This window comes from Pseudofrankia sp. EUN1h, from assembly GCF_001854645.1.
Lineage (GTDB): Bacteria > Actinomycetota > Actinomycetes > Frankiales > Frankiaceae > Pseudofrankia > Pseudofrankia saprophytica.
In genome coordinates, this window is record NZ_MBLN01000014.1 from 230687 (window position 1) to 288357 (window position 57671).

At 73.7% G+C, this 57671-nt stretch carries 47 protein-coding genes (2 of these 47 running past the window's edge); 22 read left to right on the plus strand and 25 right to left on the minus strand.

The window, feature by feature from the left end; genetic code table 11:
- Both treY and treZ read left to right on the plus strand, forming a co-directional pair.
- A protein-coding gene (gene treY / locus BCD49_RS05910; protein ID WP_071041260.1) for a malto-oligosyltrehalose synthase crosses the window boundary here: on the plus strand, positions 1-2485 show its 3' portion. 65 nt of this gene lie to the left of the window's left edge; the window shows 2485 of its 2550 coding nt (coding positions 66-2550); its start codon lies beyond the left edge, outside the window; its stop codon occupies positions 2483-2485.
- 47 nt (positions 2486-2532) lie between these two features.
- A complete protein-coding gene (treZ, locus tag BCD49_RS05915) occupies positions 2533-4440 on the plus strand; it encodes a malto-oligosyltrehalose trehalohydrolase (RefSeq protein ID WP_071041247.1) in 1908 nt (635 codons plus the stop codon).
- Positions 4441-4647: 207 nt separating this feature from the next.
- Here the strand turns inward: treZ and BCD49_RS05920 are convergent, their stop codons facing one another.
- The 3 genes from BCD49_RS05920 to BCD49_RS05930 form a co-directional block, all read right to left on the minus strand.
- Complete coding sequence (locus BCD49_RS05920; RefSeq protein WP_007519540.1) at positions 4648-5169, minus strand: DUF2231 domain-containing protein; 522 nt, start codon at positions 5167-5169, stop codon at positions 4648-4650.
- 212 nt (positions 5170-5381) lie between these two features.
- On the minus strand, positions 5382-6386 hold the full coding sequence (locus BCD49_RS05925) for an SPFH domain-containing protein (RefSeq protein WP_007519542.1): 1005 nt from the start codon (positions 6384-6386) through the stop codon (positions 5382-5384).
- Positions 6383-6850 (minus strand): NfeD family protein, encoded by a 468-nt coding sequence (locus tag BCD49_RS05930; RefSeq protein WP_027140989.1) that lies wholly within the window; start codon positions 6848-6850, stop codon positions 6383-6385. Before BCD49_RS05930 ends, BCD49_RS05925 begins: the two co-directional genes overlap by 4 nt.
- A 296-nt stretch (positions 6851-7146) precedes the next feature.
- Between BCD49_RS05930 and BCD49_RS05935 the strand changes: the two genes are divergently transcribed.
- The 4 genes from BCD49_RS05935 to BCD49_RS05950 all read left to right on the plus strand — a co-directional run bounded on the left by BCD49_RS05935 (position 7147) and on the right by BCD49_RS05950 (position 11904).
- Entirely contained in the window at positions 7147-8031 is an 885-nt protein-coding gene (locus BCD49_RS05935; protein WP_007519546.1) for a prephenate dehydratase, read from the plus strand.
- Positions 8032-8147: 116 nt separating this feature from the next.
- Entirely contained in the window at positions 8148-8930 is a 783-nt protein-coding gene (locus BCD49_RS05940) for a pyrimidine reductase family protein (protein ID WP_007519547.1), read from the plus strand.
- A gap of 145 nt (positions 8931-9075) precedes the next feature.
- The gene (locus BCD49_RS05945; protein WP_131803378.1) at positions 9076-9462 is read left to right on the plus strand and encodes a hypothetical protein; all 387 of its coding nucleotides are present in this window, start codon (positions 9076-9078) and stop codon (positions 9460-9462) included.
- 6 nt (positions 9463-9468) lie between these two features.
- Complete coding sequence (locus BCD49_RS05950) at positions 9469-11904, plus strand: hypothetical protein (protein ID WP_071041249.1); 2436 nt, start codon at positions 9469-9471, stop codon at positions 11902-11904.
- 126 nt (positions 11905-12030) lie between these two features.
- On the opposite strand, the gene BCD49_RS05955 is transcribed toward BCD49_RS05950, so the two are convergent.
- Positions 12031-13104 carry an ATP-dependent DNA ligase gene (locus BCD49_RS05955; RefSeq protein ID WP_027140990.1) on the minus strand — a complete coding sequence of 358 codons (1074 nt, stop codon included), beginning with the start codon at positions 13102-13104 and terminating at the stop codon, positions 12031-12033.
- Between the two features lie 126 nt (positions 13105-13230).
- A complete protein-coding gene (locus BCD49_RS05960) occupies positions 13231-14757 on the minus strand; it encodes an MFS transporter (RefSeq protein WP_007519281.1) in 1527 nt (508 codons plus the stop codon).
- 153 nt (positions 14758-14910) lie between these two features.
- On the opposite strand from BCD49_RS05960, the gene BCD49_RS05965 reads away from it, so the two are divergent.
- A complete protein-coding gene (locus BCD49_RS05965) occupies positions 14911-15501 on the plus strand; it encodes a TetR/AcrR family transcriptional regulator (protein WP_241832265.1) in 591 nt (196 codons plus the stop codon).
- A 39-nt stretch (positions 15502-15540) separates the two neighbouring features.
- Here the strand turns inward: BCD49_RS05965 and BCD49_RS05970 are convergent, their stop codons facing one another.
- Both BCD49_RS05970 and BCD49_RS05975 read right to left on the minus strand, forming a co-directional pair.
- A complete protein-coding gene (locus BCD49_RS05970; protein WP_007519278.1) occupies positions 15541-16122 on the minus strand; it encodes a YceI family protein in 582 nt (193 codons plus the stop codon).
- A gap of 319 nt (positions 16123-16441) precedes the next feature.
- Positions 16442-17227 (minus strand): 3'(2'),5'-bisphosphate nucleotidase CysQ, encoded by a 786-nt coding sequence (locus BCD49_RS05975; RefSeq protein WP_007519276.1) that lies wholly within the window; start codon positions 17225-17227, stop codon positions 16442-16444.
- A 236-nt stretch (positions 17228-17463) separates the two neighbouring features.
- Here BCD49_RS05975 and cysC point away from each other — a divergent pair, with 236 nt between their 5' ends.
- Entirely contained in the window at positions 17464-19251 is a 1788-nt protein-coding gene (gene cysC / locus BCD49_RS05980; protein WP_071041250.1) for an adenylyl-sulfate kinase, read from the plus strand.
- Between the two features lie 105 nt (positions 19252-19356).
- Here the strand turns inward: cysC and katG are convergent, their stop codons facing one another.
- The 6 genes from katG to hemE form a co-directional block, all read right to left on the minus strand.
- Entirely contained in the window at positions 19357-21579 is a 2223-nt protein-coding gene (gene katG / locus BCD49_RS05985) for a catalase/peroxidase HPI (RefSeq protein WP_007519274.1), read from the minus strand.
- Positions 21580-21604: 25 nt separating this feature from the next.
- Positions 21605-22045 (minus strand): Fur family transcriptional regulator, encoded by a 441-nt coding sequence (locus BCD49_RS05990; protein ID WP_007519273.1) that lies wholly within the window; start codon positions 22043-22045, stop codon positions 21605-21607.
- Positions 22046-22149: 104 nt separating this feature from the next.
- Positions 22150-23700: a sugar transferase gene (locus BCD49_RS05995; protein WP_007519271.1), complete on the minus strand. Its 1551-nt coding sequence runs from the start codon at positions 23698-23700 to the stop codon at positions 22150-22152.
- Positions 23701-24897: 1197 nt separating this feature from the next.
- A complete protein-coding gene (gene hemQ, locus BCD49_RS06000; RefSeq protein WP_007519269.1) occupies positions 24898-25683 on the minus strand; it encodes a hydrogen peroxide-dependent heme synthase in 786 nt (261 codons plus the stop codon).
- A gap of 4 nt (positions 25684-25687) precedes the next feature.
- A complete protein-coding gene (gene hemG, locus BCD49_RS06005; RefSeq protein ID WP_027140991.1) occupies positions 25688-27154 on the minus strand; it encodes a protoporphyrinogen oxidase in 1467 nt (488 codons plus the stop codon).
- A gap of 132 nt (positions 27155-27286) precedes the next feature.
- Positions 27287-28363, minus strand: coding sequence for a uroporphyrinogen decarboxylase (hemE, locus tag BCD49_RS06010; protein WP_027140992.1), 1077 nt, complete (start codon positions 28361-28363; stop codon positions 27287-27289).
- Positions 28364-28729: 366 nt separating this feature from the next.
- Between hemE and BCD49_RS44850 the strand changes: the two genes are divergently transcribed.
- The 8 genes from BCD49_RS44850 (at position 28730) to BCD49_RS06050 (ending at position 38462) form a co-directional block, all read left to right on the plus strand.
- Positions 28730-29284: a hypothetical protein gene (locus BCD49_RS44850; protein WP_007516074.1), complete on the plus strand. Its 555-nt coding sequence runs from the start codon at positions 28730-28732 to the stop codon at positions 29282-29284.
- 158 nt (positions 29285-29442) lie between these two features.
- Entirely contained in the window at positions 29443-30135 is a 693-nt protein-coding gene (locus tag BCD49_RS44855; RefSeq protein ID WP_007516075.1) for a DUF3000 domain-containing protein, read from the plus strand.
- Positions 30136-30375: 240 nt separating this feature from the next.
- The gene (locus BCD49_RS06025) at positions 30376-31692 is read left to right on the plus strand and encodes a ribonuclease D (protein WP_007516076.1); all 1317 of its coding nucleotides are present in this window, start codon (positions 30376-30378) and stop codon (positions 31690-31692) included.
- Between the two features lie 128 nt (positions 31693-31820).
- Positions 31821-32801, plus strand: coding sequence for a S1C family serine protease (locus BCD49_RS06030; protein WP_007516077.1), 981 nt, complete (start codon positions 31821-31823; stop codon positions 32799-32801).
- 283 nt (positions 32802-33084) lie between these two features.
- On the plus strand, positions 33085-33930 hold the full coding sequence (locus BCD49_RS06035) for a hypothetical protein (protein WP_007516078.1): 846 nt from the start codon (positions 33085-33087) through the stop codon (positions 33928-33930).
- Positions 33931-34064: 134 nt separating this feature from the next.
- Positions 34065-34775 carry a hypothetical protein gene (locus BCD49_RS06040; RefSeq protein WP_007516079.1) on the plus strand — a complete coding sequence of 237 codons (711 nt, stop codon included), beginning with the start codon at positions 34065-34067 and terminating at the stop codon, positions 34773-34775.
- A 228-nt stretch (positions 34776-35003) separates the two neighbouring features.
- Positions 35004-36206 carry a thiolase family protein gene (locus tag BCD49_RS06045; protein WP_071041251.1) on the plus strand — a complete coding sequence of 401 codons (1203 nt, stop codon included), beginning with the start codon at positions 35004-35006 and terminating at the stop codon, positions 36204-36206.
- A gap of 27 nt (positions 36207-36233) precedes the next feature.
- Positions 36234-38462 (plus strand): 3-hydroxyacyl-CoA dehydrogenase NAD-binding domain-containing protein, encoded by a 2229-nt coding sequence (locus BCD49_RS06050; RefSeq protein ID WP_007516081.1) that lies wholly within the window; start codon positions 36234-36236, stop codon positions 38460-38462.
- Positions 38463-38646: 184 nt separating this feature from the next.
- Here the strand turns inward: BCD49_RS06050 and BCD49_RS44860 are convergent, their stop codons facing one another.
- From BCD49_RS44860 to BCD49_RS06075, 5 genes are all read right to left on the minus strand, one after another.
- Complete coding sequence (locus BCD49_RS44860; RefSeq protein ID WP_007516082.1) at positions 38647-38862, minus strand: OmpA family protein; 216 nt, start codon at positions 38860-38862, stop codon at positions 38647-38649.
- Positions 38859-39053, minus strand: a complete 195-nt coding sequence (locus BCD49_RS44865; RefSeq protein WP_232794171.1) for a hypothetical protein — start codon at positions 39051-39053, stop codon at positions 38859-38861. Before BCD49_RS44865 ends, BCD49_RS44860 begins: the two co-directional genes overlap by 4 nt.
- An 88-nt stretch (positions 39054-39141) precedes the next feature.
- The gene (locus BCD49_RS06065) at positions 39142-40425 is read right to left on the minus strand and encodes an ABC transporter substrate-binding protein (protein ID WP_007516084.1); all 1284 of its coding nucleotides are present in this window, start codon (positions 40423-40425) and stop codon (positions 39142-39144) included.
- A gap of 716 nt (positions 40426-41141) precedes the next feature.
- Positions 41142-41714 (minus strand): hemerythrin domain-containing protein, encoded by a 573-nt coding sequence (locus tag BCD49_RS06070; RefSeq protein WP_071041252.1) that lies wholly within the window; start codon positions 41712-41714, stop codon positions 41142-41144.
- A 423-nt stretch (positions 41715-42137) separates the two neighbouring features.
- On the minus strand, positions 42138-42350 hold the full coding sequence (locus BCD49_RS06075) for a hypothetical protein (protein WP_007516086.1): 213 nt from the start codon (positions 42348-42350) through the stop codon (positions 42138-42140).
- Between the two features lie 143 nt (positions 42351-42493).
- Here BCD49_RS06075 and BCD49_RS06080 point away from each other — a divergent pair, with 143 nt between their 5' ends.
- Together BCD49_RS06080 and BCD49_RS06085 are read left to right on the plus strand one after the other, a co-directional pair.
- Positions 42494-42745: a DUF6158 family protein gene (locus BCD49_RS06080; protein WP_007516087.1), complete on the plus strand. Its 252-nt coding sequence runs from the start codon at positions 42494-42496 to the stop codon at positions 42743-42745.
- Positions 42746-42992: 247 nt separating this feature from the next.
- The gene (locus tag BCD49_RS06085; RefSeq protein ID WP_007516088.1) at positions 42993-45176 is read left to right on the plus strand and encodes a phosphatidylglycerol lysyltransferase domain-containing protein; all 2184 of its coding nucleotides are present in this window, start codon (positions 42993-42995) and stop codon (positions 45174-45176) included.
- 90 nt (positions 45177-45266) lie between these two features.
- Here the strand turns inward: BCD49_RS06085 and BCD49_RS06090 are convergent, their stop codons facing one another.
- The 4 genes from BCD49_RS06090 to BCD49_RS06105 form a co-directional block, all read right to left on the minus strand.
- Positions 45267-46451 (minus strand): lysylphosphatidylglycerol synthase transmembrane domain-containing protein, encoded by a 1185-nt coding sequence (locus BCD49_RS06090; protein ID WP_083401289.1) that lies wholly within the window; start codon positions 46449-46451, stop codon positions 45267-45269.
- 228 nt (positions 46452-46679) lie between these two features.
- Positions 46680-48680, minus strand: a complete 2001-nt coding sequence (gene dxs, locus BCD49_RS06095) for a 1-deoxy-D-xylulose-5-phosphate synthase (protein WP_007516090.1) — start codon at positions 48678-48680, stop codon at positions 46680-46682.
- A gap of 442 nt (positions 48681-49122) precedes the next feature.
- Entirely contained in the window at positions 49123-50652 is a 1530-nt protein-coding gene (locus tag BCD49_RS06100) for a class I SAM-dependent RNA methyltransferase (RefSeq protein ID WP_007516091.1), read from the minus strand.
- A gap of 107 nt (positions 50653-50759) precedes the next feature.
- On the minus strand, positions 50760-52847 hold the full coding sequence (locus BCD49_RS06105; RefSeq protein ID WP_027140996.1) for an APC family permease: 2088 nt from the start codon (positions 52845-52847) through the stop codon (positions 50760-50762).
- Positions 52848-53190: 343 nt separating this feature from the next.
- Here BCD49_RS06105 and BCD49_RS06110 point away from each other — a divergent pair, with 343 nt between their 5' ends.
- Both BCD49_RS06110 and BCD49_RS06115 read left to right on the plus strand, forming a co-directional pair.
- The gene (locus BCD49_RS06110; protein ID WP_007516093.1) at positions 53191-53856 is read left to right on the plus strand and encodes a potassium channel family protein; all 666 of its coding nucleotides are present in this window, start codon (positions 53191-53193) and stop codon (positions 53854-53856) included.
- Between the two features lie 5 nt (positions 53857-53861).
- Positions 53862-54548: a potassium channel family protein gene (locus tag BCD49_RS06115; RefSeq protein ID WP_007516094.1), complete on the plus strand. Its 687-nt coding sequence runs from the start codon at positions 53862-53864 to the stop codon at positions 54546-54548.
- A gap of 54 nt (positions 54549-54602) precedes the next feature.
- Here the strand turns inward: BCD49_RS06115 and BCD49_RS06120 are convergent, their stop codons facing one another.
- From BCD49_RS06120 to BCD49_RS06130, 3 genes are all read right to left on the minus strand, one after another.
- Positions 54603-55421 carry a DUF3159 domain-containing protein gene (locus BCD49_RS06120; RefSeq protein WP_071041253.1) on the minus strand — a complete coding sequence of 273 codons (819 nt, stop codon included), beginning with the start codon at positions 55419-55421 and terminating at the stop codon, positions 54603-54605.
- A 128-nt stretch (positions 55422-55549) separates the two neighbouring features.
- Positions 55550-55930: an OB-fold nucleic acid binding domain-containing protein gene (locus BCD49_RS06125; protein WP_007516096.1), complete on the minus strand. Its 381-nt coding sequence runs from the start codon at positions 55928-55930 to the stop codon at positions 55550-55552.
- Positions 55931-56119: 189 nt separating this feature from the next.
- Positions 56120-56458, minus strand: a complete 339-nt coding sequence (locus BCD49_RS06130; protein WP_335341676.1) for a DUF4235 domain-containing protein — start codon at positions 56456-56458, stop codon at positions 56120-56122.
- Positions 56459-56718: 260 nt separating this feature from the next.
- On the opposite strand from BCD49_RS06130, the gene dut reads away from it, so the two are divergent.
- Both dut and BCD49_RS06140 read left to right on the plus strand, forming a co-directional pair.
- Positions 56719-57219, plus strand: coding sequence for a dUTP diphosphatase (gene dut, locus BCD49_RS06135; protein ID WP_007516098.1), 501 nt, complete (start codon positions 56719-56721; stop codon positions 57217-57219).
- Positions 57220-57343: 124 nt separating this feature from the next.
- A protein-coding gene (locus tag BCD49_RS06140) for a DUF3710 domain-containing protein (protein ID WP_007516099.1) crosses the window boundary here: on the plus strand, positions 57344-57671 show its 5' portion. It continues 401 nt past the right edge of the window; only the first 328 of its 729 coding nucleotides appear in the window; its start codon is at positions 57344-57346; its stop codon lies beyond the right edge, outside the window.

A 57671-nucleotide genomic window follows, 5' to 3' on the forward strand; every position in this document is an offset into this window, starting at 1 on the left:
CCAGCTGCACCTGGAGTTCAACTTCACCGACGCCGCGGTGATCGTGCCGTATCTGGCGGCGCTCGGCGTCTCGCACCTGTACCTGTCGCCGGTCCTGGAGGCGGCCCCCGGCTCGATGCACGGCTACGACGTCGTCGAGCACGGCCGGATCAGCCCGGAGCTCGGCGGCGTCGGCGGCCTGCGCCGGCTCACCGCCGCCTGCCGGCGGGCGGGTCTGGGCCTCGTCGTCGACGTGGTGCCCAACCACATGGCGATCCCGACCCCGCAGACCGYGAACCCCGTCTGGTGGTCGGTGCTGCGCGAGGGCCCCGACTCCCCCTACGCCAACTGGTTCGACATCGACTGGGCGTCGACGGACAACCCCGGCAAGGTGCTGATGCCGCTGCTCGGCCAGCCGCTGCACGACTGCCTCGAGGCCGATGAAATCTCCCTGGTCAGGACCGCCGACGCCGCGGAGACCGGCGCCGGGGACCTCGCCGGGTTCGGCGACGTGGGYGCCGGCGATGACACCGTCGACGGCGACGACTGGGTGATCACCTACTACGACCATGTCCTCCCGGTCGCRCCCGGCACCGCCGACCCGGACGACCTGGCCGGCACGCTCGACGCCCAGTACTACCGGCTGTGCTGGTGGCGCACCGCCGGCACCGAGCTCAACTACCGGCGGTTCTTCGACATCACGACCCTTCCGGCGCTGCGCCAGGAGGACCACGACGTCTTCGCCGCCACCCACCGCCTCCTCATCGACCTGGTCCGCGCCGGCACCGTCGAGGGCCTGCGGATCGACCACCCCGACGGCCTCGCCGACCCGGAGGAGTACCTGCGCCGGCTCTCGGACGCGACCGGCGGGGTGTGGACGGTCGTCGAGAAGATCCTCGAGGGCGACGAGTCCCTGCCCGAGGCGTGGGCCTGCGACGGCACCACCGGCTACGAGGCGCTGAACCGGATCACCCGGCTCTTCCTCGACCCACTCGCCGCCCGCCCGCTGGCCGCGCTCTACGCCGAGGTCTCCGGCGAGGCGCCCGACTGGGCGCACACCGCGCACCAGGCCAAGCTGGACGTGCTGGACAACGTGCTGYGCCCCGAGCTGGACCGGCTGACGGCGCTCGCGCTCACCGAGGCCCGCCGGGACCGCGCCGACCTGACCCGCACCGGCCTGCGCGAGGCGCTGCGCGAGGTGCTCGCCGGCTTCGGCGTCTACCGCGCCTACGTCCGCCCGGACGGCACCCCGTCGCTGGAGGCCCGCTCGCACGTCGTCCGGGCCTGTGAGGAGGCGCGCCGCCGGATCCCGCGCCGCGCCACCGAGATCGACCTGATCGAGGACCTGGCGCTCGGCGGCCCGGCGGAGTTCGTCGTCCGCTTCCAGCAGACCTGCGGCCCGGTGATGGCCAAGGGCGTCGAGGACACCGCGTTCTACCGGTTCGGCCAGTTGGTCGCGCTCAACGAGGTCGGCGGTGACCCCGGCGCCTACCCGGCCTTCCCGCCCGGCCATCCACGCAGCGCCGTCCACGAGTTCCACGAGGCCAACGTCACGACGGCGCGGACCTGGCCGCTGACGATGACGACGCTGTCCACCCACGACACCAAGCGCTCGGAGGACGTGCGGGCGCGCCTGGCGGTGCTCTCGGAGGACCCGCGCGGCTGGGCGGACGTGGTCCGCCAGCTCGGCCGGCTCGGCTACCGGCACACCGACGCCGAACGCGGCTGGCCGGACCCGGACACCGTCTACCACCTGATCCAGGTCCTGGTCGGCGCCTGGCCGATCACCGCCGAGCGGGTCCGCGAGTACATGCTCAAGGCGGTCCGCGAGGCCAAGACGCACACCTCGTGGAGCGACCAGGACCCGGCGTACGAGAACGCGCTCACCACCTACGTCGACGCCGCCCTCGAGGACCCGGACTTCGTCGCCGCGCTGGAGAACTACGTCTCCACGATCGTCGAGCTCGGCCGGCAGAACTCGCTGGCCGCCCGGCTGCTGCAGCTCACCGCGCCCGGCGTCCCGGACGTCTACCAGGGCCAGGAGCTGTGGGACCACTCGCTGGTCGACCCGGACAACCGCCGGCCGGTGAACTTCGGGGAGCGCACCAAGCTGCTCGGCGAGCTCGGCACCGACCCGCTGCCGCGGCGCCCGCCATCGCTCGACGACACCGGCGCCGCCAAGCTGCTGGTGGTCTCCCGGGCGCTGCGGGTGCGCCGTGAGCACCCCGAATGGTTCGGGCCCGGGGCGTCCTACCGGCCCCTGTGGGCGGCGGGCTCGGCGGCGGAGCACCTGGTGGCGTTCACCAGGGCCGAGTCGGTGGTGACCGTGGTGCCCCGGCTGGTGCTCGGTCTGCGCCGCGGCGGTGGCTGGCGGGACACCACGCTCGCCCTGCCCGACGGCCGCTGGCTCGATGTCCTCACCGGCCGCCGCCACGACGGCGGCACCGCCTACGTGCTGCGCCTCCTGCGCGACTTCCCCGTCACCATGCTCATCCGCGTCCCGTAGACCACCCGGCGTTAGGGCATGGGGGTGCCGGCGGTAAGACAGAGGCGATGAGCACTTTCCGGGTCTGGGCGCCCCTCGCGAAGTCCGTCGCCGTCGTCACCGCGCGGCCCGGTGACCCGCCCGCGGCCGGTGATGCCGGCGGTCCGGGCACCGGTGGCGCCGCCGAGCCGGCGGACGACCTGGTGACCGACCTGGCGGCGGGTCCCGGCGGCTGGTGGACGGCGGAGGTGCCGGGCGCCGGGCACGGCACCGACTACGCGTTCCGGCTCGACGGCACGGACGAGGAGCTGCCCGACCCGCGGTCGGCGTGGCAGCCGTACGGGGTGCACGGCCGGTCCCGGGTCGCCGACCACGGCCGGTTCGCCTGGACGGACCAGGGCTGGCGGGGCGTGCCGCTCGGCGGAAGCGTGCTCTACGAGCTGCACATCGGCACATTCACCCCGGAAGGGACGTTCGACGCCGCTGCCGGCCGGCTCGATCATCTCGTCGACCTCGGCGTGGACGCCGTCGAGCTGCTGCCGGTGAACGCGTTTCCCGGCCGGCACGGCTGGGGCTACGACGGCGTGGGCCTGTTCGCGGTCCACGAGCCGTACGGAGGGCCGGACGGGCTCAGGCGGTTCGTCGACGCCGCCCACGCCCGCGGCCTCGGCGTCGTCATGGATGTCGTCTACAACCACCTCGGGCCCGACGGGAACTACCTGGGCCGGTTCGGCCCGTACTTCACCGGCCGGTACGCCACCCCGTGGGGCTCGGCCGTCAACCTCGACGACGCCGGCTCCGACGAGGTGCGGGCCCTCATCGTCGACAGCGCGCTCGCCTGGCTGCGCGACTACCACTGCGACGGCCTGCGGGTGGACGCGGTGCATGAGCTGCGCGACAGCCGGGCGATGYACGTCCTCGAGGAGCTGTCGACGGCGGTCCACCGCCTGGGCGGGCACCAGCGTCGGCCGTTGTTCCTCGTCGCCGAGTCCGACCTCAACGACCCGCGGATGATCAGATCGGTCGAGGCCGGCGGCCACGGGATGGACGGCCAGTGGGCCGACGACATCCACCATGCGCTGTGGACGGCCCTCTCCGGTGAGCGGCAGGGCTACTACCGCGACTTCGGCTCGCTCGCGACGCTCGCGAAGGCCTTCGAGGGCGGATTCGTGCACGACGGGACGTACTCGACGTTCCGCGGCCGCGCCCACGGGCGGAAGATCCCGCCGTCGGTGCCGGCGTCCCGGCTCGTCACCTTCCTGCAGGACCACGACCAGGTCGGCAACCGCGCCATCGGTGACCGGGCGGCGGCGACGCTGTCCGACGGCCTGCTGCGGGTCGGCGCCGCGCTGCTGCTGTCCGGGCCGTTCACGCCGATGCTGTTCATGGGCGAGGAGTGGGGCGCGACCACCCCCTGGGCCTACTTCACCGACCACGAGGCGGACTGGCTCGCCCAGGCCGTCCGCGACGGCCGGCGGGCCGAGTTCGCCGCCCATGGCTGGCGCCCGGGCGACGTGCCCGACCCGCAGGCCGAGGCCACGTTCACCCGATCGAAGCTGGACTGGTCGCAGCCGGCCGCCGAGCCGCACCGAGGCCTGCTCGACTGGCACCGGCGCCTGATCGGGCTGCGGCGCACGGTCGCGGACCTGGCCGACCCGTCCTGGGCCGGCGTGCGCTGCGCCTACGACGAGCGGGCCCGGTGGTTCGTGCTGTACCGGGGCGGCCCGCCGGCCGAGATCGCCGTGGTGTGCAACCTGTCGGGGACGCGGCAGTCGATCCCCATCGACCCGACGGGGCCGGCCCATGAGCAGGCGGACCTGCCAGGGCCGGGCGGCGTGGTGATCGACGTACTGGCCGCGTCGACCCCCGGGTTCGTCTACCAGCCGGACAGCGTCGAGACCGACGGCGAGTCCGTGGTGATCGCCCGGCTGCTGCCGCGCCACCTCGGGGAGCACCGCCCGGTACCGGCCCCCTAGCGTCCCCGGGTGGTCAGCGTCTCCGGGTGGTCTCCTGGGGGCTTTCGGCGCGGCGGAGCACGAAGTACAGCAGCCCGAGCAGGCCCAGCGCGAACAGCAGGACCACTACCAGCAGAATCACGTACGTAGCCATGGCCCTATCGTCGCCGCCCGGCCCGCCGTCGGAAAATCCGCCCCGCCCAGGGTCGCCAGATCGCCGATCGGCGGTCAGCCCGTCGACGAGGCGGCGGCGGTGCCCTTCCAGACCGCATCGGCACCGGAATGCCCGATCCGGACCACCTCCACGACGGTCACGACGGCCAGCGCCACCACGATCAGCGACGCGGCGAGTACCAGCGCGCGCGGCCTGGCCTGCCCCGCGGACCCCGCCCCTGACGGCGCCGGTGTCGCCCAGGCGGTCGGGCGCCAGCCGTCCACCCAGAGCATCAGGAGGGCGGCCACGAACAGGCCTGCGACCCAGGGCAGCAGCTGTTCGCCGAGATCCGCGTGCCGTTCGATCAGCGGGTTGTCGGCGCCCAGCCGCTCGCGCAGCTTGTCCCCGGACGACGTCGTGACCGGAACCAGGATGAGCGCGGCTGCGGCGCCTAGCGCGGGCAGGGGCCCGAGGTTACGCCGCAGCCGTGGCCACAGCGCGCTGAGCACCAGCAGTGTCGCCACCAGTGGTATCAGCACAACCGAGGCATGAACGATCAGGGCGTGAGTGGGCAGCCCGAACACGGTAGCGGGCAACGCGGCCTCCTGGTGGAGATGCAGGGCGGGTGAGGTGACAGATCAGCCGCCGCGGCTACTGGCCACAGAGGAGATCGCATCCGACCTTGCCCACGTTGGCTGGGAATCTCCTGAGAATCTCCGGCGCCTTAGCAGGCTGCTTACTACTTACCCTTCGTCAAGCGCCGAAGTGCGCCGGCCGGCTGTGCGCCGCGCGGCAGGCCGATGCCCCGCTACGAGGTCGGATGCTCACCCGGTTCCGGGGTGGCGCGGATCGGTCCCTTGTCGAGGCGGCTGCCGGGGCGCGGCGTGGCGTCCGGGTCCGCGACGCCGGCCGACGGCGCCGGGGCCGGGGCCGAGATCTTGCCGAGCAGGCCGTTCAGCTCGCCGAGGCCGTTGCCGAGCGCGGTGGTCAGCTCGCTCGGGACGATCCACAGCTTGCTGGCCTGCCCCTGGGCGATCTCCGGGAGGGTCTGCAGGTACTTGTAGGCGAGCAGCTTCTGGTCCGCGTCGCCCGCGTGGATGGCGGCGAACACCGTCGCGATCGCCTTCGCCTCGCCGTCCGCGCGCAGGATCTGCGCCTGCTGGTCGCCCTCGGCCCGCAGGATCGCCGCCTGCTTCTCGCCCTCGGCCCGCAGGATCTCGCTCTGCCGGATGCCCTCGGCGCCGAGGATCGCCGCCCGGCGGTCCCGCTCGGCGCGCATCTGCTTCTCCATCGCCTCCTGCACGGAGCGCGGTGGCTCGATGGCCTTGATCTCGACCCGGTTGACCCGGATGCCCCACTTGCCGGTCGCCTCGTCGAGCACGCCGCGCAGCTGGGTGTTGATCTGATCCCGCGAGGTGAGCGCGGCCTCCAGGTGCAGGCCACCGATGACGTTGCGCAGCGTGGTGACGGTGAGCTGCTCGATCGCCTGGATGAAGTTGGCGATCTCGTAGGTGGCCGCGCGCGGGTCGGTGACCTGGAAGTACAGGACCGTGTCGATGCCGACGACCAGGTTGTCCTCGGTGATCACCGGCTGGGGCGGGAAGGCCACGACCTGCTCGCGCAGGTCGATGCGCTCCCGGATCCGGTCGACGAACGGCACCACCAGCGCGAGCCCCGGCACGAGGGTGCGGTTGTAACGGCCGAGCCGCTCGACGACCATCGCACGGGCCTGCGGAACGATCTTGATTGTTCGGACGACGAAGATAAGCGCGACGAACGCCAGAACGACCGCCACGATCAGTCCACCGGTCATGCCAACTCTCCTCGTGGAGCCTGCGGCCCCGGGATCTCTTCCAGGTGGACGATGGCGGTTGCCCCGTCGATGCGCAGCACCCGCACCCGGCTGCCGGCGGCGAGCACGGCGTCCTCCGGGTAGGCCCGTGCCGACCAGACCTCGCCCCTGATCTTCACCCGGCCGTCGTCACGGTCGACTCGCTCCAGGACGACACCTTCGCTGCCGACCAGCGCATCCGTGCCGGTGGCGACGAGCGGGGTGTTCATGAGATGGCGGCGGGCGATCGGGCGCAGCCCGAAGGTCAGGCCGCCCGACGCGACGACGAACGCCACGACCTGCCAGGCCGTGTCGCCGCCGAGGAGCGCCACCAGCGCGGAGACCAGCGCCGCGCAGGCCAGCATGAGCAGGTAGAGACCGCCGGTGAGCAGCTCACCGACCGCGAGCGCCCCCGCGACCACGAACCAGACAACCTCGGCCGGCACGACTCCATCGTAGGCCTGATCATGCGGTTTTCCGCCTGGCAATGTCGGCCGCCGGACAAACAGGAAATCAGTCGGTTCGGCCATCGCGAAAAACGCTCACGCGGACCCGGCGGATCAGCGCCTTTCCCCTCCACGAGCGTGCCGCCGGCCGCTCGGCTCGGCCGGCCCAGCGGGTTGGGTACCGTTGACGACAGCCTCGCGCCGCCACCCTGACGGCGCCGCCAGGGCGCTGGTGCCGCCGGGTCGGCGGTGCCGCCCGACCTCGACAAAGGAACCGTGACGACACCGTGCCCGTCATGACATCCCGGCAGCGCATCGCCTACCAGGGCGAGCCTGGAGCGAACTCCCATCTCGCCTGTCGGAACGTCTACCCGGACTTCGACGCGGTGCCGTTCCAGACGTTCGAGGAGTGCTTCGCCGCGATCGAGGACGGCACGGTGGAGCTGGCGATGATCCCGGTGGAGAACTCCACCGCGGGCCGGGTCGCGGACATCCACCACCTGCTGCCGCAGGCGAAGGCGCACATCATCGGCGAGTACTTCCTGCCGGTGCACCACCAGCTCATGGCGCTGCCCGGCGCGACGCTCGACGGGCTGAAGGCCGTGCACAGCCACCCGCAGGCGCTCGCCCAGTGCAGGGAGGCACTGCGGGGGCTCGGCCTGCGGGCGGTGCCGGACGCGGACACCGCCGGGGCCGCGCGCGAGCTCGCCCAGTCCGGCGACCTGACCAGGGCGGCGATCGCCTCCGGGATGGCCGCCGAGGTCTACGGGCTGGCGATCCTGCGCGCCGACCTGGAGGACGAGGACCACAACACCACCCGGTTCCTCATCTTCTCCGGCGAGAACCTGCGGGCCGCCGCCGGCGTGCACGAGCTGGTGACGACGTTCTTCTTCAAGGTGAAGAACCGGCCGGCCGCGCTCTACAAGGCGCTCGGTGGCTTCGCCACGAACGGCGTCAACATGACGAAGCTGGAGAGCTTCATGGTGAGCGGCCACTTCGTCGCCACCCAGTTCCTCGCCGACGTCGAGGGCAGCCCGGAGGAGCCGGCCGTCGCGCGGGCGTTCGAGGAGCTCGCCTTCTTCGCCGACTACCGCATCCTCGGCGTCTACCGCGCCAGCCGCTACCGCGAGCGCTTCACCAGCCAGGCCGCCGCCGCCCGGCCCGGGAACGGCGCCAGCTAGCGCGGCCGCGGAGCGCGCCGTCATGGCCGGCTGGCGCGTCCCGTGGAGCGCGGCGTCGTCATGAACCGCCGCACTGCCGGCACATTCCGCCTGGACCGGGCGCTAGGGTCGGGCCGGTGCGCCGCATCCTGCCCGTGCCCGAACCGAGCTCGCCGCCCCGGTCCGACCTGGCCCAGGGCGACCTGACCCAGGACGACCTGGACGCCGCCTACGCCGTGCCCGTGCTCCCTCTCGGCACCGCCCACGTCCGCGCGAACTTCGTCGCGTCGGCGGATGGCGCCGCCGAGGTGGACGGCCGTTCGGGCGGCCTCGGCGGACCGGCGGACCGGCGGGTGTTCCGCACGCTGCGCTGGCTCGCCGACGTCGTGCTCGTCGGGGCGGGCACCGCGCGGACCGAGGACTACGGCCCGGCGGTGGTGCCGCCCGAGCGGCGGGAGATCCGGGTCGCGGCCGGGCTCGCGCCCGTCCCGCCGATCGCCGTGATCAGCGGATCGCTGGAGTTCGACCCGGCGGCACGCCTGTTCGCGGCCGAGGTCCGGCCGCTGCTGCTCACCCGGGCGAGCGCGCCGGCGGAGCGGGCGGCGGCGCTGCGGGAGGTCGCCGAGGTCGTCGTCTGCGGCGACGAGCGCGTGGAGCTGGGGGTGGCGCTCGCCGAGCTGGTCGCGCGCGGCCTGCCGCGGGTACTCACGGAGGGTGGCCCGGTGCTGCACGGCCAGTTGGTCGGTGCCGGACTGCTCGACGAGCTGTGCCTGACGATCGCCCCGCTTCTCGGCGGACCGGGGCATCTTGGCATCGTCGCCGGGCTTCCCTGGCCGTCGGCGCGGACGATGACGCTGAGGCAGCTGCTCGAGGAGGATGGCGAGCTGTTCCTTCGCTACCAGCTCGCCCGCGATCAGTAACGAGCCGCTACCAACCGCCATATCCACAGGTCAGCGGCCGTCCACAGCCGACGGTCGACGCCTTCCGAGCGCGCCGCGAGCTGGCTAGCGTGCCGGCCAGTCCCGGGCGATGGGCGGGCACCGGGTGGGCGAAGGGCGGCGGACCGTGGTGGGCACCTCGATCTACCCAAGCGGCGCGGGCGGCCTCGGCGACTCCGCCGCGGCGCCCCCGCCGCCCGGCGGCCTGGTCGCCAACGAGCGGCGCGGCGCGCTGCTGGCGGCGGCCGCGGCGCTGCGCGCGGCCGACTCCGAGGTGGCCACGGCGTTCGACCAGGTCGCCGCGGTGCTCGACGGTGGCGCCTGGGAGGGCCGGGCGGCGACGGCGTGGGCCGGCGAGCTCTCCCGGGTTCGCGCCGCGGTCGCGGCGACGCTGGCCGGGGCGGCGCTGGACTGTGCGGGCGTCGCCGGGGCCGAGCCGGAGTGGGTGGCGCCGGTCGACCCGCGGGCGATCCACCCGGAGCCGGTCCCGGGGCTGCCGCTCCACGGGCGGTGATCCGCCATGCCCGGCCCCCGCGAGCGCGTCGTGCTCGACACCGCCCTCACCGGGGCGCTCATCGAGCGGCTCAAGGCCCTGCGTGACGCGCTGTGGCGGTATGCGCGGGCGGTCGCGGCGCTGCTCGCCCCGCTCGGCCGGCCCGGCGACCCGGCGGCGGCGCTGCGCCACGGCGCGGCCTGGGCCGACGGTTCGCGGCGGATGCTGACCCGCCGGCTCGCGCTGGTCCAGGCCGCGGACGAGGCGCGCGGCGCCGAGCCGCCCGGCGGCCTGGCGGGCGGCGTGGGCGGTGCGGGCGGCGTGGGCGCCCCAGGCGACGTGGGGGGCGGCGCACGGATCGCGCTGACGCTCCCGCCCGACCCGTTCGGCGGCGACGGCGATGCCGCCCGGGCCGCCGGGGCACTGCTCGGCACCGAGCTCGTCGGCGCGGCCCTTCGGCCGTTCCCGGACGTCGCGACGATCGCCCGCGCCGCCGCCCGGCTGAACGCCGCCGCGAACGACCCCGACCTGGTCGCCGGCTTCGTCGGCACGGTCGGCCCCGACCGGCTGGCAGCCGTCCTGCACCTGGCCGAAGGCGTCCACGGCGGCGGGTACGTCATCGAGGCGACGGCGCGCGGCAGCCGGGTCCACGCCAGTCACGGCGGTCCGCGCACCGTCCTGGACGCACCCGGCAGACGCCTGCCGGCCGAGACCGCGGGCGCGCTGACGGCGGCGCTCGGCGCCACGCTCGCCACGTTCAGCCGGGCCGGGGGGCTCACCGCCGGCTGGCTCGGCCGGTTCAACGCGCGCGGCGAGCCGGGCGCCGCGGAGACGACCCTGCTCGGCCCGCTGCTGCGCCATGGCCGGTTCGCCCCGGCGAGCCTGCGGCTGCTCGGTGACGCCCTCTTCGCCGGCACGGACGTCCGCGGCGGCCGCTACCGGGTCCGCTCCGCCCCACTCACCGGCCCTGGATCGGGTGGGGCCCGTGACGTCAGCCTGTTCGGCGGTGGGCCGGCGGACGCCCGGGCGGGCTATGCCGCCGCGCTGCTGCGGGCGATCGCCGCCGAGCCGGCGCTCGCGGCGCGCTTCGCCACCGACCACGTCGAGACGGTCCTGGCGGGTTCCCGGCTGGCGGCCCTGCCACCGCCGGTCCGGGCCGGCGTGCCGGAGCAGGTCGCGAGCGCCTGGGCGTACCTGGTCGGGCGCGCCGGCGGGTCCGAGGCACGCCGGGCCGACCCGGCGGGGGCCGCGACCTTCGTCGCCCGGCTGGCCTTCGCCGTCCACCAGCACCGGGCCGCCCACCTCGACCAGGCACGTCACCGGGACACGTCCTGGCCGCTACCCGCCGGCCTGCGCGTCGCGATCGGCGAGACGCTGGGCGTGTGGCGGGAGGAGATGTACAACTCTGCGACCGGCCTGCTGCCCGCCGCGGACGCCCTGCGCGACACCGCCGGCGCGGCACTGGTAACGGACTGGCCAGCCGCCCCGGCCTCCAGCCCAGCCCGGGCCTCCGGCCCAGCCCCTGCCTCCAGCCACGCCGCGAGTTCCGGCGCGGCGGGCGGGGCGGCCCCGGGCGAGGGCGGGGCAAGCGCGGGTGGAGCGAGCGCGGGCGGACCCTGGTCGACGCACCTGGCGGGTCCGGCCGACGGGGCGCGGATCCCGGCCGAGCTGTGGGCCGACCTGCTCGGCGAGGCGCTGGCCGCCGGCGGGCCGCCCGCCCGCGCGCTCGCGACCGACGCGGCGCTCGTCGCGCGGCAGTGGGAGCAGGCCCAGTGGGCGGCGACCCGCGGCTACCGGAGCGACGGCCGCACGGCCTACCCGGCGAGCCCGCGCACGCTCGGGCAGCTGCGCCAGTCGGCGCTGTTCGCCTTCTTCAACGCGACGCTCGCGCGCACCGCCGACCAGCTCACGCTGCGCGCCGAGCTCGGCGCGCAGGACGAGGCCAGGGCGACCGCAAAGCTGATCGACGAGCTCGCCGCGATCGCCCGCGCGGTGAAACCGACGGACCCGGTCGGCACGCTCTCGGGCCTCGCGGTGAGCGTGCCGGTGGCCGCCGCGTCGGCCGACCTCAAACCGTTCGGCCCCGCCGTCCTGTCGCCGGACGCGCTGGCCGCGATCGACTCGGCCCGGGCCGCCGCGGCGGCGCTGCCCGGCTGGCAGGCGGCCTACGTGGCCTCGGCGACCGAGGTCTGGCTGCGCCGCGCCGACGACCCGATCATCCCCGTCGAGGTCACCGACGCCGCCGGCCGCCGCCGCCGATTCACCGGCGACCCGCGCGGGGACGGCTTCATCACCGGCCCGCTCGACGACTTCCTCGACGCCGCCGACCGCCCCCTCGCCCCGGAGCGGATGTCCCCCGCCGGCCGCGCCGCCTACCTGCGCTGGCTCGCCAGCCCCGCCCTGGTGGCCAACAACGACCGCGTCCCCGTCCTCGTCTCCGTCCTCCCCCACCCCACCGGCTGAGCCCCCCTCGGCAGTTGATCTTCGAGGCAGCTGATATTGGGGCCGCGACCGCACTTTCCGGCCCAGTTCCAGCTGCCTCGACGCGCCGGCCCACCCCGGCCCACGCCGACCGAGTACTACTGGCGGCTAGCGCAGGATCTGGCTCAGGTCGTAGCGCACCGTCTCGTCGAGCTGGGAGTAGGTGCAGCTGTCCGGGTCGCGGTCCGGGCGGAAGCGGACGAACTGGGCGGTGTGCCGGAACCGAGGCCCCTCCAGCTGGTCGTAGCGAACCTCGACGACCAGCTCGGGGCGCAGCGGCACGAACGAGAGGTCCTTGCCCTTGCCCCACCGGCTCTCCCCCGCCTCCCACGGCGTGCGGGTGTCCCCCATCCGCTCCGGCGCCCACGGATGCCCGGCCAGGTCCGTGACCARCGGCGCGAGCTCCTCGGCGAGCGACCGGCGCCGCTCCCGCGTGAACGCCGACGCCACCCCGACCGCGGCGAGCGTCGTCCCCCCGTCGGGCGTGTCCGTGTAGAGGCCGAGCAGGAGCGACCCGACGGCGGTCGGCTCGGCCGCGTACGGCCGGTAGCCGGCGACGACACAGTCCGCCGTCCGGTCGTGCTTGACCTTGAACATGACCCGCTTGTCCTGCTGGTAGGGCGCGTCCAGCGGCTTGGCGATCAGCCCGTCCAGCCCCGCGCCCTCGAACGTCTCGAACCAGCGGCCCGCCTCGTCGGCATCGGTCGTGGTGGGCGTGACATGGACGGACCCGACAGTGGCCGCCGTGGCGCCGACGGCGTCGGCGAGCAGCCGGCGCCGCTCGGCGAACGGCGTGTCCAGCAGCGAGGCGTCCCCGAGGGCCAGCAGGTCGAAGGCGACGAACGAGGCCGGCGTCTCGGCCGCGAGGAGCCTGATCCGGCTGGCCGCCGGATGCACCCGCTGCCCGAGCGCCGCCCAGTCCAGCCGGTCCCCCACCGGCACGACGATCTCCCCGTCGAGCACGCACCGCTCCGGCAGCCCGGCCAGGAACGCCTCGACCAGCTCCGGGAAGTACCTCCTGATCGACTTCGTGTTCCGCGACCCGATCTCGATCTCGTCCCCGTCCCGGAACACGATCGACCGAAACCCGTCCCACTTCGGCTCATAGCTCATCCCGGCCGGGATCTTCGCCACAGGCTTGGCCAGCATCGGCTTCACGGGAGGCAGCACAGGAAGGTCCACCCACCCATGGTCGCGCACACCGGAACGCGGACAGCCACCACGGCCACCCTGCGGCCGCTCTCCTGCCAGAGGCTCGCGGCTCACTCGGCCCAGCGCGGCCCCTGGCCGGTGCCGTTTCCGTGTGGATCAGGCCGATGGTTCGCCGACGCGACCCGGTAGGCGGCGGCTGAGGGCGAGCATCGCCAGCGCCGCCGCGGTCAGGAGGGCGAACAGCCAGGTGACCCAGTCGTCACCCGCCCTGGCCTGCAAGAGGCCGAGCACGGTGATGCCGAGCGACGCCGACAGTTGCACTGACATGAACAGCGCGGTCGTCCCCTGCGGCTGTTCGGCGGGCGGCAGGGTGCGAAAGACGCTGGCGAACGTCGGGGACGCCGTCGCGCCGAAGCCCAGCCCGATGGCGACGAACAGGACGAACACGGCCGCGAGCGGCAGCCGGTCGTGGGTGAGCGCGAAGGTGAGCAGCCCGGCGGCGGTGACCACACTTCCCGCCCGGACCAGCGGGCGTGGCCCCGTCCGGTCGCTCATCCGGCCGCCCCAGGACATCGAGACGAACAGCCCGAGCCCCAGCGCGCACACCAGCAGGCCCTGGCCGATGCCGTGCAGGTGGTGACGCTCGGCCCCGAAGATCGGCAGCGCCGACTGCTGCCCGTACATGAGCAGCCCGACGCAGCTCATCACCGCGAGGCTGGCGCCGAACCCGGGCCGGCGCAACAGGCGCAGGTCGAAGGCCGGCGTGGTCGTCGCCGTCAGGGCGTGCCGGGCGTAGCCGGCGAGCAGCGCGACCCCCGCGGCGGCGGCCAGGGCGACGACCAGACCGGCGCCGGCCTGGCCCGCCCTGGTCAGCGCGAGCAGGACCGCAACGTAGCCAGTGGTCAGCAGCACGAGTCCACGCACGTCGGCCGTCGGCACGGCGCCGCCAGCCTCGGTACCGCCAGCCTCGGTACCGCCGGCCTCGGCGTCCTGATCCGGCGCCGCGCGGGCCGGGCGATCGGCCGGGATGTACACGAGCGCGACGACGAGCAGGCCCAGGCACAGCGGGATGTTCACCACGAAGATCCACTGCCAGTGCCCGGTCGTGAGGAGCAGGCCACCCACGACTGGTCCGACCGCCGGCGCGACGTTGATGATCATAGAGATCGTGCCGAGCACCCGGCCGACCCGGTCCTGGCCGGCGAGCCGGGCCGCGAGCAGGAGYGCCGTCGGCTCGAGCAGGCCGCCACCGAGGCCCTGCACCACCCGGAAGGCGATCAGCGCCTCGGCCGACCAGGCGAGGGACGCGAGCGCCGAGCCGAGCCCGAACAGCCCAAGACCAGTGAGGAACACCGCCCGCCCGCCGAACCTGGCGGTGAGCCAGCCGAGCAGCGGGAGCATCGTGGCGGCCGCGAGCAGGTAGCCGACGGTCGTCCAGACCACCGTGGTGAGCGGGGCGTCGAAGTCGGCGGCGAGCGTGCGCAGCGCGACCGAGACCACGGTTCCGTCGAGCACCGCGACCAGCGCGGCGAGCCCCAGCGCCACCAGGGCACCCGTCGGCGCCCCGGCCCGTTCCGCCGGTCGCCGGTCGTCGTTCTGGGCGTCGGGCGTGGCCGGGCCTGGGACGGCGGACGCCCGCGCGTTGGTCGTCGTGTCGTCGGCGCTCTCCGCACTTACTGCCATGGCACGAAAGTAAACCAAACCGTTTAGTGCAGCAACCTGCGGAGCGCGTCAACATCGCGTTACACTCGTGCCGTGGAGGCAGTGGCGGACGCAGGGCGCGCGGACGCAGGTCGCGCGGACACGCGGCGGGTGGCCCGGCGGGACAAGCGACGGGTGATCCTGGACGCGGCCGCGCCGATCTTCGGCGACGAGGGCTACGAGCGAGCGAGCATCGACGCGATCGCCACGTCGGCAGGCGTCTCCAAGCCCACGATCTACAGCTACTTCGGCGGCAAGGAGCAGCTGTTCCGCGAGTCGGTCGCCGACTCGGCCATCCAGCAGAACGCCCAGGTCCTGGAAGTGATCCAGCGGCTGGACTTCTCGGAGCAGGGGTGGCTCGCGAGCCTGCGCGACCTGGGCATGCGGCTCGTCGAGTGCCAGCGCACCCCGTGCGCCGTCTTCCTCGCCCGCATGATCGCTTCAGAGACGGCGCGTGACCCTGAGGTCTACCGGGTGGTGCGGGTCAAGGCGGCGGCCCCGATCCTGGAGGCGCTGGCCGGCCGGCTCGCGATGCTCGGCAACGCCGGTCACCTCACCGTGCCCGACCCGACGCTCGCCGCCCGCCAGTTCCTCGCCCTGATCGGCGCCGAGATCTCCGACCTCACCGAGCAGGGCACCCGGCCTGTCCCCGACGACCGCGTCCGCGCCGCCGTCGACGCCGGCGTCGACACCTTCCTGCGCGCCCATACCCACTCGCCCAGGTAACCCAGCGGGAAGGACCACCGCCCGCGGCGGGGACGAGCGTCAGGAGACGGTGGGTGCCGTGAACTGCAGGTCGAGCTCCACCTTCACCTTGTCCGAGAGGGCGAACTGGTCGACGCCGATCGGCATGTTGAAGTCGATGCCGAACTCGCTGCGCAGGATCACCGTGCTTGCCGCGAAGCCCGCGCGGAAGCTGCCGTCCATGGGGTGCGTCGCGCTGCCGAAGTACTCGACGGTCAGCGCCACCGGCCGGGTCACGCCGTTGATCGTCAGGTCACCGGCCGCCTCGTAGCCGTCCGGCCCCTCGACCACCGAGGTGGAGACGAAGGTGACGCGCGGCTGGCCTACCGCGTTGAGGTATTCGGCGGCGTGCAGGTGGGTGTCGCGCATCGGGAACGCGGTGTTGATCGACGCCATCTCGATCGACGCGGTGACGGACACCGAGTCCAACGTCTCACCGACGGTCAGTGTCGCGTCGAACTCGTCGAACCGGCCGCGGAAGTTGCTGACGCCGAGGTAGCGGACCTGGAAGGTGACGCTGGAGGACTTCGGATCCAACGCCCAGGAGCCGGCCGCGAGCGGGAGCGAGTCGACGCCGGGCCCGGCGGTCGAGGGAGCGGTCATTCAACGGCCTCCGTGCGGTGAGGGACGACGAGATGGGTCACCAGACCGCGCGGGACGACCAGTCGGTGCACCGGAGAGTGTGCGACCAATCCCCCGCAGGTCGCAGGCCGATGCTAGCCGGTCAGAGGCTGCCGCTCAGGCCAAACCACATTCTCGTATACGTTCTCGTATACAGAGCACTTCGGGCTGCTGCCGCCGATGGCACGAATGGGTGGTTTCCCTCGCCACGGGCGGTCTTCCGGCGCTTTCCTGGGCGGCTTTCGCCCGCGGCGCGAGGCAGTTCGCCGCCACGCCGCCACGCCGCGAGCCTCCCGGTCGGTCAGCCAGCCGTGAACTCCCCGATCGCCGCAAGGACCGCCTCGGCGAGGTCGGGACGGCAGATGAGCAGGTCGGGCAGGAGCGGGTCGGGCTGGTTGTAGCGCAGCGGCGAGCCGTCGATGCGGGTGGCGTGCAGGCCGGCGGCCAGCGCCACCGCGACCGGGGCCGCCGAATCCCACTCGTACTGGCCGCCGGCGTGCAGGTAGACGTCCGCCTCGCCACGGATCACCGCGGCCGCCTTGGCGCCGGCCGAGCCCATCGGGACGACGACGCCACCGATCCGCTCGGCGACGCCGGTGACCAGTTTGGGAGCGCGGGTCCGGCTCGCGACCAGGCGCGGCGGCCCCGCCGCCGCCGCTGCCGGTGGGGTGATGGTCGCGGTCGACAGGGTCACCCCGAGGGCGGGAAGCGCGACGGCGCCGACGGCGAGGGCGCCGCCCTGCCAGAGGGCGACGTGGACGGCCCAGTCGGTGCGGCCTGTCTCGGAGAACTCCCGGGTGCCGTCGAGCGGGTCGATGATCCATACTCGGTCGGCGGCGAGCCGGGCCCGGTCGTCGACGGCCTCCTCCGACAGCACCGCGTCGGCCGGCCGGTGGTGCGCGAGCGCGGCGGCGAGCAGTTTCTGCGAGCCGGCGTCGCCGGCGTCGCGCAGCGCCGCGCTGTCCGTGAAGCCCACCTCGTCGCGGATCTCGAGCAGCCGGTGGCCCGCGTCGGTGGCGAGCCGGCTCGCGAGCGCGGCGTCGGTCGGCGCGGAGTCGGTTGGCTCTATGGTGCCGTCGATGCTCATCAGCCCCACATTCTATGGCAGACATCTGCCATCAATCATCTGTTTCGCGACCCGCGGAAGCGGCCGCGGACGGACCGGCAAGCCTGCCCACGGACGGCGTTCGTCGATTCTGTACCGACCATCCGGCTCGGCGAACGCGACCGGTGCCAGGCGCGGCAGGCACTACAGCCCGACGGCCGACACCCGACGGGCGCGGTCATGCTCCGTAATGTCTCCGTAACCGCTACGGTCGCGGGGTGTCCGCCACCACTCGTACTCCCGACGGATCGCCGGGCATTCCGTCAGGTCCCCTGAGGCTGGTCGGCCCGGACCGCGCCGCCGAGCTGACGGCCGCGTCCAGGGACTGGCCCTCGCTCACGCTCACCCTCGCCCAGCTCGCCGATCTGGAGCTGCTGCTGCTGGGCACGTTCGGCCCGGTGCCCGGATACGCGGAGGAGACGCTGCGCGACGGCCTGCGAATGCCGGTGCTCGTCGTTTCGGCCGAGACTGCCGCCGGTGTCGCCCCGGGTGACTCCGTGGCGCTGCGCGACCCCGAGGGGGTGATGATCGCCGCGCTGCGGGTGGGGCTGGTCCGCCAGGCCGGCGCGACCGCCCAGCCAGGTGCCGTCGCCGGTGGATCACCCGGCGCGACCAGGCCGCCCGGTGCGCCAGGCGAGGAGGCCGAGGTCGTGGAGCCGGGTCAGGTACGGCTGGCGGGCCGGATCGAGGGACTGCGGCTGCCACGCCATCCCGACTACCCGGGGTTGCGACCGCGGCCCGACGAGCTGCGCGCGCTGCTGCGCGAGCGCGACTGGTTCCAGCCGGGGGGCCGGCCACCCTGGGCGGTCTGGGCCGACGGTCTGCTGCACACGGCCGACATCGCCCGCATCCGGGCGCTGACCCGGCAGGGCAAGCGATGCGTGGTCCTCGCGCCGATGGGCGGGGCCGACCCGGCCGACCCGCGTCACCACCTGCGGGTCCGCGCTCTGCGCGCGGCGCTCGACGCGCTCGACGCGCCGATCCGCCCGACGGAGGCGACACTCGCCGGCGAGGCGATCGCCGCCGAGGCCACCCGCGCCTCGGCGGCCGTGCGGTCCTACCCACCGAGCCCCGCCGCGCCACCCACCGGCACCGAGGCGGTGGGTGGCCAGGCCGCGCGTGCCCCCGACGCTCAGCCGGCGAAGGCGCTGCTGGTACTGGTGCCGGTCGCGCCCAGCGCGGTGCTCGCCGCGCCCCGGGAGCCCGGGATCACGGCCACCTCCCCGTTCGGCGCGCCTACCGGCGCCGACCCCGGCGAACCCGACCGGCTGGCCGAGCTGTCGACCCTGCGCGCCCACGTCGCCGAGTTCTACGGTCTTGGCGGCAGCATCACCGGGCCGGCGCTGGGGGCGCCGGGGCGCGAGGAGCTCGGCGCGCTGCTCGCCGCCGGCAGGCCGATCCCGGCGGAGCTCACCCCGCCTGGCGTGGCCGCCCAGCTCGCGCGCGCCTACCCCCCACGGCACGCCCGCGGCCTCACCGTCCTGTTCACCGGGTTGTCCGGATCGGGGAAGTCGACGCTCGCGGGCCTGCTGGCGGTCCGGCTGCTCGAGCGCGGCGACCGGCACGTCACCCTGCTCGACGGCGACGTGGTGCGTGCCTACCTGTCCGAGGGGCTCGGCTTCTCCCGCGCCGACCGGGAGGCGGGCATGACCCGGATCGGCTTCGTCGCCGCCGAGGTCGCGGCCGCCGGCGGCATCGCCATCTGCGCGCCGATCGCACCTCATGCGGCGCCGCGCGCGCGGGTTCGTGAGCTGGTCGCGGGCAGCGGCGCCGGGTTCGTGCTTGTCCACGTCTCCAMGCCGCTGGACGTCTGCGAGGACCGCGACCGCGAGGGCCTCTACGCCAAGGCGCGCGCCGGGGTGATCCCCGAGTTCCCCGGCATCTCCGACCCGTATGAGGAACCGGCCGACGCCGAGGTCACCGTCGACACCGCGCGGGTCACCCCCGACGCCGCCGTCGACTCCGTGCTCACCCATCTGCGCGCCGAAGGCTGGCTCCTGGCCTGACCCGACCTGCCCTTGACCCGACCTGCCCTGGCCCGGCCGCCCGAACGTCGTCCGGGCCGGCGGCGCGTGCCGCCGACCCGGACGACGTGGATCAGGCGATCGKGATCAGGCCAGGTCGAAGCGGCCGAGGTTCATGACCTTGGTCCAGGCGGCGACGAAGTCGTCCACGAACTTCTGCTTCGCGTCGTCGCTGCCGTAGACCTCCGCGACCGCCCTCAGCTCGGAGTTCGAGCCGAAGACCAGGTCGACGCGGCTCCCGGTCCACCTGACCTCGCCGGTGGCGTCGTCGCGGCCCTCGAACGTGTTCGCGTCCTCGGACGTGGGCGTCCACGTGACGCCCAAATCGAGCAGGTTGACGAAGAAGTCGTTCGTCAGCGCCCCCGGGGTTGTGGTGAACGCGCCGAGCGGCGACTGCTGGTAGTTCGCGCCGAGGACCCGCAGGCCACCGACGAGGACGGTCATCTCCGGGGCGGAGAGGGTCAGCAGGTTCGCCCGGTCGACCAGCAGGAACTCGGCCGGCAGCCGCTGGGCCTTCCCGAGGTAGTTGCGGAACCCGTCCGCCTTCGGCTCGAGCGGCGCGAACGACTCGACGTCGGTCTGCTCCTGCGAGGCGTCGGTGCGGCCCGGCGTGAACGGGACCTCGACGTCGTGGCCGGCGTTCCTCGCCGCCTGCTCGACGCCGACGCCACCGGCGAGCACGATCAGGTCGGCGAGCGAGACCTGCCGGCCACCGGCCACGTTGAAGGTCTCCTGGATCCCGGTCAGGGCCCGCAGGACGACCGCGAGCTGGTCGGGCTCGTTGACCTCCCAACCGATCTGCGGCTCCAGGCGGAGGCGGGCGCCGTTGGCGCCGCCGCGCTTGTCGCCGCCCCGGTAGGTCGAGGCCGACGCCCAGGCGGTGGAGACCAGCTGGGAGACCGTCAGGCCGGACGCGAGGATCTGGCCCTTGAGGGTGGCCACATCCGTGGCGTCGACGAGCTCACCCGCGACCGGCGGGACCGGGTCCTGCCAGATCAGCACCTCGGCCGGGACCTCCGGGCCGAGATAACGCTCGACCGGCCCCATGTCACGGTGCGTCAGCTTGTACCAGGCCCGCGCGAACGCGTCGGCGAACGCGGCCGGGTCGTCCCTGAAGCGCCGCGAGATCGGCTCGTAGACCGGGTCGAAGCGCAGCGCGAGGTCGGTCGTCAGCATCGTCGGCGCGTGCGTCGTCGCCGGGTCGTGCGCGTCCGGGACGGTGCCGGCCCCGGCGCCGTCCTTCGGCCGCCACTGGTTGGCGCCCGCCGGGCTCTGGAACAGCTCCCAGTCGTACCCGAAGAGGATCTCGAAGAAGCTGTTGTCCCATGTCGTCGGCGTGTTCGTCCAGATGCCCTCGAGGCCGCTGGTGATCGCGTCGCCGCCCTTGCCGGTGCCGTAGGAGCTCTTCCAGCCGAGGCCCTGCTGCTCGATCGGGGCGCCCTCGGGCTCGGGGCCGACACTCTCCGCCGGGCCGGCACCGTGCGTCTTGCCGAAGGTGTGGCCGCCGGCGATCAGGGCGACCGTCTCCTCGTCGTTCATCGCCATCCGGCGGAACGTCTCGCGAATGTCACGGGCCGAGGCGAGCGGGTCCGGGTTGCCGTTCGGGCCCTCGGGGTTGACGTAGATGAGGCCCATCTGGACCGCGCCCAGGGGCTCCTCGAGCTCCCGGTCACCGGTGTAGCGCTCGTCGCCGAGCCAGGTCGACTCGGGACCCCAGTAGACGTCCTCGTCCGGCTCCCAGACGTCCGGGCGGCCGCCGGCGAAGCCGAAGGTCTGGAAGCCCATCGACTCCAGGGCGACGTTTCCCGCGAGGACCATCAGGTCGGCCCAGGAGATCTTCTGCCCGTACTTCTTCTTGACCGGCCACAGCAGGCGGCGGGCCTTGTCGAGGTTGCCGTTGTCCGGCCAGCTGTTCAGCGGCGCGAACCGCTGCTGGCCGCTGCCGGCGCCCCCACGGCCGTCGTCGATGCGGTAGGTCCCCGCGGAGTGCCACGCCATCCGGATCATGAACGGGCCGTAGTGCCCGAAGTCGGCCGGCCACCAGTCCTGCGAGGTCGTCAGCACCTCGGCGATGTCGCTCTTCACGGCGGCGAGGTCGAGGGACGTGAACGCCGCCGCGTAGTCGAACCGCTCGCCGAGGGGGTTGGCCACGGCGGGGTTCTTGGCAAGGAGGTGCAGGTTGAGCTGGTTCGGCCACCAGCCACGGTTCCCGCCGCCCTGGGTGGGGTGCGGGGCACGCGGGTGCTCGACCGGGCACCCCACGCTGTTCGCTTCGTTGACGTTGGGCGCGGTTTCGCGGGTCTCGGACATGGGATTCCTCCCGAGCCTAGATGGGTCAGGCACGATCGGGCGCGGGCCCGGCCGAGCAGGCCGGGCACAGGCCCCAGTAGGTGACCTCGGCCTCGTCGATCGAGTAGCCACGGTCGTCGGACGCGGTCAGGCACGGCGCCTCGCCGACGGCGCAGTCGACGTCGGCGATGTCGCCGCACGACCGGCACACGACGTGGTGGTGGTTGTCCCCGACTCTCGACTCGTAGCGGGCCACGGAGCCGGCCGGCTGGATGCGCCGCACCAGCCCCGCGGCCGTCAGCGCATGCAGCGAGTCATACACGGCCTGGTGCGACACCTCGGGCAGCTCCCGGCGAACGACGCCGATGATCGAGTCCGTGTCGGCATGTGCGTGGGCGAACACAGCGCCCAGCACGGCCATCCGAGGTCGGGTCACACGCAGACCGGCCCCTCGCAGCATCCCCTGGAAGTCCAAGGCGGCGGCCATGGCGCATACTCTTCCCCGTTTTCTTGAACCTGTCAAGAAAACACTGTGGCCCGTTCCACCAGCCGCGACGCGCTGACGAACCGCTGGCTAGGACGAACCGCTGGCTAGTAGGCGCCCTCGCGGCGCAGGACCGCGAAGACGGTGCGCCAGAGGATCACGAAGTCCATGGCCAGCGTCCAGTTCTCGACGTAGCGCAGGTCGAGGCGGACCGACTCGTCCCAGGCCAGGTCGGAGCGGCCGCTGATCTGCCACAGGCCCGTCAGGCCGGGCTTGACCATCAGCCGGCGGTGCACGTCGCCCTCGTACGCGGCGACCTCACTCGGCAGCGGCGGGCGGGGGCCGACCAGCGACATGTCCCCCCGCAGGACGTTGAACAGCTGCGGCAGCTCGTCGAGCGACCACTTGCGCAGGAACTTCCCGACCCCGGTCACCCGCGGGTCGTCGCGCATCTTGAACAGCAGGCCCTGGCCCTCGTTGCTCGTCCGCAGCCCGACCAGGCGCGCCTCGGCGTCGACGTACATCGAGCGGAACTTGTACATCTTGAACGGCTGGCCGCCCCGGCCGACCCGGACCTGCTTGAAGATTGCCGGTCCGCGGCTGTTGAGCCGGACCGCGAGCGCGAGCCCGAGCAGCAGCGGCGAGAAGAACAGGACGATGCTCAGCGCCACCGCCCGGTCGAAGAGCATCTTCATGACCCGGCGCGAGCCGGTCAGCTCCGGCTCCTCGACGTGCAGCAACGGCAGGCCGGCCACCGGCCGGATCGAGATCCTCGGGCCGACGACGTCGGTCAGCGCCGACGAGACGAGCACCTCGACGTCCGAGCCCTCCAGGTTCCACAGCATCCGCTGCAGGGTCCCGCCGTCCACCTGCGGCGAGATCGCAACCGTGGTGGCGCGGGTCGCCCTGATCGAGGTGTGCAGCGACTCGGTGGTGCCGACGATCGGCACGCCCAGCAGGTCGAACCCGCTGCGCTCGGGACGGTCGCTGCTGTGCCGACCGGGCGAGCGGTCCAGCACGACGCCGACGACCGACCACCCCGCTGTCGGGTCGCGCTGCGCGAGCCGGACCAGCATCGCCGCCGACTCGCCGGCGCCGACCACGAGCACCCGGTGCATGCACCGGCCCTGCCGGCGCGCCCGGTGCAGGAGGCCGCGCCCGCCGATCCGGCCGGCCACGGTCAGCAGGATCGCCACCGGGAAGACGACCAGCACGTAGGCGCGGGCGATCTCCGCCTTGGTCACGTACGACACGGTCGCAACCGTCGCGACGACCCGCATCGCGGCGTTGACGACCCGGCGGAACTCCTCGGAGCCGCCGCCGAGGAACCGGGGCTCGTAGGCCCGGTTCAACGACATCGCGACGCCCCAGACCAGTGGCAGCAGCACCGTCGCGAGCAGGTACCACCGCGGCGACGTGGCCCGCATCTCGAAGTGCAGAAAGCCACCGAACCGGATGACGTATGCCACACCGGTCGCGGCCACACAGGCGGCGGCGTCGAAGAGGATCAGCACCCGGACGTAGCGATGCTCCCACCGCAGCTGGGCCCGGTAGCCGCCCGGCGGCGGCGCCTGGCCGCCTCGCGGAGCACGGCCGGGCGCCGCCGTCCGCTGGGGCGGACTGGCCGCCTGCCAGCCGGCCGGCGCGGTCGCCGTCACCGCGCGCCCCCMGCGAACCAGTGGGCAACGCATCCCTGCAGCGTCAGCACGTTCTCCTCCGCGGTGGGCAACTCCACCGGCTCCCCCCACGCGCCACACCGCGCGGACCCACCCGTGTTCGGGTGCTCCCCCTTCGGTGTGCGCCACCGCGAGCCCCGTTCCCGCGTCCCGGCGCGACTGCTGATCCCGCGCAAGGGCGTGAGAGCCACCAGACCGTGGCCACGCGGGCAAACCTACCCGCCCCTGACTATCGCCCCACCAGCGCCCCCACGTGGCAGAACGCGCCATTCGAGCGATGACCGTCATCGACGGACAAACGCGCACCAGCCTCGCGCGAGGGCAATCCGCGCCTCGACAATGAGTTACACAACGACGCCGAAGTGTTACTGTCCGCGAATCCCGGGATGGCGACCCCGGGGTGAGGCCCCCTGGCCGCCGTGGCGGCCAGGGCGAGAGCGGTCGGCGTCCGTCGGACGGGTGGGGGCGCCCAGGCGGACGTCGACCCCCTTTTCTGGTTCGCTCCGTCCGGGCACGGCGCTCCGGCCCCGTACTCACGACCTCCGAAATCGGCTTCGCCGATTCCGCAGGGACCCCGTCGCTCCCACGGGACCTCCGCGCCGTGTCCTCCTCCGCTCACGGGCGCTCCGGCGACCTCGCTGCGGCCCAGCCCCGATCGCTTCGCTCCGGGGCCGGGCCTCCGCGAGGCGCGCCTCCGCGCCGCTACGGTCACCCGCCGCTGAACGTCACCAATCGACAAAATGTTGGATCCAGACGGCCACTTCGCTTCGCTTGTGGGAGGCCTCTGCGGAGGTGTGCCTCTACGCGCGGACCTACCGCTGAACGTCACCGACCCGAAGCAGGCCCATCCGTAGGCCCTTTCGCTTCGCTCGTGGATGTCTGGACCAGTGACGGCTGGAGCGCTCCCGTACCGGTCGGTCGGGAGCGAACTCCACCCCACGAGCGCAGCGAAGTGGCCCCGAGCACGGTCTTGTGGTCCCACACCGTCCGAGCGCAAAGCAACCGAGCTGGCGCAGAGGCGCGCCTCCGCGGAGGCCCGGCCACGAGCGAAGCGAAGTGGTTGGGCCGCAGCGGAGGTCGCCGGAGCGCCGTGAGCGGAGGAGGACGGCGCGCGGAGGTCCCGTGGGAGCGAAGCGAGTACGGGGCCGGAGCGCGCCGCCCGCACGGAGCGAACCAATGTCAGGGCAGGGCGGCGACGATGTCCGCGATGGGCTTGCGGGCGCCGGTGTAGAAGGGCGTCTCCAGCCGGGTGTGCCGGCGGGCGGCGCTCGAGCGCAGGTGGCGGATGCAGTCGACGATCCGGTGCAGCTGGTCCGCCTCGAAGGCGAGCAGCCACTCGTAGTCGCCGAGGCCGAAGGCGGAGACGGTGTTGGCGCGTACGTCCTCGTACTCCCGGCCCATGATCCCGTGCTCGGAGAGCATCCCGCGCCGCTCGTAGTCGGGCAGCAGGTACCACTCGAGCGAGCGGTTGAACGGGTAGACGCAGACGTAGTCGCGCGGGTCCTCACGCCGGACGTACGCCGGGATGTGGCTGCGGTTGAACTCGGCCGGCCGGTGCAGGCCGACGGCCGACCACACCGGGTCGAGGTGCGCGCCCAGCGTCGTCTGGCGGAACCGCTGGTAGGTCTCCTGCAGCAGGTCCGGGTCGGGGCAGGTCCACCAGATCATGAGGTCGGCGTCGGCACGGTAGCCGGAGATCTCGTACACGCCCCGGGTGTAGACGTCCTTGGCGAGCGCGCCGTCGAGCAGCGCGTCCGCCTCGGCCGCGACGGCGGACCGGTCGGCAGGCAGCGGCCGCCGGGCGGCGAACACCGACCAGCTGGTGTAGAGCATCTCCGCGTTCAGGTCCCGGGCGGACTTCGCCGTCTCACCGTGCTGGGTACCGGGCTCCTGCCGCGGGGACGTGGTCTCCAGCTGGGATGAGGACTCCGGCTGCGACGTGGACGAAGGCTGGGTGGACGACATACGCCTATTCTTCCTCGCTCGCGGGGCGGCTTACCGCGCCGACCACATCCGTCTCGGGCCGAAGCACCGCCGCCGCCGCGGCCTCACCGGACCGGATGCAGGCGGGAATGCCGACCCCGTCGTAGCCCGCGCCGGCGAGCGCGAGCCCCGGCGGCAGCGCCCGTCGCACCATCACGACCCGCTCCAGATGACCCGGCAGGTACTGCGGCAGCGCCCCGCCCCACCGGCTCACCCGGCTCGCGACCGGCCTGGCCGACAGGCCGGTGGCATGCGCGATCTCCGCGGCCACCACCCCGGCGAGCTCGGTGTCGGAGCGGCGCAGGTCCCGGTCGGCGCCCGCCCGCCCGACGCTCGCGCGGATCACCCGCAGCGGACCGCCGCCGGACACGTGCGGCCACTTCGAGGTCAGGTAGGTCGCGGCCTTGATCGTCGCGCGTTCCCGGGCCGGCACCAGGAAACCGCTGCCGGCCGGCAGGTCGACGTCACGGAAGACGAGCGTGACCAGCCCGATCGAGGCGTACGGCACGCCGGCCAGCGGCGCTGCGGCCCGCGGCGCGACCGGGCTGAGCAGCTCGCGCGCGGCCCCGGCGGGGACCGCGAGGATCACCGCGTCGGCATCCAGCGAGCCACTGCCACGCGGCCCGACCGCCACGGCATCCGGGCCGGCGTCGCCGGCCGGGCCGGACTCGTCGAAGTCGACGCGCCAGCCGCCTTCCACCTGGGTGAGCCGGCGCGCCAGCACCCCGGTGCGCACGGTCGCGCCACTGGCCTCGGCGACCCGGGCGGCGAAGGCGCCGAGGCCGCCGCGCACCGAGGCGAACACCGGCGAGGGCGCCGCGGCGACGGCCGGCGCCGCCGCCGGCCCGGTGCGTGCCCGCACCCGGTGGGCGCCGAGCAGCAGCGAGCGGTCCTCGGCCAGGATCGGCACCAGCTGCGGGACGGTCGCGCGCAGCGACAGCGCATCGGCCCGGCCGGCGTAGACGCCACCGAGCAGCGGGTCGACCAGCCGGTCGACGACCTGGCGCCCGACCCGGGCACCGACGTAGTCACCGACCGTCGGGTCGTCCGGCATCTTCGCGCGCGGCAGCACCAGGTCGGCTGCGGCGCGCACCAGTCCCCACGGGGACAGCACCCGGGAGCGGATCAGCCCCAGCGCGTCGGTCGGCACCCCGAGCAGCGTGTTCGGCGGGATCGGCCGCAGCCGCCCGTTGATCCACAGCGACGCCGAGGTGGTGTCGGGATGGACGATGTCGTGGCCGAGGCCGACCTGGCGGGCCAGCCGAAGACCTTCCGGGACCCTGGCCAGGAAGGACTCGGCACCCTCCTCGATGTCGAGCCCCGCGAGCGGGGTGGTGCGCAGCTTGCCGCCCACCCGGTCGCCGGCCTCCAGCACGGTCACCTCGGCCCGGCCGGCCAGCGCATGCGCCGCGGCCAGCCCCGCGATACCCCCGCCGACAATCACCACTCGCACGCTGGAACGCTCCCTCCGCGACCTGGGACGGACCCGCGGGGGCGCGGGGTCTCGTCGACGTCGCGCGTCTTTCGGCCGGCGTCACTCGTGACGGCCGGGTTGCCGGCCGCCAGGAGCGACGCCGGCGGATTCCTAGCCGCCATGAACGAGGTCGACGATGTGGGCCAGCACGCCCGGGTCGGTCTCGGGCAGCACGCCATGGCCGAGGTTGAAGATGTGCCCCTCGGCCTTGGACCCACGCAGCAGCACGTCACGGACCTTCTCGGCGAGCACGTCCCGGGGGGCGAACACCGCGGTGGGGTCCAGGTTGCCCTGCAGGGCGCGGCCCGGGCCGACCCGGCGGGCCGCCTCGTCGAGGCCGACCCGCCAGTCGACACCGACGACGTCCGCGCCCGCCTCGCCCATCGCGGTGAGCAGCTCACCGGTGTTGACGCCGAAGTGGATCCGCGGCACCCCGGCGTCCTCGAAGGCGGCCAGCACCCGGGCGCTGTGCGGGGCGACGTAGCGGCGGTAGTCGGCCTCGTCGAGCGCGCCGGCCCAGGAGTCGAACAGCTGCAGCGCGTCGATGCCCGCGTCGACCTGCACCCGCAGGAAGCCGATGGTGATCTCGGCGAGGCGGTCCAGCAGCGCGTGCCACAGCGAGGGGTTGCTGTACATCAGCTCCTTGGTCTTCGCGTGCGTCCGGCTCGGGCCGCCCTCGACGAGGTAGCTGGCCAGCGTGAACGGCGCCCCGGCGAAGCCGATCAGCGGGGTGTCGCCGAGCTCGGCGAGCAGCAGCCGGACCGCGTCGTGGATGTAGGGGACGTCGTCAGGCGAGATCGGGCGCAGCTGCGCGAGACCGGCCGCGTCGCGGATCGGCTCGGCCACCACCGGCCCGGTCCCGGGCACGATGTCGACGTCCACGCCGATCGCGACCAGCGGTACGACGATGTCCGAGAAGAAGATCGCCGCGTCCGTGCCGAACCGGCGGACCGGCTGCAGCGTGATCTCGGTGACCAGCGCGGCGTCCTGGCAGGAGTCCAGCATCGGCACCCCGGCGCGCAGCGCCCGGTACTCCGGCAGGGCCCGGCCGGCCTGGCGCATGAACCACACCGGCGTCGCGTCGGTCGGCTCCCGCCGGGCGGCGCGCAGCAGGGACGCGCGTTCCGCCAGCCCGGGCCGGCGAGGCCCGGCGGGCGCGGTCAAGGCAGACGGAGCTCCCACAGCCATACTCCGATCGTGACACGTGCCGGCCGAGGGTGCCGAACCCGCGTCGCCAGCGGCGCCGCCAGCCTTCCCAGGCGACGGCTCCGGAACTTCTACCTCTAGTAGAAACTACTCCCCCGGCTTCCGGCCGCCGCACCCGCGGCGGGACATTCCGGATCTCGTCGGCCAGGCTCCCCCGGCCTCTCGAGGCACCCGACCCAGGGCCGAAGAATGCCCATCGGGCGCCCAACGGGTGGAACCGGGACGCTCGTCACATGTGTCGCGCGCGGGGCACAGCCGGTCCGGCGCGACACGCCGGGGGGAATGCGTGGAGATCAGCCATGGTCGTGGCACCGTCTGTCCCGTCCGAAAGGGCTGGGAGTGCATGCGATGTCCGAGCTGGCGCTGCCTGCTCGCTGCCGGGGCAGCTTCGCCGCGGGCCGCGACAGTGCCCCGGGGGCGACCCTGGACCCCGACCAGCAGAAGACCCCGGACCCCGACCAGCAGAATCAGCCGGCCACAGGAGGTGCGGTCATGCTCCCTGGACGCGAGCCCGATCAGCCTGATCATCCCGCCGGGAACGCGGGCCCCGGGCGCTCCGCCCCGGCAGGCCGGCACGGGGCGGCCACCCTCACCGGTGACCGTGACCCCGTGGGCGAGTACCACCACTGCCCCGAGTGTGCCGACGAGCGGCGGTTCGAGCGGCCGGAATGCCTCGACGGGCACGGCGCGGACTGTCCCGAGCGGGCCTGTGCGCACTGCGGTGCCGCGATCCTGGTCGCGCCCCTGACCCAGCCCGGCGCCGGGCTGGACGACGAGGCGGACCGGCCCCGGCCCCGGGTGGTCCGCCAGCCGGGGCCCGGCCGCGAACCGGACGCCTCGTCCCGAGGCAGGACGCCGCGCCCCCTGGCCGGTGCCAGGCGCGCTCCACGGTCGCTGGCGTGAGCCTGTACGGCACGGCGCCGGAGGCACCTGGCCCCGGCGTCGTTCCCGCGGTCGCCCCACATCGGGCGGTACCCCACCGGGCGCACCCATCGGGGTCGAAGCAGCACGCTCCGGCGTCCGGCCAGCGCGATCTACGCCTACGCCCTAACGTGGCCGCCATGGGCGTCCCGTTGTCACCCGACGCCGGGTCCGCGCGAGCGGCGGTGACGGCGGCGACCACGACGACGCCGGCCCTCGCGGGGCCGGGCCTGTTCGTCGCCACGGCCACGGCGTTGCGGGAGGCCTTGGGCACGCTGCGCCCCGAGTTGGCCGTCCGGGAGGCGACGCCGCCGAGCCGGGTCGCGCCCTACGCGTTCGCGCTCGCGGCCAGCCTCGCCGGCGATGACGAGGACCTCGCCGCCGGCCGGCTCGTCCTCCTGTTCGATCCGGCGGGGCACAACGCCTGGGAGGGCACCGCCCGGCTGGTCTGCTATGCCCGCGCCGCCGTCGAGCCCGAGGTCGCGACCGACCCGATGCTGCCCGAGGTGGCATGGTCCTGGCTGGTCGAGGCGATGGCGGCGCACGGCGTGGGCGTCCGGGCACTCGGTGGCACGGTCACCACGACGACGTCGCGCCGCTTCGGGGTGCTCGCGCCCGACGGCGACAGCTTCGACGTCGAGATGCGCTGCTCCTGGTCTCCCGACTGGGCGGAGACAGCCGGCCGGCCCCGTCCCGGCGGGGAGGGTGGGACGCCCTGGTCGGCCCAGGGCACGGCCGCCCACCTGCATGCGTTCGCCGACCTGCTGGCCGCCATGGCCGGCCTGCCGCCCCGCATCGCCGGCGTCGTCTCTCTCCCCGGACGCCGCTTCTAACCGCTGGTCAGCCGGCCCGCGCGGCACGCAGCACCCGCCCCTCGGGCAGCGCGGGCGAGCCGCGTACATATGCCGGTACGCCGGTCACTGGTGCCGGTAGCCTCGTTACGAAGCGTATAAACGGTACGTTTGATCCGCCGACCGGCCTGCCAACCGCGGCTTTGACACGTACCATCGCCGATCGTGACGTCGACGGTTCCGAACTCAACACGGCAGCTCAGCGGGGGTGGCAGACCAGACGTGACCGACGCGGCAGAGCCGGCGTCGCCCGCCGTCACCCCACTGCTGGAACCGGTCGAGGGCGTACCACCCGTCACCAGCGACGCGAGGGCCCTCGCCGCGGTGGCCGAGCGGCTCGCCGCGGGTGAGGGTCCGGTGGCCTTCGACGCCGAGCGCGCATCCGGCTATCGCTACAGCCAGCGCGCCTACCTGGTCCAGATCCGCCGGCGCGGCTCCGGCACGGTGCTGATCGACCCGGTCACACTGCCCGACCTGACCGTGCTCCAGGAGAAGGTCGGCGAGTGCGAGTGGGTGCTGCACGCCGCGAGCCAGGACCTGCCCTGCCTGGCCGAGCTGGGGCTGCGCCCGACGAGGCTGTTCGACACCGAGCTCGCCGGCCGGCTGCTGGGCTACGAGCGGGTCGGGCTCGGGATGATGGTCGAGCGGGTGCTCGGGTTCGGCCTGGAGAAGGGGCACTCCGCGGCTGACTGGTCGACCCGACCGCTGCCCGAGCCGTGGCTGCGCTACGCGGCGCTCGACGTCGAGCTGCTCGTCGAGCTGCGTGACGCGCTCACGGCCGAGCTCACCGAGACGGGCAAGCTGGAGTTCGCCCTCCAGGAGTTCGCGGCGATCGCCGCCGCCCCGCCACGCGAGCCGAGGGCCGAGCCCTGGCGGCGCACCAGCGGCATCCACCGCGCCCGCAGCCGACGGCAGCTGGCCGCGGTCCGCTCGATGTGGACCGCCCGGGACAAGATCGCCCGCGTCCGCGACATCGCGCCCGGCCGGGTGCTGCCAGACAGCGCGATCATCGACGCGGTGCTGTCCGCGCCCGCCGACGCCGCCGAGCTGGTCAAGCTGCCGGTGTTCTCCGGGCCGCGGCTGCGGCGCAGCGCCGGCGTCTGGATGACGGCGCTGACCCAGGCCGCGGCGCTGCCGGACGCGGAGCTCCCGCCCGCGACCGCCTCCACCGGCGGCGACGGGCTGCCGCCGCCCAACCGGTGGGCCGAGCGCGACCCGATCGCCGCCGCCCGGCTCGCCCGGGTCCGCGCCAGCCTCAACAAGGTCGCGGGCGAGCAGAACATGCCGGTGGAGAACCTGATCGAGCCCGCGTTGACCCGGCGGGTCGCCTGGTCGCCGCCCGGCGAGCTGTCCGCCGCGGCCGTGGCCGACGCGCTGCGCGCCGGCGGTGCCCGCCCCTGGCAGGTGGACCTGACGGCGACCGCGATCGCCGTCGCCCTGATCGAGCCCCCCAAGGCCGAGCCCCAGGAGCCGCGCCCGGCCGGCCGGGCCGCCACCGCGGCCGCCGGTCCGGCCGGCGGCACCGAGGCCGCCCCCTAGCTCCCGCTGGTCCTACCGGCCAGTACCCGCTGATCCTGCTGGACGCGACCGCGCGGGCGGTCTGGCCCGGGATGTCCGCCGAGCGCGAACCCGGGCACGATCCGTGGCCGCCGCCGGTTGCTGGCGACATGAGTGATGACGTCCCGCCAGCCCAGCGTGACGACCCCGCCGGCCAGGGCGACGAGCCGGCCGAGCAGGAGCCGCTCGACGCCTACTCAGCGGCCGTCGTCCACGTGGCGAGCACGGTGCTGCCGAGCGTCGCGAGCCTGCGGGTCCGCGGCCGGCGCGGGCAGGGCGCCGGCAGCGCGAGCGTCCTGACCACCGACGGGTTCCTGCTCACCAGCGCGCACGTCGTAGAGGGGGCGGACACCGCCGAGGCGATCTTCACCGACGGCTCCGACGTCACCGCCGATGTGATCGGCCGTGATCCGCTGTCGGACCTCGCGGTGCTCCGGGCGCGCGGCGACGTGCCGTCTCCGGTCACCCTCGGCGACGCCGGCCAGCTGCGGGTCGGCCAGCTGGTCGTCGCGCTCGGCAACCCCCTCGGCCTGGCCGGCAGCGTCACCGCCGGGATCGTCTCCGCGCTCGGCCGCTCGCTGCCGACCCAGTCCGGCCGGGTCGTCGACGAGGTCATCCAGACCGACGCGGCCCTCAACCCGGGCAACAGCGGCGGGGTGCTCGCCGACAGCCGGGGCCGCATGGTCGGCGTCAACACGGCGGTCGCGGGGATCGGCCTCGGCCTCGCCGTCCCGATCAACGACACCACCCGCGGCCTGATCGCCACCCTGATGCGCCACGGCCGGGTCCGCCGCGCCTGGCTCGGCATCGCCGGCGCCGAGGCCCCGCTGCCACCGGCGCTGGCCGCCAAGGTGGGGCGCCGCGCCGGCCTGCGGGTCGCCCAGGTGGTCGACGGCAGCCCCGCCGAACGCGCGGGCCTGCGTCGTGGCGACGTCGTCCTGTCCGTCGACGGCCAGGAGATCGCCACCAGCACCGCCATCCAGAAGCTCATGGTCGAACACGCCATCGGCCGCCGCCTGGAGGTCACCGTGTGGCGAAACGGCGCCCTCGTCGACGTCGTCGCCGTCCCCCGCGAGCTCACCGACGCCTAGGTCGCCGACGCGGGCCTGCTTCGGGATCACGTGGCGGGTGCCGTGCGGGCGACAGTCGCCGGGGCGACGAACGCGGTTCGAGGGGCGATTCCCGTCCTCAGAATGACGGCGTGGCCTAACCGCCAGGTAAGGCCACGACAGCGGGTCCGTAACGGATCCGTCTGCTTCCCGCCGCCGAGGTTCTCGTGAGCTCGGCGCCCCGAACACCTGCCCGCGCCGGGTCGACCGCCGCCTGGGACGACGCCGTCCCGTGGCCGGCCGTGGCGAGCTGAAAGGACCTCCCGTGAGTGGCGTCAACGAAGCCGCCGTGTCGGATCCGTCGACCCGCCCCAGGCGCACGCGCCGTCGCCGGGGCCACCCGACGGCATGCGTTCAGGTCTCGACGGCCGAGCCGGCCACGGTCGGGACCGTCGCCGCGGCCATCGCCCCGGAGGCCATCGAGCCGGCGGTCGCCGCGGGCGCCCCGGACACCGCGAGCGCTCCGGACACGACGGGAGTCCCGGACGCGGCGGGAGTCCCGGACACGGCGGGAGTCCCGGTCTCCGGTCCTGGTGTCTTCGACGACGGCGTCGTCTGGTTCCCCGGCGAGCCGGCCGACGACGCCGACGACGCGGGTGCGGGCGCGCTCGCGGCGACCGACGGCAGAGTTGCCGCGCCATCGGCGCCCGCCCGGGTCGCGCCGACCCGGCCGGCGCGGCGGCGGCTCGCCGTCGTCCTGCCGGCCGCCGGGATCGCGACCGTCCTCGCGGCGGGCGGTGTCGGGATCGGCGCGCTCGCGGCGCAGGGGGAGGCTCAGCCAGGCGACACCGTCAGCGCCTACCTGACACAGATCGGCCACGGTCAGCTGTGGGCCGCCTACCAGCGGCTGTGCGGCCAGACGCTCGACGAGCACGCGACGGCCGGCCACGCGTACGGCCCCGGCGACTTCCAGAACGACCTACTGGCTCAGAACGCCCGTGACGGCGGGACGATCCGCGCGGTCAGCGTCACCGGCGTGACGCTCGCCCCCACGCCGGCCACGGAGTCGGAGCGCGACGTCACCGTCCTCGTCCGGCGCGAGCACGCGGCCACGAGCCGCGTATATCGCGTCGACCGTCACGACGGCCGTTACTGCCTGCGCACCATCTGACCCAGCCCTTTCTGCACCTTCCGCACCTTCCGCGAGCCGCCCGCCCGGCCGCGAGACGCCCGTCGGCGCGGTGCTCGCGCGCCGCCTTCGATCTTGCCTTCTCCGATCTTTCAGCCACCAGAACCGAGGACGCAGTGAACGCCAACCAGTACGGACACCCCGCCACCCCGACGCAGTACGACGCGCAGCCCGGCGCCGCCTGGCCGGGACAGCCCGCCGGCCCCGGCCAGCCCGGCTACCCCGCTCAGCCCGGGTACGGCGGCCAACCGGGCTACGGCCAGCAGCCCGGGTACGGCGGCCAACCGGGCTACGGGGGGCAGCCCGGCTACGGGGGGCAGCCCGGCTACGGGGCACCCGGCTACGGCGACGCTGCGGGGTACGGCGCGCCGGCCGGGCCGGGCCTGCCCGGTTACCCGGGCGCGGGCGCGCCGGCGCCCAGGAAGCGGCGACGCTGGGTGCTGCCCGTCGTCCTCGTGGCCGTGCTCATCGTCGGCGGCTGCGCGGCCGGCATCGCGACGCTCGCCAAGGCGGGCTCGGGACCGAAGTCCGTGGTCAGCGGCTACCTGGGCGACGTGCGGGGCGCCCGCTACCAGCAGGCCTACGACCGGCTGTGCGGCTCGCTGCGCGGCCAGGGCTCCGCCGCGGACTTCACCACGGTCATGCGGCAGCGGGACACGGCCGAGGGCCCGATCTCCAAGTTCAAGACCACCGGGTACAGCGTGAGCTCACGCAACGGCTCCACCACGCGGGTCGTCACCGCCAGGATCACCCGGAATGGCAAGACCACCGCGTACGACTACAAGATTGGCAAGGAAGGCGGCAAGGACTGCCTGCTGTCCACGTGACCCGGCCGCCGTGGGCCTGACAGGGCCGACACCGGGTTCGACAGGAGCGACGCGGAGCGTGCGCCGGGCAAGACGGGGCGCGCCTGGCACGGTGGCCAGAGGGGCATGGAAGACTCGCGGCGGTTGTTACCTACTCATCGGTAACTCTGTCGTAGGCTGGCGGGGTGCCGCTGGGCGACGCCCGGTGGCACGGCCCAGCCGAGCCGTTCCTCGCCGGGGAGGACCTCCGTGTTCAAGGCATCCCGTGGTGCTGTCCGCGACGTCGTGTTCGTCGACGGGGTACGCACCCCGTTCGGCAAGGCCAAGGGGGTCTACGCCGAGACCCGCGCGGACGACCTGGTGGTCCGGGTCATCCGGGACCTGTTGCGGCGCAACCCGTCCCTGCCGCCGGAGCGGGTCGACGACGTGGCGATCGCCGCGACGACCCAGATCGGCGACCAGGGGCTGACGATCGGCCGGGTCGCCGGGATCCTGTCCGGGCTGCCCGAGTCGGTGCCCGGCTACGCGATCGACCGGATGTGCGCCGGCGCCGTCACGGCCGTCACCACCACGGCGTCCGCGATCGGTATCGGCGCCTACGACGTGGCGATCRCCGGCGGCGTCGAGCACATGGGGCGCCACCCGATGGGCGAGGGCGTCGACCCGAACCCGCGCTTCGTCTCCGAGAAGCTCGTCGACCCGTCCGCGCTGGTCATGGGCATGACCGCCGAGAACGTGCACGACCGCTACCCCGACATCACCAAGGCGCGCGCCGACGCCTACGCCGCCGCGTCCCAGGAGAAGGTCGCGAAGGCCTACGCGGACGGCAAGATCCAGCCGGACCTCGTCCCGGTCGCCGCGCGGCACGCCGAGACCGGCTGGGAGTACGTGACGGCCGACGAGCCGCCGCGGCCGGGCACGACCGTCGAGGGCCTGGCGCAGCTGAAGACCCCGTTCCGGCCGCACGGCAGGGTGACGGCAGGCAACTCGGCCGGCATCAACGACGGCGCGACGGGCTGCATCCTGGCCGCGAGCGAGGTCGCCGACGAGCTGGGCCTGTCCAAGAAGATGTCTCTCGTCGGGTTCGGGTTCGTCGGGGTGGCGCCCGAGGTGATGGGCGTCGGCCCGATCCCGTCGACCGAGAAGGCGCTCGCCCGCACCGGCCTGACGATCGACGACATCGGCCTGTTCGAGCTGAACGAGGCGTTCGCCGTCCAGGTGCTGGCGTTCCTCGACCACTTCGGCCTCGCGGACGACGACCCGCGGGTCAACCCCTACGGCGGCGCGATCGCGCTCGGCCACCCGCTGGCGAGCTCCGGCGTGCGGCTGATGACGCAGCTCGCCCGCGAGTTCGAGGAGCACACCGAGGTCCGCTACGGCCTGACCGCGATGTGCGTCGGCTTCGGCATGGGCGCCACCACGATCTGGGAAAACCCCCACTTCTCGGCCTGAGACCGATCCGGACAGGAGAACCGCCGCATGAGCAGCACTGGCGCAGCGCTGGACTTTCCGGACGAGGTCGTCACGCACGCCTACGTCCGTTACGCCCAGCTTCCCGGGGTCGACGGCCCGATCGCCCTGATCACGCTGGACAACGGGCATGACCACACCCGGCCGAACACGTTCGGCCCCGCCGGGCTGCGCGAGCTGTTGGCCGCCGTCGACGAGATCGAGGCGCACACGCCGCCGGTCGCCGCGGTCGCCGTCACCGGCAAGCCGTTCATCTTCTGCGTCGGCGCGGACCTGTCGTTCCGGTCGTCCTTCACCGACCCGGACGCGATCCGGCCGGCGATCGAGAAGCTCGGCGAGCTGGGGCACCAGGCGCTGCGCCGCGTCGGCGAGGGCAAGCTTCGCGGGCGGAAGGTGCCGACGTTCGCGCTGGTCAACGGCGCGGCGATGGGCGGTGGCCTGGAGCTGGCGCTGCACTGCGACTACCGGGCGTTCTCCGCCGGCATCCCGGTGCTCGCGCTGCCGGAGGTGTTCCTCGGTCTGGTACCCGGCTGGGGCGGCACCCAGCTGCTACCGAACCTGGTCGGCGCCGACAAGGCCGTCACCCTCGCGATCGAGAACCCGCTCAACACCAACCGCACCCTCAAGGGCCCGCAGGCGGCGAAGCTCGGCCTCGCCGACGTCCTGCTGGAGCCGGCCGACTTCCTCGAGGAGGCGCTCGGCTGGGTCGGCCGGGTGCTGCGCGGCCTGAGCCAAAGGTCGAGCGACAATGGCGAAGCCTCGCGCGACCGGCGGCTGTCAGACGACATTGTCGATCCGGTCGCCGCCCGCCCGGCCGTCGAGCGCGGCCAGGCCTGGGCGGACGCGCTCGCCCGCGGCCGGGCGCTGGCAGACGCGAAGCTGCACGGCGCCGCGCCCGCCGCCTACCGCGCGCTGGACCTGCTGGCGCTGGCCGAGACGGCCGACCGTGACGCCGGCTACGCCGCCGAGACGACGGCGCTCGCCGACCTGTCGGTCTCCGACGAACTCGCCGCGAGCCTCTACGCCTTCGACCTGACCCAGAAGCGCGCCCGCAAGCCGGTCGGCGGGCCGGACCCGAAGCTCGCCCGGCCGGTGACGAAGGTCGGCGTCGTGGGCGCCGGGCTGATGGCCAGCCAGCTCGCGCTGCTGTTCGCCCAGCGCCTCGAGGTGCCGGTCGTGCTCACCGACCTCGACCAGGCCCGCCTCGACAAGGGCGTCGGCTACGTCCACCGCGAGGTCGACAACCTGCTGCTGCGCGGCCGGGTCTCCCACGACAAGGCCAACCGGCTCAAGGCCCTGGTCACCGGTTCGCTGACCAAGGACGCGTTCGCCGACGCCGACCTCGTCATCGAGGCCGTCTTCGAGGATTTGAAGGTCAAGCAGGTGGTGCTCGGCGAGCTGGAGGCGGTGGTCCGCCCCGACGCCCTGCTGCTGACGAACACCTCCGCGCTGTCCGTGACCGACATGGCCGCGGGCCTCGCGCACCCCGAGCGGGTCGCCGGCCTGCACTTCTTCAACCCGGTCGCGGTGCTGCCGCTCGTCGAGGTGGTGCGGGCGGCCCGGACGGACGACGCCGCGATCGCCACGACGCTCGCGGTCGCCAAGAAGCTCGGCAAGAACGCCGTCCTCGTCAAGGACGCGCCGGCGTTCGTCGTCAACCGGCTGCTCACCCGCTTCCTCGGCGAGGTGCTCGGCGCGATCGAGGCCGGCACCCCGGTCGCCGAGGCGGACGCGGCGCTCGACCCGCTGGGCCTGCCGATGTCGCCGCTGACGCTGCTCGCGCTGGTCGGCCCGCCGGTGGCGCTGCACGTCGCCGAGACGCTGCACGAGGCGTTCCCCGACCGGTTCCACTCCCCCGCGGGCCTGGGCCGGGTCGTCGCCGCCGGCAAGACCAACATCTACACGACCGGCCCGGACGGCGCGCAGGTCGTCGACGAGGAGGCCGCGGCGCTCGCCCGCGGCCCGGTCGCCGGCGACGGCGCGGGCGCGGGCTCCGCGCTCGCGCCGAGCGGTGACGAGGTCCGCGCCTCGGCGCTCTCGGCCCTGGCCCAGGAGATCCGCCTGCTCCTCGACGAGGGCGTCGTCGCCGAGGCCGCCGACGTCGACCTGTGCATGATCCTCGGCGCCGGCTGGCCCTTCCACCTCGGCGGCATCACCCCGTACCTCGACCGCATCGGCGTCAGCGAGAAGATCGCCGGTGCCCGCTTCACCCCGCCCGGCGTCGCCACCGTCCGCTGACGACACGCTGTCGATCAGGTCGCTCGGCCGGCGACGACCGGATTGCGCCGTCGTCCGGGCGAGGGCCGCGAGTGGCGGGCCACGGGTGGGCCGCCGATCTCGGCGTCCGCACCGGCCCCGCCGCCGTCAGCCCGTCTGGTAGGTGACCGTGACGCGCCGGTTCTTCGCCCGGCCGTCGGGATCGTCAGAGCCGTCCGGGTGAGTGTTCGGCGACCGGATCCGACGCGCCGTGTCCCGTCGTCGCCACCGTGACTCCGGTCGCCGCCCCCGCCGCCCGTAGCCGCGCCGCGACGGCCTCCGCGCGACGCTGGGAGAGGGTTTGGTTGTCGTCCACCGCGCCCACGCTGTCGGTATAACCGTCGGCCTGGACCGTGGCTGCCGCCGGCGTGGGCCGCCTCACCCGGTCACCACCACGTCGGTGAAAAGCGGCCGCGCGTCGGCGAAAACGCTCACGCGCGCCCCGGCCGGCGGCGCGGCGAACGTGTACGTGGCGGCCGCCGAGGTGTCGTTCCTGATACCGAACTGGACGGCCATGGGGCCGAGATCCTGCCCCTGGCTGTCGGTCACGACGAGATAGCCCTTCAGGTTCACCGGGTCGACCAGCGTTATGGGTACCGAGACGTTCCCGAACATTCCGTACAGCGATATGCCCGAAGGTCCCCGTCCTCGGCCGAGGGCGCTACCCGCCCGGGACCGGCTGGCCGCACCAGTAGCCGTCATGGTCGAACTCCGCCGGTGGCCGCACCGCGGTGAAGCCGCGGCCCGTGGGGTCGGCCTTGATGAAGTTCTCGCAGAGGACTGGCGCCCTGGGCTTGGACAGGTCGACCGGGGGCATCAGGCCACTGCCGGTGAAGTCCGTCACCCGCCGGAGCCTCTCGATGAACTCGGCGCGGGTCGGGCAGGGCCCGGCCAGCTCGAGGCCGTGGATCATCTCGTCGGCGGCGACGTACGCCGCGATCGCGATCTCATCGCTCGGGTCCGTCATCTCCGGGGAGTAGGTGGTCATCGCGTTGTCGTACGCGGTCATCGCCGGGGAGCCCGGCGCGGCGAAGGTCGAGATGGTCGTCATCCCCGCCATCTTGGGACCGAACGTCTCGAGCAGGGACGAGCTGTAGCCGGCGGCATTCAGCGCGACGTTGATCCCCACCCCGAGATCCTTGGCCCGGGCGTAGATGTCGATGAAGTCGGCGGCCTGCGCGGAGCCGACCAGTGCGTCGGCGCCGGACTGCTTCAGTTCATCGGCGACACTCGACGCGCTGCTGATCTCGTGGGTGAAGTCGACCTGGTCGACGACCTGGACCCCGCGGCTTCGCAGGCTGGCCGAGAGCGCCGTGACGAGGGTCGGTGAGGTCGCCGCGCTCGGGTCGACGACGACCACCGCCTTGGTGCCGCCCTCCGCCTTGACGTAGTCACCGAACGTCGAGACGGTGCCCTTGTTGAACAGGCTGCCGAAATGGAAGGCATTGGGATACTCGCTCCATTCGGCACTGGAGGCGAACCCGGTGACCGGGACGTTCTTCTTCTGCAGCCAGGCAGCTGAGCCGCCGAAGGCGACCGTCAGCGCGATGAGGCCGAAGACCCGCTCGCGATCGACGAGACGACGTACCGCCGACGAGAATCCCGCGGCGGAGGCCTGGTCGTCCTGCCAGACGAGATCGATCCGGCGGCCGCCGACGCCGCCGCGGGCGTTCTGTAGGTCCACCCGGGCGTCGACCGCGCCGCGCACCCCCTTGAAGGCGTCCACGACCGCGGCGGGGCCACTGTCAGAAAGGGCGAGCCCGATTTTGATCGCGCCCGGCGCCACTCCCGGGCCCGGGCCCAGGCCCGGGGCCGGGCAGGGGCTGGCCGCGCCGCCGGACGCGCCCGACGGCGCCCCGCAGCCGGAGAGCAGGCCGGGTGAGGTCACGAGCGCGACGGCGAGGGCCACCGTGACCGTCCGCGCGTGTAATCGAGGCAGGTTCATCGTGCGCGCTGTCTCCCGTCGTGGTGCCAGGCGTTTCTCGTGGTCCCTGCCGCCGACGCGGAGCGCTGTCGCGCCGGTGGCGAGCCCGAAGGCTCGAGAGGTGACGAGGCGCAAAGGAACCAGCGGTCCAAGCGGCGAGCCAGCCCGCCAGTCGAGGTCCGGCGGACGTATCGTTCCTGACGTAGATATTCTTTTTGACGGGAGCGGGCTTTCCGGATTCGGTCGTCCGGCCCCAGGGACGACTGGCCCGCACAGCCCTGTCCGTTCCCCGCCGCGGCGGGGAACGGAAAGAATCGCCAGGCATGCGGCAGCGTCGAATCGATAGGCGGCCTCGCCACCTCGATGACACGACCATGGCAGCTCCCGAGCGACACAGTCTTGGGCAACCGCCAAATCGTGCTGGGACAAATGTTTAGCACGCGTTCTACTGGTAGGCAAGACCGATAGCCGCGGGACCGGCCTACCCCTCGGAGAGCAGGCGCAGAACCCTCACCGCGCCCGACGCCGGCCAGGCCCGGGCGGCCGGCCACGACGTGGTCCGGATGGGCCGCTGACCAGCGACACCTGAGGCGGGGACAAAGGCGACGCCCGCACCAGCGCCGGCGTGACGTTGGGCCATGGCCCAGGCACAGGGACGGGCAAAGGCGCGGGGCTGGCCACAGATATCTGTGGCCAGCCCCGCGCCTCATCTCGTCGACGACGCTGTCAGCCGGAGGTCACCGCATGGCGTCGCGCGCCCGGTCGACCGCCGATACGACCGGTCCGACCGTCCACTGGGCGGCGGGGGAACCGGCGGTCGACGGGTGCGGGTGCGTCGGGGCGACCTTTTCCGCGGCGTGCAGCTTGCGGCCCATGCCTTCAAGCTGATGCTCGTCGCGGGCCGCCCGCACGCGCGGGAACTCCTCGCTCTCCTCGTGCTCCGCGTGGGCGGACACGGAGCGCTCCAGATCGGTCAGCTTCCGCGCGAACTCGGCGCTGTCCAGGTCCATCTTCCCCAGCTCCCGGAGCACGCGGCCGGCCTTGTCCTCCTCCTCGTTGCGGGCAGCGGCGACGGACTTGTCGACCTTCTTCGTCACGGGCCGCACGACCATCTCCTCGGCGGTCTCGTGGACCGCGAGCAGYGCGCGCAGCTCGTCGAACGCCTGCCGCTTGTCCTCGCCCGTCCCCGTGCGCACCTCGGCGAACAGGTCACGAATGCGAGCGTGCTGGTCGAGCAGAACTCCCACCACATCGTCCTCAGACAGTCGCGCCGCGCGGGCAYGCTCTACGTCGGCCTCGCTCATCGCCATGATCCCTCCTCGTTGTGGTGACGTTGTTGTGGTGACGTTCGGTCCGGTGCAGCGTTCGCCCTTCCCGCGTTCTCCGCTCCCAATCACGCAGCAGCGGAGCCATTCGGAGAAGCCATTCATCCGATCCGGTCCACCATCAGCCGACGTCAGCCGGCGTTCACCATCAGCCGGCCCGGCGAACAGCACGAAGGCCTACATGATGATCTATGTCGGCCACAAAAAAAATCGATCAGACGATCAGCGCCCAGGTGGGCGGAGCGACCGTCATGCTCCCGGCGAGACCAAAACCAGCCGGGAATCGTCAGGCAGTCAGGAATCGTCAGGCCAATGCGGGCGGCCGTCATCGGCCGCGCCATCACCCTCAGGCCGCCCACGGCTTCCGGCCCGGCTCATCCCGGCCGAACCGATGGTCAATCAGGTCGATCAGGAGGAAACGTCCCCCGCGGACACCCGCTGGTGGTGACGGCCCCGAGGGCCGGTGGACCGGCGCGCGCGGGTCCCGGTGTCGACGCGGCGACGGTGCGAGACCTCCGGCGCACGCTCGCGGTCCTCCGCGATGCTTTGCGCGATCATGTCGAGGGTCCGCGTCCGGGTCTGATCGTCGAGTCCGGTCAGAAGGCTGTCCAGCACGCCCATCGCCCACTCCGTTCGGTTTCGCTCGGTTTCCTCCCGATTCCCACGGAACCGCGGGTAACACGACGCCCGACATGATTTATCCGTCGGACGAGAGATCATCGGGCCCTTGGGATAGAACGGGGTGATCCGGGTACCTCGCCGCCATGACCACTACTCAGCACACCACCGGAGTCCCCGCGGCCCGGCTCAGCGACGACGACCTGCGCCGTGAGCTTGACCGGCTGCACGCCACCCGCCACGACACGATGATCGGCGGCAGCGAGGACGCACTCGCGACCCACACCCGGCGGATGCTCGAGCTGGAGGCCGAGTACCTCACCCGGTTCCCCGCCGAGTCCGCTCCCGACCCCGCCCGGACGCGGGCGGGCGCGCGCCGGCTCGCGGCCGGACGCTGACGCGGCGGCGCGGCGGCCTGGCAGCAAGGAAGGAACTCATGAGTTCGACGCCAGTGACGGCCAGGCCGTTCAGGCAGCCACGGCTCCGCGCCCCCGGCCGCCACCGCGGCCGCCGCTGCCGAGACCGGGACAGCCCAGCCGGGACCACCACCGCATCCAGCGTGGCCGCCGCTGCTACCCCGTCCACCGCGGGCGCCTAGCTACCTGAGCGGATCGCCGGTGATCGTGGCGGCGGAGCCGGAACCGGGTGCGAGACCGGGACATCGTCGGATCAGGCCAGAATGGGCCCATGACCAACCGGGGAACGTCGAGACGGGCACGTGCCGCTTGCCGGCCGTCGTCGACGGGCCCCGCGCCGGGGAACGCCCCGCCCTCCGCCAGCAACGCCGCCGCGACCGACACAGCCACCGACACGATGGACTCGCGGACGATCGGCGGGCCCGCGGGCGCCGGGCAGCGCAGAGCGGCGCAGCTCAGGGCGGGGCGACTCAGGGCGGGGCAGCTCAGGGCGGGGCAGAAACACAAACGTGGCGAGAGCCCGACCAATCGCGATGGGGTAGCCGCAGGTACGGCGGCGACTGGCTGGCGGCGAGGAGCCGCGCCGCGGGCAGCCGCCCTGTTGGCCTACGGGCTCGGGCTGATCGACGTCCTGTCGGCGGTCACGCCGCCGGGCCATCGCCGGGTGGCCGAGCTGCGGGCCATCCTGCCGACGGGCATCCCGGAGCACGCGCGGACGCTGACGGTCCTCGTCGGCGTCCTGCTGGTCGTGCTCGCGCACGGGCTCGCGCGCCGCAAGCAGCGCGCCTGGCAGCTCGTGCTCGCGCTCGCCGCGCTGAGCACGATCCTGCATCTGCTCAAGGGCCTCGACTACGACGACGCCGCCGGGTCGGCCGCGGTCACCGGCTGGCTGCTCTACCGCCATCGGGACTTCCACGCCGAGCCTGACCCGTCGAGCCGCTGGCGGGCCGTCGGCGCCTTCGCCGCGCTGTTCGGACTGTCGGTGGGCAGCGGCCTGTTGATGCTGCGTCTGGGCTGGTCGAGGTCGATCGGCGAGTACGCGCTGTCCGAGCAGGTCGAGCACGTGCTCGGCGGCATGGTCGGCGTCCACGGCCCGGTCGGCTTCGCCTCGGGCCGGGTCGACCGGATGGTCGCCCGGACGCTCGCCGCGATGGGCCTGCTGACGGTGGCGCTGCCGACCTGGATGGCACTGCGGCCGCCGCGGCCGCACCCGCGCCATGACGCGGACGACGAGGCCCGGCTGCTGGAGCTGCTCGCCCGCCACGGCGGCGACGACTCACTCGGCTGGTTCGCGCTGCGCCGGGACAAGGCGGTGATCTGGTCGCCGTCGGGGAAGGCCGCGATCGCCTACCGTGTCGTCGGCGCGGTGATGCTCGCCAGCGGCGACCCGCTCGGCGACCGGGAGGCGTGGCCGGGGGCGATCGCCGAGTTCCTGCGGGTCGCCGCCCGGCACGCCTGGGTCCCGGCGGTGATCGGCTGCTCGGCCGCCGGCGGCACGGCGTGGACGAGGGCCGGGCTGACCGCGCTGGAGCTGGGTGACGAGGCCGTGCTCTCGGTCGACGACTTCAGCCTGGACGGCCGGGCGATGCGCGGGGTCCGCCAGGCGGTCGCCCGGGTCGAGCGCGCCGGCTACGAGACGCGGGCCACGCGGGTGCGTGACCTGCCCGCGGCGGAACTGGCCGAACTGCGCCGGCTGGCGCACGCCTGGCGCGGCTCGGAACCGGAGCGCGGATTCTCGATGGCACTCGGGCGGTTCGCCGAGCCCGCCGCGGCCGCGGGTAAGGGCACCGGCACCGGCACCGGCACCGGTGCGGGTGCGGGTGCCGGTGCCGGCGGCCGGGTCGGCGTCGGCACGGGTGACGACGACGCCGTCGTCACCGCGTGCGCCGCCGACTGCGTGGTCGTCACCGCCGTCAGCCGGCCCGAGGCCGGCCGAGACGCGCCGGCCGGCGGGGACGCCACCGTGCCAGCCGGCGCGGTACGCGGGTTGCTGCACTTCGTGCCCTGGGGCCACGACGGGCTGTCGCTCGACGTGATGCTGCGCGACCCGCGGGCCGACAACGGGCTGACCGAGTACCTCATCGTCGCGACGATCCGCGCCGCCCGCGACCTGGGCGTACGCCGCATCTCGCTGAACTTCGCCGCCTTCCGCCAGGCGCTGGAGCTCGGAGGCCGGCTCGGCGCGGGCCCCGTGGCCAGGAGCGGGCGGTGGCTGCTGGTGTTCCTGTCCCGCTGGTTCCAGATCGAGAGCCTCTACCGGTTCAACGCCCGGTTCCAGCCGGCCTGGCAGCCGCGCTACATCTGCTTCCCCACCAGCCGTGACCTGCCCAGGGTCGCCGTCGCGATGATGGAGGCCGAGGCCTACCTCACCAGGCCCTGGCGCCGCTCCCGCCGCCCTCGGCCCACCAGCTAGACGACGGAACGTGGCGGATCAGCGACCGTATAGACACGACCATCTGCCACGCTCCAAAGTCACGGTTCGGGAACCGGACGGGGCTGGAGGTCAGCGGCGGGCGGGGACGCCGCCGGGCGGCGGCGCGCCGGCCATCGATGACGGGTCGGAGCCTTCGGGGGCCGGCTGGGTGGCGCCGCGCGGGCGCAGGGCCACGCCGACGCCGGCCCAGACGAGGTCGGCCACAGTGGCGAACAGCCGGGATACCAGCGCCAGCACCAGCGCCGGATCCCGGGCGAGCGCCGGCGACAGGGCCAGAACCAGCACCGCCTCGCGTACCCCGAGGCCGGCGGGAAGCACCAGCACGAGGAAGCCAGCGGTCCAGGACAGTGCGTAGCCGCCGACGGCGAGCGCGAGCAGCCGCGGCCCGCCGACGCTCGCGCCGAGGTCTCGGGCGAGCAGGAACGTCGCCGCGCCGTAGCAGCCGAAGCTCACCACCAGCCAGCCGGCGCCGGCCAGCACCGCGCGCGCCGGAACCGGCTCGGTCATCGCGGGGCGGCGCAGCAGCCGGAAGGCCAACGCCAGCAGCCGGCGCAGCACCGGCGGCAACAGCAGCAGCGCGAAGGCCGCGGCGGCGGCGAACGCCCACCAGTAGCTCGTGAGCGCGTCCCGGGAGACGAACGGGAGGGTCGCCGCCGCGACGAGCCCGCCGCACGGCACCGCGAGCGCCAGCACGATCAGGCTCGCCGCCRCCGAGCGCGGCCGGGCCACCCCGTAGTCGCGCGACAGCTCCATCTGAGCCAACACCGGCCACACGCTGCCCGGGATGTACTTGCCGACCTGGCCGACGAAGAAGATCCGCGTCGCCGCCCGCAGCGGCAGCCGCGCGCCCAGCCCGGCGAGCACCGCCCGCCACGACAGCACCGTCAGCCCGACGGCGACGACCGTCGCCACCCCCGAGCCGACCACCCCGACGACGCTCAGCTCCCGCAGCGACGCGCTGACCTCGTGCCACCGGCTGACCAGCGTGGCCACGAGCAGCCCGGCGGCCACCAGCAACGCCCCGCGCACCAGCCACGCGCGCGGCCCGCCCTTGCGTCTCGGCGCCGCCGGCGTCCCCTGTTCGCCTGACGGAGCGGACGCGGCGGAAGCGGGGGACGCGGCGGTGGCGGCCCGCGGACCGGCCGGATCCGACGCCGAGGCGGACACCGCCGCCGAGTCGGACGTCGCGGCCGTCCGCCGTGACGCCGCCCGGCCGCCGGCCTGGGTACGACCCGCGCGGTGCCGCCCGGTCATCGCCGGCTGGTTCGGCGCGGTGTCAGCATGCACCCGTCCAGACTAGGGGCGGACCGGTATCGCGCCGCGCTGCCCCGTCCGCACCGGTCGGCATACCTGGCGCGGACCGGGTCGGGCCGGCCGGTCGCGGACCGGACCGAAGTCGGTCCCGGACCGGACCGAAAGCCGAAACCGCCGGCCAGGCGGGTGCCTGGCCGGCGGTCGGAAGTGCCGTGCGGGGTAGCCGAGCTACTCGGCCGAGCGGCGCTGCCGCGGCGAGGCCTTGGCCGCCTTCACCTGCTCCGGGACCACCGGCTCGGCGGACGAGGCCGACTCGGGCGACGTGCCCGGCTCGCCGGCGAGTGCCGGCTGCCGACGAGCGACCGCCTCGACGACCTTGCGGGCCAGGTCCTGCGGCGCGAGGCCGACCTCCGCGAGCACCTCGTCGCGCTTGCCCTGGTCGAGGAAGCGCTGGGCGATGCCGAAGTCGCGCAGCGGGATGTCGACGTCGGCGTCCCGCAGGGCCTGCGCGATGGCCGAGCCGACACCGCCGACCCGGCCGTTGTCCTCGACGGTGACGACCAGGTCGTGCTCGCGGGCGAGCTCGACGATCTCGGCCGGCACCGGCTTGACCCAGCGCGGGTCGACGACGGTGATCCCGATGCCCTGGCTGGCCACCCGGCGGGCGACCTCCATGCAGGTCGTGGCCATCGCGCCGACGGAGACCAGCAGCACCTCTCGGTGCCGCGCCACCGCCGGCTCGCGGAACAGGACGTCCACGGTGCCGGCGGTGTCGATCGCCGGCACCTCGGCCGAGAGGTTGCCCTTCGGGAAGCGGATGACGTTCGGCTTCTCGGTCTCGGCGACCGCCTCGCGCAGCAGGGCGCGCAGCGTCGGCTCGTCGCGCGGCGCGGCGATCTCCAGGTCCGGCACGATCTGCATGAGCGACATGTCCCACATGCCGTTGTGCGACGGGCCGTCCTCGCCGGTCACGCCCGCGCGGTCGAGCACGAACGTCACGGCCTGGCGGTGCAGCGCGACGTCCATGAGGACCTGGTCGAACGCGCGGTTGAGGAAGGTCGCGTAGATGCAGACGACCGGCTTGAGGCCGCCCATCGCGAGGCCCGCCGCCGAGGTGGTGGCGTGCTGCTCGGCGATGCCGACGTCGAAGACCCGGTCGGGGAACGCCTTGGAGAACGCGTGCAGGCCGACGGGCTGCAGCATCGCGGCGGTCAGGGTGACCACATCCGGCCGCTCCGCGCCGATCTGGACGATCTCGTCGGAGAAGACGCCCGTCCAGGACCGGCCCTTCTTCGCGCCGGTCGGCTTGCCGGTCTTCGGGTCGATGATGCCGACGGCGTGGAACTGGTCGGCCTCGTCCTGCTCGGCGGCCGGGTAGCCGAAGCCCTTGCGGGTGACGGCGTGCACGATCACCGGGCGGTTGTAGTCCTTGGCGCGGCGCAGCGCCTGCTCCATGGCGGCGTGGTCGTGGCCGTCGACCGGGCCGACGTACTTCAGGCCGAGGTCCTCGAACATGCCCTGCGGCTGGACGACGTCCTTGATGCCCCGCTTGATGCCGTGCAGCGCGTCGAACAGCGGGGCGCCGACCAGCGGGGTGCGGCCGAGGACCTGCTTGACGACGTCGAGCACCTGCTCGTACTCGGGCGCCAGGCGCAGCGCGGCCAGGTGGTCGGCGAGGCCGCCGATGGTCGGCGCGTAGGAGCGGCCGTTGTCGTTGACGACGATGACGACCTTGCGGTCGCCAGCGGCGATGTTGTTGATCGCCTCCCAGCACATGCCGCCCGTGAGCGCGCCGTCGCCGACGACGGCGACGACGTGGCGGTCCTCGCCACGCAGCGCATAGGCCCGCGACAGACCGTCGGCGTAGGAGAGTGCGGTGGAGGCGTGCGAGTTCTCGATGATGTCGTGGTCGGACTCGGCCTGGCTGGGGTAGCCGGACATCCCGCCACGCTGGCGCAGGTTCACGAAACCGTCGGCGCGGCCAGTGAGCAGCTTGTGCACATAGGCCTGATGACCGGTGTCCCAGAGGACCCGGTCAAAGGGCGAGTCGAATACCCGATGAATTGCCACCGTGAGTTCGACTGCGCCCAGGTTCGGACCGAGGTGGCCACCAGTGCGCGCGACCGCGTGGATCAGGAAATCACGGATCTCCGCGGCCAGGACGGGCAGCTCCTCGGGGTTGAGGCGTTTGACGTCCTGTGGGCTGTTGATCGTCGGCAGCAGCGGCACGGCGTGCACTCCCTCCCCCGACTGGGGATCGGTCCCGGGGTCCGGGAAAGCCTAGCCTGGCCGGATGCCGGCCAAGGGACCGGCACCCGACATGTGAGATCACCATGACCGCGAGTGAATTCGCGCGCTTTGGCGCTAGAATGCACTCCCCAGCGTGGCGACACTCTGTTGTAACAACAACGCGTCCCGGCACCAGTACTCTCATGAACCTACCGCCGTTCGGTCACCACGCCATGTCGGTCATCCGACCACCCGACGCGGCGGTCTCCGCCTGCCCCAGACCTCCCAGCAGACCTCCCAGATCACGACCTCCCAGATCGGCTTCGCCGATCCGGCAGGGACCCCGTCCGGCGATCCGGCAGGAACCCCGGCTTCGCGATCCGGCAGGGACCCGGCCAGGCGCCGGGACGCCCTCACCCGAGGCCGGGCGCGCCGCTCCCGATCAACGGTCCGCGGGTTTCCGATCGGGTGCCGGGACCAGGCGGGCGACGCACTCGACATGCGCGGTCATCGGGAACAGGTCGAAGGCACGGATTCCGTCGACCTGGTAGCCGGCCGACGCCGCGACGGCGAGGTCACGCCCGAGCGCGACCGGGTCGCACGCCACGTAGGCGACCGCCCTGGGCCGCAGCGCGAGCAGCGCCGTCAGCACGTCCGTACCGGCGCCGGTACGCGGCGGGTCCAGCACCGCCACGTCGACGCCGCCCCCACCCGGGCCGCCGGTGGGCCGGGCGCCGCCGACGCAGTGGCGCACGGTCGCCGCCGTCACCCGCACCGGCCGGACCGAGACCCACGGCAGGTCGGCGAGGCTGCGGGCCGCCGACGTGATCGCCGCCGCGTCGGACTCCAGCGCGATCACCTCACCGGCCGGGCCGACCGCCTCGGCGAGGAACGCGGCGAACAGGCCGGCGCCCGCGTACAGGTCGAGCGCCCGCTCCCCCGGCCGCGGCTCCAGCGCGGCCAGCACCGCGCCGACGAGGGTGCGCGCCGCCGCCGGGTGGACCTGCCAGAAGGCGGACGCGTCCACCCGGAACTCCCGGCCCAACACCCGCTCGACCAGCCCGCCGCCGTGAGCCGCTCGGCTGACGTCGCGGGCCGTGCCACCAGCGGGGCGAACAGCCACCCGCCCGGAACTCACGCTCGCCGCGACCTCGACCGCCTCCGCCCCCGGAAAGCGCCGCCCGGCGACGGCCTCCATGACCAGCGGATGCGCGATCCGGCAGTCGGGCGTGGCCACGACCTGGTGCGACCGGTGCATCCGCAGCCCCACCTCGCCGTCCGCCGTCACGGCGAAACGCATCCGGGAGCGCCAGCCGAGCCCAACGCCTGCCGGCAGCGCCGCCGTGGGGTCTCCCTCGCCTTCCAGGGCCGGCAGCGGCTCGACCGTGACGGCGAGTCCGGGCACGCCCTTCTCGACGTCCCGCTCGCCGCCGTGGGCGTCGCCGTGGGCCACGTGCGCGGCCAGGCCCGCGTGGCGGCGCAACGCCTCGACGATCACCTCGGCCTTCAGCCGCCGCTGGGCGGCCAGGGACGCGTGCTGCCAGTCGCAGCCGCCGCAGCCTCCCAGACCGAGGCGAGTGTCGCCACGTTCGCCCCGTGCTCCTCCCGACGCCTCCGGCCGCGGTGCTCCTTCCAGAGCCGCCGGCCTGAAGGGCCCAGCATGCGGGCAGGGCGCCTCCACCCGGTCGGGCGAGGGTTCGAGGATCTCGACGGCGTCGGCGCGCCAGTACCGGTCGTGGGAGCGGTCGGTGACGCGGGCGCGCACCCGCTCACCGGGCAGCGCGTGCCGGACGAACACCACCCGGCCGCCCGCCCGCGCCACGCACGACCCGCCGTGGGCGACCGGGCCCACGTCCAGGTCGACCAGCTCGCCGCCCTCGTGGTTCTCGTCAGTCGCGTCGCCCTCGTAGTCCTCGTCGGCCCACCGCGCACCCACGCGGTGGCCGCCGCCAGCACCGGCCGGGCCGGGCATGGCCGCTCCCTGGTCGGCCGGCCCGGGGCTCTCGGCCGGCCCAGGGCTCAGGGACGCGCGAGAACGTTCCTCCTCGCGCCGCCGACGGCCTCCCGTCTTCGGAGGCACTAGCCCTCCGGCCCGTCGCCGCGGCCGGGCAGCGCGGTCGAGCCGGTCGACGGTGACTCCGCGGCGACGGCGGCGGTCGCGACGGCGACCGGGCCGCGCGGGCCGCGCGGGCCGGCCTGGCCGCGCCGGACGGCGCCCGCGGCCTCCCCCTCCATGCGGCGCTGCGCGTGCGACGAYGACTCCAGCTGCCAGGGCACGCTCGTCACCATCACCCCTGGCTGGAACAGCAGCCTCGCCTTGAGCCGCAGCGCGCTCTGGTTGTGCAGCAGGTGCTCCCACCAGTGGCCGACGACGTACTCCGGGACGAACACCGCGACGACGTCGCGGGGGCTGTCCTTGCGGATGTCCGCGACGTACTTGAGCACCGGCCCGGTGATCTCCCGGTAGGGCGAGGCGAGCGTCACCAGGTCGATGGTGATGCCGCGCTCGTGCCACTCCTGGGTCAACCGCTCGGCGTCGGCCGGGTCGACGGCGGCGGTCACCGCGACGAGGCTGTGCGGCCTGGTCGCCTTGGCATAGGCGAGCGCCCGCAGCGTCGGCGCGTGGATCTTGCTGACCAGCACGACGCCGTGGACCCGGGACGGCAGCGTCGGCGGGCCGGGCGGCGGGGTCAGCTCGGTGGCGATCCGGTCGTAGTGCTTGCGCACCGCCCGCATCGCCGCGAAGATCACCGGCATCGCGATGACGACGATGTACGCGCCGTGGGTGAACTTCGTCGCCAGCACGAGCACGAGCACGAGGCCGGTCATGCAGGCCCCGAAGAAGTTGATCGTCTGGGAGCGGCGGACCTTGCGCCGCCCGCCCGGCGTCGTCGCGAGCACCGAGCCGCCGCGCAGCACCCGCTGCCAGTGGCGCACCATGCCGGTCTGGCTCAGGGTGAACGAGACGAACACGCCGACGATGTAGAGCTGGATCAGCCGGGTGGTCTCGGCCTTGAACACGATCACCAGCAGGGTGGCGAAGCCGGCGAGCAGCAGGATCCCGTTGGAGTAGGCGAGCCGATCGCCGCGGGTGTGCAGCTGGCGCGGCAGGTAGCCGTCGCGGGCGAGGATCGAGCCGAGCACCGGGAAGCCGTTGAACGCGGTGTTCGCGGCCAGGATCAGGATCAGCGCCGTCACCGCGGCGATGTAGACGAACCCGATCGAGCCGCTGCCGAACACGGCCGCCGCGACCTGGGCGATCACCGTCGGCTGGTCGCCGTGCGAACCGATGAGGTTCTTCGCGTCCTCGGCGACGTGCACCTTGCTGGCCATCGCGAGCACGGTGACGCCGATGAACATCAGCGCGGCGATCAGGCCCATCGCCAGCAGCGTCGACGCCGCGTTCTTGCTCTTGGGCGGGCGGAACGCCGGCACACCGTTGCTGATCGCCTCGACGCCGGTCAGCGCCGTGCAGCCCGACGAGAACGCCCGCAGCGCGAGGAACGCCAGCGCCAGCCCGGAGTAGTGGCTGGTCGCGGCCACCTGGTAGTCGGCACTCTCCGCCCGCGGCGTGTGCCCGAAGGCCATCTTCACGAACCCGATGGCGATCATGACGAAGATGCCGAGGATGAAGCCGTAGGTAGGGATCGCGAACGCGGTGCCCGACTCGCGCACGCCGCGCAGGTTCATCATCGTCAGCACGACGATGAGCACCACCGCGATCAGCACCCTGTGCTGCGCGAGGCTGGTGACCGCGCTCGTCAGGTTCGCCACGCCGGCGGAGACCGACACGGCGACGGTCAGCACGTAGTCGACCAGCAGGGCGCTGGCGACCGTGAGCCCCGCCGGCCCGCCGATGTTCTCCGTCGCCACCTCGTAGTCGCCGCCGCCGCTGGGATAGGCGTGCACGGTCTGCCGGTAGGACGCGACGACCGTCAGCATGAGCGCGACGACGACGAGCGCGATCCAGGGCGTGAAGTGGTAGAACGCCAGGCCGCCGAGCGAGAGGACCAGCAGGATCTCCTCGGTCGCGTACGACACCGAGGACAGCGCGTCACTGGCGAACACGGGCAGAGCTACCCGCTTCGGCAGCAACGTCTCACCGAGCCGGTCACTTCCGAGGGGGCGGCCGACCCAGATGCGCTTCAGCCGGTCCGTGAGCGCCACGCGCAGGATGCTACCGAGCAACCTCGCCGATCTGTCCGGCGTGGCGGATATCGCCATCGCATCCCGAGAGTGCCGGGCCGGCCCCGCACCGACGAGGGCTCCTGACATGGAGCGCCCGATGATCGTCCGGCGCCGGAAAACCCCAGTGTGACGAGACAATTTCGCCCACCGCGCCCCCTCGCGCCCGTCCGCCGCGGTCTGCCCGCGGGCCCCCGACGTGTGACCCGCGGCATAGCCCCGAAGCGCACCGGCCGTCGGCTGGCCGCGCGATCGGCGCACGTCACCCGTCCGACGGCCCCGGTCCGTCGACCCAGGGCATCGGGCCCGGCTACGCTCTCGCCCCATGCACGTCGTGATCCTCGGCTGCGGCCGGGTCGGCTCGGCGCTCGCCATCGAGCTCGAACGTTTCGGGCACAGCGTCGCCGTCATCGACCAGGACCCCCGGGCCTTCCACCGGCTGCCGCCGTCGTTCACCGGCAGCAAGGTCACCGGCGTCGGGTTCGACCGGGACACCATGATCGAGGCCGGCATCGAGAAGGCCGACGCGTTCGCCTCGGTGTCCAGCGGCGACAACTCGAACATCATCTCCGCCCGGGTGGCCCGGGAGAACTTCGGCGTCCAGCGGGTCGTCGCCCGGATCTACGACCCGCGCCGCGCCGAGGTCTACGAGCGGCTCGGCATCCCGACCGTGGCCACCGTGCGCTGGACGCGTGACCAGATGCTCGCCCGGCTGCTGCCCGAGGCCGTCACCCCGGAATGGACCCACCCGTCCGGCGCCGCCCTGATGACCCAGATGACCCCCGCGAAGGGCTGGGCCGGCCGGCCCGTCAAGGAGATCGAGCTGGCGGCCGGCATCCGCGTCGCCTGCGTGACCAGATACGGCGAAGGCCTCATCCCGGACGGGCGCACGATGGTGCAGGACGGCGACATCCTGCACGCCGCCGTGGCCCGCAAGCGCGTCGCCGAGGCCGAGTCGGTCGTGCGCGCCAACCCGCCCAAGGGGGCCTGAGGGTCATGACGCGTCAGGTGGTGACGATCGCCGGTGCCGGCAAGGTCGGCCGGTCGATCGCGAGCGAGCTCCTCGACAACGGCACCGAGGTACTGCTCATCGAGCGGGACGGCGCCAAGATCCGCCCGGAGGCACTCCCGAAGGCGCGCTGGCTGCAGGCGGACGCCTGCGAGCTGGCGTCGCTGGAGTCGGCCGGGCTGGAGAACTGCGGGGTCATGGTCGCCGCGACCGGCGATGACAAGGCCAACCTGGTCGTCTCGCTGCTGGCCAAGACCGAGTTCGGCGTGCCCCGGGTGGTGGCCCGGGTGAACCACCCGAAGAACGAGTGGCTGTTCACGGACAGCTGGGGCGTCGACGTGGCCGTGTCGGCCCCGCGGATGCTGACGGCGCTCGTCGAGGAGGCGGTCAGCGTCGGCGACCTGGTCCGGCTGATGAAGTTCCGCCAGTCCGACGCGTCGCTGGTCGAGCTCACCCTGCCGGCGGACTCGCCGGTCGCCGGCCAGACCGTCGGCGAGATCTCGCTGCCGCGCGACTGCGCGCTGGTCGTCATCCTGCGCGGCGGCCAGGCCGTCGTGCCGTCCCCGGACAGCACGCTGGAGCCCGGTGACGAGGTGCTGGCCGTCGCCGTCACCACCGACGCGGAAGCCGAGCTCGCCGCCCTCCTCGGCGCGGCGCCGCCCTCCACCTCGTGACCCCGCGGGCCGTCCCGTGATCCCGCGGCCGATGCCGACGTCGGCGTCGGCCGTCTAGTCGTCGAGCGGCTTGCGAACAGCGGCCTCGGCGGGGACCGGCTCGGTGGGGCGCTGCTCCGGCGGCGGCTCGAAGCGCGCCGCCGGGGCCATCCTGCGCACGATCGCCAGCGTCGCGAGCACGGCCAAGCCGAACAGCGGCAGCCCGAGCGCGAGGTTCGCGGCCGCGAGCCAGCCATCCCGGTCGGCGAGGTAGAGCACTCCCTGCACCGCGAACCGCAGGAAGTACACGATGATCCAGACGCCGGTGGCCCAGTTCGCCGCCCGCAGGGTGTCGCGGTGGTTGCGCCAGTCGGAATACCGCTGGTCCAGGCCGGCCATCACGTAGCCGGCAAGCGGCCGGCGGACGGCGAGCGAGGCGACGCCGACGACGACGGCCCCCGCGTTACGCAGGATGGAGACGAGGAAGTAGTCCTTGCCGCGGCCTGTCCTGGACGCGACGTAGCCGGCCACGCCGACGGCGAGYAGCCCGGAGAACGCCTGCTGCTTCGGCTCGCCGCGAACCATCCGCAGGATGAAGATCGCGACGCCGACGACGACGGCACCGATGATGCCCGAGGTCAGCCCGGCGGCGCTGTTGAGGGCGACGAACGCGATCGTCGGCAGCGAGCTGTCGACGATCCCGCGAGGGCCGCYGATCGCCTCGCTGAACGAGACCTTGAACTCGGCGCTCGCCGGGCCCCGGCCACCGGCAGCGTCCCGGCCGTCCGGACTCGGGCGGCCGCCCTCCCGGTGAGCGGCCACGTCGAGCGGCGTTTCCTCGCCGGACGGTGTGGCGTCGGGCGCGTTGTTCCCCCGAGGGGACAGTCCTGGCATCGGGTAGGTCGGCCCACTCTCCTGGGACGGTCGGCTCCCGCAAGAGTAACCGTCCCGGCGTGGGTCCCCGCCGACGGCGAGGCCGTCACCAGGTGTGGCGGTGGCGGCTCGGCGCCGGCTTCGCTGGCTCAGTGGCTGGCGACCGGGAGCAGCTCGTAGCGGGGATTGAAGATCGTCGCCCGCCGGTCGTCCCGGCTGATCCGGCCGGTCGCCTTCAACGACCGGCCGGCGTCCAGGCCGGGAATCTGTCTGCGCCCCAGGAACACCAGCGTCACGCAGCCGCTGCCGTCGTACACCTCGACCTCGAGGCTCGGTGCGCCTGACCGCGTACGCACGGTGACCGACCGGACGGTACCGGCGACGCAGGCTGCCTCATGGTCCTGGCAGCCGCCGATCGGGACCGCGCCCTCGGCGCGGGCCGCCCGCTGCAGGTCTTCCGCCTCGAGCTCGTCGTCGTCGGCCGTCAGCCGGTGCACCACCTTGCCCCACCAGCCGCCTCGCTCAGCCACGACTCCTCCGATCTGACCCGCCGATACCAGGCAACGTTTCTCGCCGAGTCAGTGGACATCGGTTTGAAACACCGTTGAAAGGCAGTGTGCCCCGGCAAAGGGGGTCGGGCCGTGGGTTTTGTGACCTCGGTCTCCGTCCTGTCCGCGCCGGCCTCTCGGTCGGGTCTCGCGCGATGCCTCGTCGCGGTCCTAGTCGGTCGACGCGGTGGCCGTCTTGTTCTCCATGCCCGGCGGCAGCCCTCCGGTCACCCGCGCCCAGCCGGCGGCGACGGCCCGCTCGGCCGCGAGCCTGCCGAGCGCGACCGCGACCGCGGACAGCAGCGCGAAGAACATCGCCTCCCGCCACGTCGTGTCCGGGTGTGCCAGGTTCTTGGGCGGCTCGCCGCCGCGCACCTTCCGGTAGACGGCGTTGACGCTCTTGGTCGCCGCCGTTCCGCCCGCCACGGTGGCCGCTCCCCCGACGATCTTCCAGCCGACCTTGGATACCGGTCCCGCCACCGCGCACCTCTCCATGTCCTCGACGTCCATGTCCTCGACCGACGTCCATGTCCTCGACGCTCGGGTGTTCGGCGCCGGTCGTTCGCGCCCGGCCGACGCCCAGGCGACGTCTGCGCGTCCGGCCGTCGGCGCGGCGCCATCCGCGCGCGCCACCGTTGCTCTACCTACCCATCCAGTGACAGCGCGCGCAGCCAGTATCGTGCCTGGCCGGCGGGTTCCGCCGGCCGCGTCCACCGGCGGTCGGCGCGCGCGTGCGTCGCCCCCGCCCGCCGACCAGAAGGAGAACCGCCATGACCGCCCTCGATCCCACGCCCGCCGACACCGTGACCAGCGGCGTCGTGGAGGTGCTGGCGCGCCGGCTTGATCCGGGGGTACCGCTGCCCCGGTACGCCCAGCCGCTGGACGCCGGCGCGGATCTCGTCACGGCCGAGGACGTCACGCTCGCGCCGGGCGAGCGCGCGATCGTCGGAACGGGGCTCGCCATCGCGCTGCCCGCCGGATATGTGGCTTTTGTGCACCCCCGGAGCGGACTGGCTGCGCGCCACGGGCTCTCCGTGGTCAACGCACCCGGTACCGTCGATGCCGGCTACCGTGGGGAGATCAAAGTAATCCTCATCAACACGGACAGGACCGAGCCGATCAGGTTGTCCCGCGGCGACCGAATCGCCCAGCTCGTCGTACAGCGCGTGGATCACGCGGTCTTCCGCGAGGTCGACGAGCTGCCGGCCTCCGGGCGCGGCGACGGTGGCTTCGGCTCGACGGGCATCGCCGGGGGCAACCCCGGTAGCTGACCGGGGTTGGCGACACGGGGTTCGTCGACCGGCCCGGGGACCGTCCAGGTACGGGACCCATCCAGGGTCATCGCTCGTTGACTCGAGTGGACCGGCTTGGTGAGCAGGCAGGAGAGGGAAGGCCATGGCATTCGGGCGCCGCCGCAGGCAGGAGGCCGACGAGGCCGAGTTCGTCGACGAGGGGCTGGAGCCCGGGGAGCACGCCGACGCGGTCGACAACCCACGGGGCCCGTACGACCTCGCCGACGCCCCTCGTGACGACGTCCACCACCTCGATGTCGGGGCCCTACGGGTGCCCGCGCTGGAGGGCGTGCAGATCCAGTTCCAGGTCGAGGAGGCGTCCGGCCGGCCGATGAGCGTGGTCGTCGCCGACGGCCACAGCGCCATGGAGTTGGCCGTCTTCGCCGCGCCGAAGACCCGGGGCCTGTGGGATGACGTCCGGGACGAGATCA

Bases quoted from the DNA above. Each gene is read 5' to 3' on its own strand.
- BCD49_RS05925 (WP_007519542.1), bottom strand. From the start codon at position 6,386: ATGACCGGTGGACTGATCGTGGCGGTCGTTCTGGCGTTCGTCGCGCTT.
- BCD49_RS05935 (WP_007519546.1), top strand. From the start codon at position 7,147: ATGACATCCCGGCAGCGCATCGCCTACCAGGGCGAGCCTGGAGCGAAC.
- BCD49_RS05950 (WP_071041249.1), top strand. From the start codon at position 9,469: ATGCCCGGCCCCCGCGAGCGCGTCGTGCTCGACACCGCCCTCACCGGG.
- BCD49_RS05970 (WP_007519278.1), bottom strand. From the start codon at position 16,122: ATGACCGCTCCCTCGACCGCCGGGCCCGGCGTCGACTCGCTCCCGCTC.
- BCD49_RS05975 (WP_007519276.1), bottom strand. From the start codon at position 17,227: ATGAGCATCGACGGCACCATAGAGCCAACCGACTCCGCGCCGACCGAC.
- katG (WP_007519274.1), bottom strand. From the start codon at position 21,579: ATGTCCGAGACCCGCGAAACCGCGCCCAACGTCAACGAAGCGAACAGC.
- BCD49_RS05990 (WP_007519273.1), bottom strand. From the start codon at position 22,045: ATGGCCGCCGCCTTGGACTTCCAGGGGATGCTGCGAGGGGCCGGTCTG.
- hemQ (WP_007519269.1), bottom strand. From the start codon at position 25,683: ATGTCGTCCACCCAGCCTTCGTCCACGTCGCAGCCGGAGTCCTCATCC.
- hemE (WP_027140992.1), bottom strand. From the start codon at position 28,363: ATGGCTGTGGGAGCTCCGTCTGCCTTGACCGCGCCCGCCGGGCCTCGC.
- BCD49_RS44850 (WP_007516074.1), top strand. From the start codon at position 28,730: ATGTCCGAGCTGGCGCTGCCTGCTCGCTGCCGGGGCAGCTTCGCCGCG.
- BCD49_RS44855 (WP_007516075.1), top strand. From the start codon at position 29,443: ATGGGCGTCCCGTTGTCACCCGACGCCGGGTCCGCGCGAGCGGCGGTG.
- BCD49_RS06030 (WP_007516077.1), top strand. From the start codon at position 31,821: ATGAGTGATGACGTCCCGCCAGCCCAGCGTGACGACCCCGCCGGCCAG.
- BCD49_RS06050 (WP_007516081.1), top strand. From the start codon at position 36,234: ATGAGCAGCACTGGCGCAGCGCTGGACTTTCCGGACGAGGTCGTCACG.
- BCD49_RS06065 (WP_007516084.1), bottom strand. From the start codon at position 40,425: ATGAACCTGCCTCGATTACACGCGCGGACGGTCACGGTGGCCCTCGCC.
- BCD49_RS06075 (WP_007516086.1), bottom strand. From the start codon at position 42,350: ATGGGCGTGCTGGACAGCCTTCTGACCGGACTCGACGATCAGACCCGG.
- BCD49_RS06080 (WP_007516087.1), top strand. From the start codon at position 42,494: ATGACCACTACTCAGCACACCACCGGAGTCCCCGCGGCCCGGCTCAGC.
- BCD49_RS06100 (WP_007516091.1), bottom strand. From the start codon at position 50,652: ATGCCCGGCCCGGCCGGTGCTGGCGGCGGCCACCGCGTGGGTGCGCGG.
- BCD49_RS06110 (WP_007516093.1), top strand. From the start codon at position 53,191: ATGCACGTCGTGATCCTCGGCTGCGGCCGGGTCGGCTCGGCGCTCGCC.
- BCD49_RS06115 (WP_007516094.1), top strand. From the start codon at position 53,862: ATGACGCGTCAGGTGGTGACGATCGCCGGTGCCGGCAAGGTCGGCCGG.
- BCD49_RS06130 (WP_335341676.1), bottom strand. From the start codon at position 56,458: ATGGACGTCGAGGACATGGAGAGGTGCGCGGTGGCGGGACCGGTATCC.
- dut (WP_007516098.1), top strand. From the start codon at position 56,719: ATGACCGCCCTCGATCCCACGCCCGCCGACACCGTGACCAGCGGCGTC.